The sequence below is a fragment of the Microbacterium sp. NPDC058062 genome, assembly GCF_042885375.1.
Classification (GTDB): Bacteria; Actinomycetota; Actinomycetes; order Actinomycetales; family Microbacteriaceae; genus Microbacterium; species Microbacterium trichothecenolyticum_C.
Map to the genome: position 1 here is coordinate 57672 of NZ_JBHVSC010000005.1, position 56416 is coordinate 114087.

General features: G+C 71.4%; 53 protein-coding genes and 1 tRNA gene (2 of these 54 only partly in view). 21 read left to right on the forward strand and 33 right to left on the reverse strand.

Features of this window, described 5'->3' with window-relative positions; translation table 11 throughout:
- From ACFVSU_RS16750 to ACFVSU_RS16760, 3 genes are all read left to right on the forward strand, one after another.
- Positions 1-108, forward strand: partial view of an N-formylglutamate amidohydrolase gene (locus ACFVSU_RS16750; RefSeq protein WP_387145423.1) — the 3' end only. The gene continues 696 nt to the left of window position 1, outside the view; only the last 108 of its 804 coding nucleotides appear in the window; its start codon lies beyond the left edge, outside the window; it ends in the stop codon at positions 106-108.
- Positions 105-1316: a flavohemoglobin expression-modulating QEGLA motif protein gene (locus ACFVSU_RS16755; protein ID WP_387145426.1), complete on the forward strand. Its 1212-nt coding sequence runs from the start codon at positions 105-107 to the stop codon at positions 1314-1316. Before ACFVSU_RS16750 ends, ACFVSU_RS16755 begins: the two co-directional genes overlap by 4 nt.
- An 84-nt stretch (positions 1317-1400) precedes the next feature.
- Positions 1401-2444 carry a glutathione synthetase gene (locus tag ACFVSU_RS16760; protein WP_387145429.1) on the forward strand — a complete coding sequence of 348 codons (1044 nt, stop codon included), beginning with the start codon at positions 1401-1403 and terminating at the stop codon, positions 2442-2444.
- Positions 2445-2509: 65 nt separating this feature from the next.
- Here the strand turns inward: ACFVSU_RS16760 and ACFVSU_RS16765 are convergent, their stop codons facing one another.
- The 6 genes from ACFVSU_RS16765 to ACFVSU_RS16790 all read right to left on the reverse strand — a co-directional run bounded on the left by ACFVSU_RS16765 (position 2510) and on the right by ACFVSU_RS16790 (position 8276).
- Positions 2510-2791, reverse strand: coding sequence for a Fe-S cluster assembly protein HesB (locus ACFVSU_RS16765; protein WP_387145432.1), 282 nt, complete (start codon positions 2789-2791; stop codon positions 2510-2512).
- Between the two features lie 150 nt (positions 2792-2941).
- Complete coding sequence (locus ACFVSU_RS16770; RefSeq protein WP_387145434.1) at positions 2942-4708, reverse strand: carbohydrate-binding domain-containing protein; 1767 nt, start codon at positions 4706-4708, stop codon at positions 2942-2944.
- Complete coding sequence (locus ACFVSU_RS16775) at positions 4660-5517, reverse strand: polyphosphate polymerase domain-containing protein (RefSeq protein WP_387145437.1); 858 nt, start codon at positions 5515-5517, stop codon at positions 4660-4662. Before ACFVSU_RS16775 ends, ACFVSU_RS16770 begins: the two co-directional genes overlap by 49 nt.
- Positions 5514-6122: a DUF4956 domain-containing protein gene (locus tag ACFVSU_RS16780; RefSeq protein ID WP_387145440.1), complete on the reverse strand. Its 609-nt coding sequence runs from the start codon at positions 6120-6122 to the stop codon at positions 5514-5516. The genes ACFVSU_RS16775 and ACFVSU_RS16780 overlap by 4 nt, the downstream gene beginning before the upstream one ends.
- Positions 6119-7273 (reverse strand): glycosyltransferase, encoded by a 1155-nt coding sequence (locus ACFVSU_RS16785; RefSeq protein WP_387145443.1) that lies wholly within the window; start codon positions 7271-7273, stop codon positions 6119-6121. The genes ACFVSU_RS16780 and ACFVSU_RS16785 overlap by 4 nt, the downstream gene beginning before the upstream one ends.
- Before the next feature lie 4 nt (positions 7274-7277).
- The gene (locus ACFVSU_RS16790; RefSeq protein WP_387145446.1) at positions 7278-8276 is read right to left on the reverse strand and encodes a phosphodiester glycosidase family protein; all 999 of its coding nucleotides are present in this window, start codon (positions 8274-8276) and stop codon (positions 7278-7280) included.
- Positions 8277-8562: 286 nt separating this feature from the next.
- On the opposite strand from ACFVSU_RS16790, the gene ACFVSU_RS16795 reads away from it, so the two are divergent.
- Positions 8563-10110 (forward strand): Re/Si-specific NAD(P)(+) transhydrogenase subunit alpha, encoded by a 1548-nt coding sequence (locus tag ACFVSU_RS16795; RefSeq protein WP_387145449.1) that lies wholly within the window; start codon positions 8563-8565, stop codon positions 10108-10110.
- Positions 10107-11543, forward strand: a complete 1437-nt coding sequence (gene pntB / locus ACFVSU_RS16800) for a Re/Si-specific NAD(P)(+) transhydrogenase subunit beta (RefSeq protein ID WP_387145452.1) — start codon at positions 10107-10109, stop codon at positions 11541-11543. Before ACFVSU_RS16795 ends, pntB begins: the two co-directional genes overlap by 4 nt.
- Positions 11544-11587: 44 nt before the next feature.
- Here pntB and ACFVSU_RS16805 read toward each other — a convergent pair whose 3' ends face one another.
- The 3 genes from ACFVSU_RS16805 to ACFVSU_RS16815 form a co-directional block, all read right to left on the reverse strand.
- Positions 11588-11941, reverse strand: a complete 354-nt coding sequence (locus ACFVSU_RS16805; protein ID WP_387145455.1) for an Lsr2 family protein — start codon at positions 11939-11941, stop codon at positions 11588-11590.
- 174 nt (positions 11942-12115) lie between these two features.
- Positions 12116-12979 carry a LuxR C-terminal-related transcriptional regulator gene (locus ACFVSU_RS16810; protein WP_387146148.1) on the reverse strand — a complete coding sequence of 288 codons (864 nt, stop codon included), beginning with the start codon at positions 12977-12979 and terminating at the stop codon, positions 12116-12118.
- Positions 12980-13232: 253 nt separating this feature from the next.
- On the reverse strand, positions 13233-13829 hold the full coding sequence (locus ACFVSU_RS16815) for a methylated-DNA--[protein]-cysteine S-methyltransferase (protein WP_387145458.1): 597 nt from the start codon (positions 13827-13829) through the stop codon (positions 13233-13235).
- Positions 13830-14005: 176 nt separating this feature from the next.
- Here ACFVSU_RS16815 and ACFVSU_RS16820 point away from each other — a divergent pair, with 176 nt between their 5' ends.
- Both ACFVSU_RS16820 and ACFVSU_RS16825 read left to right on the forward strand, forming a co-directional pair.
- On the forward strand, positions 14006-17788 hold the full coding sequence (locus ACFVSU_RS16820) for an AAA family ATPase (RefSeq protein ID WP_387145462.1): 3783 nt from the start codon (positions 14006-14008) through the stop codon (positions 17786-17788).
- Positions 17775-17990, forward strand: a complete 216-nt coding sequence (locus tag ACFVSU_RS16825) for a hypothetical protein (protein WP_387145464.1) — start codon at positions 17775-17777, stop codon at positions 17988-17990. The genes ACFVSU_RS16820 and ACFVSU_RS16825 overlap by 14 nt, the downstream gene beginning before the upstream one ends.
- Before the next feature lie 6 nt (positions 17991-17996).
- Here the strand turns inward: ACFVSU_RS16825 and mscL are convergent, their stop codons facing one another.
- From mscL to ACFVSU_RS16840, 3 genes are read right to left on the reverse strand one after another with little or no spacing between them, the layout of a single operon-like run.
- Positions 17997-18434 (reverse strand): large conductance mechanosensitive channel protein MscL, encoded by a 438-nt coding sequence (mscL, locus tag ACFVSU_RS16830; protein ID WP_387145467.1) that lies wholly within the window; start codon positions 18432-18434, stop codon positions 17997-17999.
- Positions 18435-18477: 43 nt separating this feature from the next.
- Entirely contained in the window at positions 18478-18759 is a 282-nt protein-coding gene (locus tag ACFVSU_RS16835; protein ID WP_387145470.1) for an FmdB family zinc ribbon protein, read from the reverse strand.
- 19 nt (positions 18760-18778) lie between these two features.
- Positions 18779-19375, reverse strand: coding sequence for a 5-formyltetrahydrofolate cyclo-ligase (locus tag ACFVSU_RS16840; RefSeq protein ID WP_375872557.1), 597 nt, complete (start codon positions 19373-19375; stop codon positions 18779-18781).
- 80 nt (positions 19376-19455) lie between these two features.
- Between ACFVSU_RS16840 and galU the strand changes: the two genes are divergently transcribed.
- The 5 genes from galU to ACFVSU_RS16865 all read left to right on the forward strand — a co-directional run bounded on the left by galU (position 19456) and on the right by ACFVSU_RS16865 (position 23774).
- Entirely contained in the window at positions 19456-20343 is an 888-nt protein-coding gene (gene galU, locus ACFVSU_RS16845; protein WP_387145474.1) for a UTP--glucose-1-phosphate uridylyltransferase GalU, read from the forward strand.
- Positions 20344-20366: 23 nt separating this feature from the next.
- The gene (locus tag ACFVSU_RS16850) at positions 20367-20996 is read left to right on the forward strand and encodes a GNAT family protein (protein WP_363433989.1); all 630 of its coding nucleotides are present in this window, start codon (positions 20367-20369) and stop codon (positions 20994-20996) included.
- 137 nt (positions 20997-21133) lie between these two features.
- Complete coding sequence (locus ACFVSU_RS16855) at positions 21134-22159, forward strand: large exoprotein (protein WP_387145478.1); 1026 nt, start codon at positions 21134-21136, stop codon at positions 22157-22159.
- A gap of 65 nt (positions 22160-22224) precedes the next feature.
- Positions 22225-22297: transfer RNA gene (locus ACFVSU_RS16860), tRNA-Ala, on the forward strand.
- Between the two features lie 193 nt (positions 22298-22490).
- Positions 22491-23774: a serine hydrolase domain-containing protein gene (locus tag ACFVSU_RS16865; RefSeq protein ID WP_387145481.1), complete on the forward strand. Its 1284-nt coding sequence runs from the start codon at positions 22491-22493 to the stop codon at positions 23772-23774.
- Positions 23775-23838: 64 nt separating this feature from the next.
- On the opposite strand, the gene hemL is transcribed toward ACFVSU_RS16865, so the two are convergent.
- From hemL to hemE, 6 genes are all read right to left on the reverse strand, one after another.
- Positions 23839-25155 carry a glutamate-1-semialdehyde 2,1-aminomutase gene (gene hemL, locus ACFVSU_RS16870; protein WP_387145484.1) on the reverse strand — a complete coding sequence of 439 codons (1317 nt, stop codon included), beginning with the start codon at positions 25153-25155 and terminating at the stop codon, positions 23839-23841.
- A complete protein-coding gene (hemB, locus tag ACFVSU_RS16875; protein ID WP_387146151.1) occupies positions 25152-26078 on the reverse strand; it encodes a porphobilinogen synthase in 927 nt (308 codons plus the stop codon). Before hemB ends, hemL begins: the two co-directional genes overlap by 4 nt.
- A 47-nt stretch (positions 26079-26125) precedes the next feature.
- Positions 26126-27043, reverse strand: coding sequence for a hydroxymethylbilane synthase (hemC, locus tag ACFVSU_RS16880; protein WP_387145487.1), 918 nt, complete (start codon positions 27041-27043; stop codon positions 26126-26128).
- Positions 27040-27723 (reverse strand): hydrogen peroxide-dependent heme synthase, encoded by a 684-nt coding sequence (gene hemQ / locus ACFVSU_RS16885; RefSeq protein ID WP_310292225.1) that lies wholly within the window; start codon positions 27721-27723, stop codon positions 27040-27042. The genes hemC and hemQ overlap by 4 nt, the downstream gene beginning before the upstream one ends.
- Before the next feature lie 257 nt (positions 27724-27980).
- Positions 27981-29186, reverse strand: a complete 1206-nt coding sequence (locus ACFVSU_RS16890) for a protoporphyrinogen/coproporphyrinogen oxidase (protein WP_387145491.1) — start codon at positions 29184-29186, stop codon at positions 27981-27983.
- Positions 29179-30237, reverse strand: coding sequence for a uroporphyrinogen decarboxylase (gene hemE, locus ACFVSU_RS16895; protein WP_387145494.1), 1059 nt, complete (start codon positions 30235-30237; stop codon positions 29179-29181). Before hemE ends, ACFVSU_RS16890 begins: the two co-directional genes overlap by 8 nt.
- Before the next feature lie 17 nt (positions 30238-30254).
- Between hemE and ACFVSU_RS16900 the strand changes: the two genes are divergently transcribed.
- From ACFVSU_RS16900 to ACFVSU_RS16910, 3 genes are all read left to right on the forward strand, one after another.
- Entirely contained in the window at positions 30255-31502 is a 1248-nt protein-coding gene (locus ACFVSU_RS16900) for a glutamyl-tRNA reductase (RefSeq protein ID WP_387145497.1), read from the forward strand.
- A 128-nt stretch (positions 31503-31630) separates the two neighbouring features.
- Positions 31631-32230 (forward strand): ArsR/SmtB family transcription factor, encoded by a 600-nt coding sequence (locus ACFVSU_RS16905; RefSeq protein WP_387145500.1) that lies wholly within the window; start codon positions 31631-31633, stop codon positions 32228-32230.
- Positions 32227-33459 carry an MFS transporter gene (locus ACFVSU_RS16910; RefSeq protein ID WP_387145503.1) on the forward strand — a complete coding sequence of 411 codons (1233 nt, stop codon included), beginning with the start codon at positions 32227-32229 and terminating at the stop codon, positions 33457-33459. Before ACFVSU_RS16905 ends, ACFVSU_RS16910 begins: the two co-directional genes overlap by 4 nt.
- A gap of 24 nt (positions 33460-33483) precedes the next feature.
- Here the strand turns inward: ACFVSU_RS16910 and ACFVSU_RS16915 are convergent, their stop codons facing one another.
- The 3 genes from ACFVSU_RS16915 to ACFVSU_RS16925 all read right to left on the reverse strand — a co-directional run bounded on the left by ACFVSU_RS16915 (position 33484) and on the right by ACFVSU_RS16925 (position 37236).
- Positions 33484-34308, reverse strand: coding sequence for a ZIP family metal transporter (locus tag ACFVSU_RS16915; RefSeq protein ID WP_387145506.1), 825 nt, complete (start codon positions 34306-34308; stop codon positions 33484-33486).
- A gap of 80 nt (positions 34309-34388) precedes the next feature.
- Positions 34389-35981: an AMP-binding protein gene (locus ACFVSU_RS16920; protein WP_387145509.1), complete on the reverse strand. Its 1593-nt coding sequence runs from the start codon at positions 35979-35981 to the stop codon at positions 34389-34391.
- A 178-nt stretch (positions 35982-36159) separates the two neighbouring features.
- The gene (locus tag ACFVSU_RS16925) at positions 36160-37236 is read right to left on the reverse strand and encodes a Glu/Leu/Phe/Val dehydrogenase dimerization domain-containing protein (RefSeq protein ID WP_387145512.1); all 1077 of its coding nucleotides are present in this window, start codon (positions 37234-37236) and stop codon (positions 36160-36162) included.
- Positions 37237-37428: 192 nt separating this feature from the next.
- Between ACFVSU_RS16925 and ACFVSU_RS16930 the strand changes: the two genes are divergently transcribed.
- Both ACFVSU_RS16930 and ACFVSU_RS16935 read left to right on the forward strand, forming a co-directional pair.
- Entirely contained in the window at positions 37429-38223 is a 795-nt protein-coding gene (locus tag ACFVSU_RS16930) for a methyltransferase domain-containing protein (protein ID WP_387145515.1), read from the forward strand.
- A gap of 15 nt (positions 38224-38238) precedes the next feature.
- On the forward strand, positions 38239-38715 hold the full coding sequence (locus ACFVSU_RS16935; protein ID WP_387146154.1) for a YbaK/EbsC family protein: 477 nt from the start codon (positions 38239-38241) through the stop codon (positions 38713-38715).
- A 3-nt stretch (positions 38716-38718) separates the two neighbouring features.
- Here the strand turns inward: ACFVSU_RS16935 and ACFVSU_RS16940 are convergent, their stop codons facing one another.
- The 4 genes from ACFVSU_RS16940 to ACFVSU_RS16955 are packed head-to-tail and all read right to left on the reverse strand — an operon-like array spanning position 38719 to position 43991.
- Complete coding sequence (locus ACFVSU_RS16940; protein ID WP_387145518.1) at positions 38719-40608, reverse strand: glycogen debranching N-terminal domain-containing protein; 1890 nt, start codon at positions 40606-40608, stop codon at positions 38719-38721.
- Entirely contained in the window at positions 40605-41519 is a 915-nt protein-coding gene (locus ACFVSU_RS16945) for a carbohydrate ABC transporter permease (protein ID WP_387145521.1), read from the reverse strand. Before ACFVSU_RS16945 ends, ACFVSU_RS16940 begins: the two co-directional genes overlap by 4 nt.
- Positions 41516-42721 carry a carbohydrate ABC transporter permease gene (locus ACFVSU_RS16950; RefSeq protein WP_387145524.1) on the reverse strand — a complete coding sequence of 402 codons (1206 nt, stop codon included), beginning with the start codon at positions 42719-42721 and terminating at the stop codon, positions 41516-41518. The genes ACFVSU_RS16945 and ACFVSU_RS16950 overlap by 4 nt, the downstream gene beginning before the upstream one ends.
- A 10-nt stretch (positions 42722-42731) precedes the next feature.
- Complete coding sequence (locus ACFVSU_RS16955) at positions 42732-43991, reverse strand: extracellular solute-binding protein (protein WP_387145527.1); 1260 nt, start codon at positions 43989-43991, stop codon at positions 42732-42734.
- A 187-nt stretch (positions 43992-44178) separates the two neighbouring features.
- Here ACFVSU_RS16955 and ACFVSU_RS16960 point away from each other — a divergent pair, with 187 nt between their 5' ends.
- The gene (locus tag ACFVSU_RS16960) at positions 44179-45198 is read left to right on the forward strand and encodes a LacI family DNA-binding transcriptional regulator (protein WP_387145530.1); all 1020 of its coding nucleotides are present in this window, start codon (positions 44179-44181) and stop codon (positions 45196-45198) included.
- 47 nt (positions 45199-45245) lie between these two features.
- Here the strand turns inward: ACFVSU_RS16960 and ACFVSU_RS16965 are convergent, their stop codons facing one another.
- The 3 genes from ACFVSU_RS16965 to ACFVSU_RS16975 all read right to left on the reverse strand — a co-directional run bounded on the left by ACFVSU_RS16965 (position 45246) and on the right by ACFVSU_RS16975 (position 47907).
- A complete protein-coding gene (locus ACFVSU_RS16965) occupies positions 45246-46499 on the reverse strand; it encodes an MFS transporter (RefSeq protein ID WP_387145533.1) in 1254 nt (417 codons plus the stop codon).
- The gene (locus ACFVSU_RS16970) at positions 46496-47080 is read right to left on the reverse strand and encodes a helix-turn-helix domain-containing protein (RefSeq protein ID WP_387145536.1); all 585 of its coding nucleotides are present in this window, start codon (positions 47078-47080) and stop codon (positions 46496-46498) included. Before ACFVSU_RS16970 ends, ACFVSU_RS16965 begins: the two co-directional genes overlap by 4 nt.
- 62 nt (positions 47081-47142) lie before the next feature.
- On the reverse strand, positions 47143-47907 hold the full coding sequence (locus tag ACFVSU_RS16975) for an IclR family transcriptional regulator (RefSeq protein ID WP_387145539.1): 765 nt from the start codon (positions 47905-47907) through the stop codon (positions 47143-47145).
- An 88-nt stretch (positions 47908-47995) separates the two neighbouring features.
- Between ACFVSU_RS16975 and hutH the strand changes: the two genes are divergently transcribed.
- The 3 genes from hutH to hutI are packed head-to-tail and all read left to right on the forward strand — an operon-like array spanning position 47996 to position 52530.
- Positions 47996-49567 (forward strand): histidine ammonia-lyase, encoded by a 1572-nt coding sequence (gene hutH / locus ACFVSU_RS16980; protein WP_387145542.1) that lies wholly within the window; start codon positions 47996-47998, stop codon positions 49565-49567.
- A gap of 2 nt (positions 49568-49569) precedes the next feature.
- A complete protein-coding gene (gene hutU, locus ACFVSU_RS16985; RefSeq protein WP_387145545.1) occupies positions 49570-51279 on the forward strand; it encodes a urocanate hydratase in 1710 nt (569 codons plus the stop codon).
- Between the two features lie 12 nt (positions 51280-51291).
- On the forward strand, positions 51292-52530 hold the full coding sequence (gene hutI / locus ACFVSU_RS16990) for an imidazolonepropionase (protein WP_387145548.1): 1239 nt from the start codon (positions 51292-51294) through the stop codon (positions 52528-52530).
- A 12-nt stretch (positions 52531-52542) separates the two neighbouring features.
- Here hutI and ACFVSU_RS16995 read toward each other — a convergent pair whose 3' ends face one another.
- The 5 genes from ACFVSU_RS16995 to ACFVSU_RS17015 all read right to left on the reverse strand — a co-directional run.
- On the reverse strand, positions 52543-53016 hold the full coding sequence (locus tag ACFVSU_RS16995) for a SixA phosphatase family protein (protein ID WP_387145551.1): 474 nt from the start codon (positions 53014-53016) through the stop codon (positions 52543-52545).
- Positions 53013-53909: an agmatinase family protein gene (locus tag ACFVSU_RS17000; RefSeq protein ID WP_387145554.1), complete on the reverse strand. Its 897-nt coding sequence runs from the start codon at positions 53907-53909 to the stop codon at positions 53013-53015. Before ACFVSU_RS17000 ends, ACFVSU_RS16995 begins: the two co-directional genes overlap by 4 nt.
- 20 nt (positions 53910-53929) lie before the next feature.
- Complete coding sequence (locus tag ACFVSU_RS17005; RefSeq protein ID WP_310292197.1) at positions 53930-54280, reverse strand: gamma-glutamylcyclotransferase family protein; 351 nt, start codon at positions 54278-54280, stop codon at positions 53930-53932.
- A 74-nt stretch (positions 54281-54354) separates the two neighbouring features.
- Positions 54355-55623 carry a DUF445 domain-containing protein gene (locus ACFVSU_RS17010; RefSeq protein ID WP_387145557.1) on the reverse strand — a complete coding sequence of 423 codons (1269 nt, stop codon included), beginning with the start codon at positions 55621-55623 and terminating at the stop codon, positions 54355-54357.
- A 3-nt stretch (positions 55624-55626) separates the two neighbouring features.
- A protein-coding gene (locus ACFVSU_RS17015) for an acyl-CoA dehydrogenase family protein (protein WP_387145560.1) crosses the window boundary here: on the reverse strand, positions 55627-56416 show its 3' portion. 383 nt of this gene lie beyond the right edge of the window; the window shows 790 of its 1173 coding nt (coding positions 384-1173); its start codon lies beyond the right edge, outside the window — the gene reads right to left on this strand; it ends in the stop codon at positions 55627-55629.

The window sequence follows — 56416 nt, forward strand, 5'->3', positions numbered from 1 at the left end:
GAGTGGACCGGCGAGGCTGATCACGCTCGAATCGACGAACTCGCCCGGGCCGTGGCATCCACCATCCCGTCCCTCGAAGAGGCGCTTCTAGAGCTGGCGACACCGTGACCGACCCGACGCATGTCCACGACGCCGGCGGGCCCGAGACCGACGTCATTGAGAAGGGCGCGTTCTCGGCCGCCGACCTGGCGGCGGACCACGCGATGGCGTCGCTCGCCGGGACGGTGCGATTCCTCCTTGAGATGACACCGGTGAACGCGGACGACATCCGCGCGAAGTTCCTCGCCGACCGTGAGATCGACCCGGTCTTCGAGTATCGGAGCCTGGACGTCGACCCCGAAGTGCTCGATGCCCAGGTGGCCGCACTCCCGCTCGACGCCGTCACCGACGCCACCCTGGCAGCGCTGCTGCGCAATCGGCAGCGCGAGATGACCCTGCGGGTGGAGATGCTGCGCGCGCGCAACACGCCCGACTTCCTGCAGCTGTCGATCGCCCAATACGGGCCGGTGCTGCCCGCGCTCGTGGACACCGCCGACGATCTGCTCAGCCGCCTCCCGCACGGGAAGCTCGAGCAGGACTCGGTGGGAGCAGAGGCCTTTCTCGCGGCCGCGAAGGCGGAGATCGCCCACTACCGGTCGATCGACCCGGATGCGGAGCTCCACGCCGAGATCCGCGACGACGTCTCGGGCGTGCTGGTCGAGGGTGACACGCTCCTCATCTCGCAGAACGCGGCAGTGGCCGGGCCCCGCGTCAATGCCCTGCTGCAGCATGAGGTGGGCACGCACCTCGTGACGCAGGTGAACGGCCTGGCACAGCCCATCCGCATGCTCGGCGCCGGGCTCGCTCACTACGACGAGACGCAGGAAGGCCTCGCGGTCCTCGCAGAGATCGCGTGCGGCGGGCTCACGGCGTCTCGGCTGCGTCAGCTCGCGGCGCGGGTGGTGGCCGTGCACGCGCTGGTCGGCGGCGCGAGCTTCGTCGAGACGCACCGTCTGCTCACCGGCCACGGCCTGCCTGCGGGCAGCGCCTACAGTGTCGCCATGCGGGTGTACCGCGCCGGCGGGTTCACCAAGGACGCCATCTATCTGCGTGGGCTGCTGGCGCTCCTGGAGCACGTGGCGCACGGCGGTGCGCTCGACCTCCTCTTCCTCGGCAAGTTCTCGCTCGAGGACCTGCCCCTCGTGCAGGACCTCGCAGACCGCGGGCTCCTCGCGCCCGCTCGCCTCACGCCGCGCTATCTCTCGGAGGCGGAGACGGCGGACAGGATCCACGACGCCGCCCGCGCCGACGACCTGGTCTCGCTGGTCAATGCATAGGCTCTGCGCGACGATCAGACCCATCCCCACGAACCGCGCACAGACTTCACCGGCCCACGCCCTTCACACACCCGAGGAGCCCAGATGAGAATCGGTTTCGTCGTCAACGACATCGCCACGGAACAGCCCATCTACTCGACCACGCGCCTCGCGATGAGCGCAGCCGCACGCGGGCACGACGTGCATGTCATGGGTCTTCGGGACTTCGGGTACGAACCCGACGGATCGCTCTCGGCGATCACCGCGACCGCGACCGAGGGCAAGCGGTACCGGTCCCTCGACCGCTATCTCGAAGACGTGCAGTCCGCGACCCGGGCGCGCACCGAGCTCGACGACTTCGATGTGCTCATGCTCCGCGCTGATCCGGCGGCCGAAGCCGCTGACACGGCGTGGGCGAGCACAGCGGGGCTGGCGTTCGGACGGATGGCCGCGGAGGCCGGCGCCCTCGTCGTCAACGATCCGCGCTCCCTCGCGGATGCCATGTCGAAGGCGTACTTCCAGCAGTTCCCCGAGGTGGTGCGCCCGCGCACGCTGATCACACGCGACGAAGACCGCGTGCGTGAGTTCATCGACGAGCTCGGTGGGCGCGCCGTGCTGAAGCCCCTGCAGGGTTCGGGCGGTTCGGGCGTGTTCCTTGTCGACCTGAAGCGGGAGCGCAACATCGCACAGATCGTCGAGGCGATCGCCCGGGACGGCTATGTGGTGGCCCAGGAGTATCTGCCCGCCGCCAAGGAAGGCGACGTGCGGATGTTCGTCATGAACGGCCGCCCCCTTGAGATCGACGGGGTGCACGCCGCGTTCCGCCGGCGGCCGAACGAAGCGGAGGTGCGGTCCAACATGTCGGCAGGTGGCAAGGCGGAGCCGGCGAAGGTCACCGACCAGATGCTGCGCCTCGTGGACGCCGTGCGCCCGAAGCTCCTCACGGACGGCATGTTCCTCGTCGGGCTCGACATCGCAGGGGACAAGCTGATGGAGGTCAACGTGTTCTCGCCCGGCGGCCTCGGATCCTGTGCCGCGCTGTACGGCATCGACTTCGCCGCGGCCGTCATCGACGACCTCGAGCGCAAGACCGGCATGCGTGCGCACTACGGCAGCGAACTGCCCAACGTCCAGCTCGCCACGGCATGACGACCACGAGGTGACGCGAAGGCCCCGACATCCGATGACGGATGCCGGGGCCCGAAGCGCTGCGATCAGCCCTGGGTTCCGAGGGCGAAGCGAACCGCGCCGTCGTTCGACAGCTCGGCGTCCAGCACCCGGTCGTCGAGGGCGGCCGCGGCCCCCTCGTCGAGGAAGACACGGGCGCCTCCCTCGGTGACGACCGTGTCGGCGGGCGCCGGGGCAGGAGCGACACTCAGCTCGAATCCTTCCGAGCCTCCGGTGTCGCGGATTCGCACACCGCCCTCTTCAGCAAGGGGCACCCGGGCGACGAGTTCTTCGACGGCCTGGGCGGCGGTCTGGGTCAGCGTAAGCATGCTTTTCCTTTCCGTTTGCGGTTCCGGACCGGCCACGATTCCGAGATCGACCGCGGGATGCAACCTCTACGCGCCGTGCGGCCCGCATTCGGAGGGACTTCCCACGTTCGGCCGCCGCCCGCGACAGGGGGTGCGGCGACCGAACCGGGATCAGGGACGGCGACCGCCGCCACCGCCCATACCGCCGCCCATGCCTCCGCCGGACACGTTGACTCCCTCCGACACCGTCGCCGCCGTCACGCCGTTCACCGCGATCGTGAACGAGCCGCCGTCGGCGACCGCGGGACCGCTGTAGAAGACGGCGCCGAAGCTCTGGTCGGCCTCGAAGCTCGCGATCACGGTGCCCGAGGCATCCGTCACCGCCACGGTGTCGCCCGCCGACCCGCTGGCGGTCGCGGCGACCCACTGCTGCGAACCGGTCGGCGCCACGAGCACGGATCCTGCGACGAACACCTCGCCGCCGTCGATCGTGATCGTGCCGTTGGAATCGAGCGCGCCCTGGCCGCCGGCCGAGCTCGGACCGCTGACGACCGTCGTGCCGCCGGTGATCGAGATCGTGCCGTTCGAGTCGAGGCCGTCGCCGACCGCGGCCACGCGCACGCTCCCGCCGGAGATGGTGATGGTCTCGCCGGTGTCCTGCTCGCCGCCGCCGCCCATGCCGCCGCCCTGCGTGTCGGAGGCGGTCCCGCTGGCGCCGTTCACGCCGTCGTCGCTCGACGTGATGTCGACCGTGCCGCCCGAGATCGCGACATCCGTCGCCTCGAGGCCCTCGTACGACTCCGCGATCGTCACGACGCCGTCGCGGATCTCGAGGCGCTGTTCGGCATGGATGCCGTCGTCGCCCGCCGACACGGTGACGGTGCCGCCGCCGATGCCGACCGATCCGTCGGAGTGGACCGCGTCATCCGCCGCCTCGATGGTGATGTCGCCGCCGTCGATCGCGACGACGACGCCCGCGGTCACCCCCTTGGGGGAGTCGTCCGAGGCGGAGGCATCTGTTCCCGCGGTCAGCGACACGGTCCCGCCGGTGACGACGGCATCCGTCGCCGCAGCGATGCCGTCGTCGCCGCTCGTGGCCGTGACCGCGCCGCCCGTGATCGCGACGAAGCCCTGTGTGGCGTCGTCGGCCTGGTCACTCTTGAGGGAGTCGCCGCCGGCGGTGAGCTCGAGCGTGCCGCCTTCGACGGTGAGCGAGTCCTTGCCGCGCAGCGCGTCGTCGGCCGCCTCGACGGTGATCTCGCCGGACAGGATGACCAGGTCGTCGGTGCTCGTGATGCCGTCGTTGCCGTTGCCCGACACCGAGAGCGCGCCGGTGCCCGAGATCGTGAGGTCGGCGTCGGCGTAGATCGCGGCGTTCGCGTCGGCGCCGTCGGCGTACGACGACGCGTCCGAGACGCTGTTGTCGGTGCCGGCCGCCAGCGAGATGGCGACGTCGTCCGCACCCGTCACGGTGATGGCGGGGGAATCGGATGCTGCGATCTCGGCGTCGTCGAGGATCAGCACGACCTGCGCATCCTCGGGCGCGGCGACCACCACCTGGCCGTCGAGCGAACCGGAGAGCCGGAACACGCCCGCCTCCGTGATGGTGACCGTGGAGCCGTCGACGGTCACGGCGTCGGACTCGCTCGACGCGGTGCTGCCCGAGAGGGTGATGTCCGCAGCATCCGTCCCGCTCCATTCGTCGTCTTTCACGACCGTGACGTCGGCGTTCGCGGCGAGCACGGCCGCGGCGCTGAGGTCGGAGTCGACGACGGCCGCGGTCTCGGTGGTCGTGTCGTCGGTGGTCGCGGTGTTCGTCGATCCGGCGGTCTGCGTCGCGCACCCGGCGAGCACCAGCGCGGCGACGGCCAGAGGCGCGGCCGCGAGGATCAGGCGGCGACGGTGCTCGAGAGGGCGGTGGTGGGGGTGTCGGCGCATGATGCGTCCTCCTTGCGGGTGGCGATGGTCGGGTGGGTCGTGGGCGCGGCGCGATGCGAGGAATCGAACGGGCCGCGCAGCAGCCGCGCCCACCGGTTGCGGGGGAGGGCGGGGTGAAGCGCCGCGAGTCCGGTGGCGTATTTGCTCACCGTCGCGGGCCGATGACCGGCCCGCCACAGCGCACGGTCGACATCAGACGGCCGGGCGCCGGACTTCGTCTCGACGATGACCAGGCCGGGGAGAGCGAAGCCCTGGCCGTCGGGCTCGATCCACTCGAGCGCGGTGTCCACGGTGGCGCGGCCCGCTCCGTCGCGGGCGAGCAGCGTGGCTCGGCGGTAGCGCGTCAGCAGCGTCGCGTCGAGTTCGTCGGCCCTGTCGGAGGCGACCCCGATGGTCGCGAACGCGTCCGCCACATCGTCGCGGGCGTCGTCGGTGAGGCGGTCGCGGTGCCGCGGGTCGTACTCGTCGCGGTCCTTGACGGTCATGCCGCGCGCCCCGCGCGTCTTGATCTCGAGGTACGACGTGCCCGTATCGAGGTAGCTGCGTGTGCGCAGCTTGAAGCGTCGTCGTCGCGGCTGCGCGGCCATGCGGAAGCTCAGCAGGTCGGGGGTGTCGAAGTAGACGGACTCGTAGGCGAAGTCGCGTGCGCCGTCGATCTCGAGCACGCGGGTGCCGGGGTCGAGCGCGGCGAGCACCGGGTCGAGGCCTGCGCGCGGCACGACGTACTTCCTGTCGACGCGGGTGAGGAGGGATGCCTCGGCCACGAGCGCGTCGAGCGACACCGGGTCGAACCGGTCGAAAGCGGTCATCGCGCCGCTCCCTGCATCGCGGGCGCGCTCGCCGCGGTGGCTCGGCTCGCGGCCGCCCGCGGGATCCGGTACCGGACGTCGACCAGCGTCGTGTCGTTCACGAGGTCGAGCTCCTGGACGGTGGTCGACGCGACGGTGCCGCCGAGACGCTCTTCGAGTTCGGCGCGCAGCTCGCGCTCGTCGGCGACGGCGCGGTCGAGGCGAACGACCTGGTGGCGCGCCCGCGAGAGCAGCGCCGGGTGGTCAGCGCCCCACAACACCGCGAGGATCAGGGCGACGAGCGCAGCGACCGGCCATGGATCGGTCTGGGGGAGTCCGGTGACGAGACCGATCGCGAGTGCCGCGAAGTAGTACGCCACCTCGCGCTGCGAGATCTCGGACGAGCGCAGCCGGATGATCGACAGCACGCCGAACAGGCCGAGCCCGAGCCCCAGGGCGACCTCGGCGGTGCCGAGGACGGCGGCGACGACCATCACCCCGACGTTCACCCCCAGGAAGGCGACGACGAGGTCGCGGCGGTGGTGCCGGCGGTAGTACAGGCCGAGGCTCAGCACGAGGGCGGCAGCCAGGTCGATGCCGATCAGGATCAGCGTGCTGGTGGTCATGGGTTCCTCCCGATGGGGTGTTCGCTCTCATCCATTCGAGCCCCGGCCGCTATGGGGTTCCTATGGCGGACGTCAGGCCGGCTTACGAGTTCGGCACGGGGCTGCTGTGTGCCGAACACGAACGTGCGCTGCACGCCGTAGCTCGTCACGAACAGCACCGCCTCGGTGGCGACCTTCGCCAGGACGAGCGGGACGCCGTAGCGCGTGAGCGCATCGAGCCACACGATGTTCGACGCCAAGAGCGCGAGAGCCAGCAGTCCGTAGCGGACGGCCTGGCGCAGCATCCGTCCCCGCCCGTCTGGTGAGCCGGCCGAACCGGCGCGGAAGACGACGCGTCGGTTGACGGCGAAGTTGACGGATGCACTCACGACGCGCGCCGCGACGATCGACGGCACGAGCAGGCCGGTGAGCGCGTGCAGCACGAGGAGCATCACGGTGTCGACGACGAACGCCAGCAGCGACGACCCTGCGAAGAGGAGCAGCGGAAGCATGATGCGGAGCGAATCCACGATCGGGCGGAAGTGACTGGATGCGTTGCCGTCGAGGTACACGGTCTCGATCGGCACCTCGCGCGTCGCCACCCCATCGCGCCGGCAGCGCAGCAGCACGTTCTGCTCATACGCGAACCGCTCGCCCGGCTGGTCGCGCACCCACGCGAGCAGTTCCGATGGGATGCCGCGCAGCCCCGTCTGCGTGTCGCTCAGCCTCCATCCGGCAGCCAGCCGGAACACCCCGCGTGCCACCGCATTTCCCGCGCGCGATCGGAGCGGAACCCGCCCGCTGAACGCCCGGCAGCCCAGGCTCAGCGTCGGGGCGCCGTCGGCGGCGTCCTCGCGGAGGGCGTCGGCGACCCGGACGATGTCGTGCACCGTGTGCTGCCCGTCCGCATCGGCAGTGACGACGTCGTCGCCGGGATGCGCAGCCATCGCGTGGGCGAACCCGGTGCGCAGCGCGGCCGCCTTGCCGAGGTTCGTCTCATGGTGCAGCACCGTCGCGCCCTGCGCCTCGACGGCGGCGAAGACCGGAGCGAACACCGGACCGCTGCCGTCGTCCACGACGACCACCTCGACGTCGGGGTCGACGGCGAGCAACCCGGAGACGACCGGTTCGAGGCGCGAACCCGGCTCGTACGCCGGGATGAGGACGATCACGGCGTCACTCCGCGTCGGCGGCGGAAGCGTCGGCGATGTAGAGGATGTCGCTCGTGCCGCGCTCGCCGCCGTTGGAGGGCGAGTTGATCACCTCGCCGTCGAAGTACATCGTCGACGAGCCGCCGCCGTCGAGGTTGTACGCGGTGGTGGCGCCGAGGTCGATCATGATGTCGGCCAGCTCGGTGAGGGTGACGCCTTCGCTGTACCCGGACTGGCGTCCGTCGACGACGACGAACACGAGGTGGTTCTCGTCGATCACGCCGACGGCGGTGCGCGGCTGATCGCCCTGGATCGAGTGGTTCCCGAAGTTCGTGTCGATCTCCGTCGTCTCGATGCCGTCGACGACGGCGCCGTCCTCGACGATCGCGGGGCCGAAGCTCAGGGTGTTCCAGGCCCCGTCTGCCAGCAGTTCGTCGGCCGTCGTGGTGGTCTCGTCGTACACCTCGACGCGGCCGTCCGTGTAGAAGACGAGCCCCTGACGGGCGGGCTCGTCGCGGAAGACCACGCCGTTGCGGATCACGATGCCGGTGTCGCGGAACCCGTAGTAGTCGCCGTTGATCGCGAAGATCGCATCGTTGTCCGCAGCGATCCGGCTGGTGAGCTCGGTGATGTTCTCGCCGAACTGGTCCTTCGCGAACGCGCTCTGCAGCGCGGTCGCGTCCGACAGGGTCACATCGGCGACGTAGTAGGTCACGGTGTCGGAGCCCGAGCCCTCGGTGACGGTCGAGATCGTGATCGACGTGGCGCCGTCGGAGTACGACGTGTCGGTCACGGTGGCGCCGGTTGCGGCATCCGTCGTCGAGTCCGCCGTGGAGTCGACCGTGGAGTTCTGCGCCTCGTACTCCGACACGTCGGCGATCTCGACATGCTCGACGAGGAAGCGGTCTGTCGCCCAGACGGCCCCGGCGCCGCCCGAGAGGGCGACGACGAGACCAGTGGCGATGACGGCGTTTCGGACCCGACGCTTGCGGGGGCCGTGGGTCGCGCTGCTCTTCTTGTCCATGCCTTCATGGATATGAGTCCGACTTACGACGATCTTCGCCGTGCGCTATGAACCGCCTGGCCCGCGCATGTGGGTTCGGCAAGACCGGAGCGCGCGACGGAAGAAGCGGGAATGTGGTGCGCGGGGAGCAAATTCTGTGATTCTTGTCATCGTGTCGGGGCGCAATGCACGGTGTATCTGCGGCGCGGTCTGACATGGTGGAGGCGTCGCCGCGAGCACCGAAGAGGGTCTCGCGGACCTCCCCGTCGCCGCAGCCGACGCTGTCGCACCCGACCCAGAGGAACGCATGACCCGCATTGGCATCGTCGCCGAGGCGCCCGGAGAGACCCGGGTGGCCGCGACCCCGACCACCGTCCCGAAACTCATCGCCCTGGGCTACGACGTCGTCGTCGAAGCCGGGGCCGGGGCCGCCTCGTCGTTCCCCGACGCCGCATACGCGAAGGCCGGCGCGGCCGTCGTCGACGGTGCGACGGCGTGGTCAGCGCCTGTGGTGCTGAAGGTCAACGCGCCGACGTCGGCGGAGATCGACCGGCTCGCGGACGGGGCGACGATCGTCGCGACGCTGAGTCCGGCGCTGCGGCCGGATCTCGTCGAGTCGCTCGCGACGCGGGGGATCACCGCGATCGCGCTGGACGCGGTGCCGCGCATCTCGCGGGCGCAGTCGATGGACGTGCTGAGCTCGATGGCGAACATCGCCGGGTACCGCGCCGTCGTGGAGGCGGCGCATGAGTTCGGGCGCTTCTTCACGGGGCAGGTGACGGCGGCGGGCAAGGTGCCGCCGGCGAAGGTGCTGGTGGCGGGCGCCGGCGTGGCCGGTCTCGCGGCGATCGGGGCGGCGTCGAGCCTGGGTGCGATCGTGCGGGCGACCGACCCGCGGCCGGAGGTCGCCGACCAGGTCGCGTCGATCGGCGGCGAGTACCTCGAGGTCGTGGTGCCCGAGGAGGCGAAGCAGGTCTCGTCCGACGGGTACGCGAAGGCGACCAGCGAGGCGTACGACAAGCGCGCGGCCGAGATCTACTCGGAGCAGGCGGCGGACGTCGACATCATCATCACGACGGCGCTCATCCCGGGTCGTCCGGCGCCGCGCCTGATCACGGCGGCGGATGTGGCCTCGATGCGCTCGGGCAGCGTGATCGTCGACATGGCGGCGGGGCAAGGCGGCAACGTCGAGGGCTCGGTCGCCGGCGAGAAGGTCGTGACCGACAACGGTGTGGTGATCCTCGGGTACACCGACCTGCCCGGCCGGCTGCCGCAGCAGGCGTCGCAGCTGTTCGCGACCAACCTCGTCAACCTGCTGAAGCTGCTGACCCCCGGCAAGGACGGTGAGCTCACCCTGGACTTCGACGACGTCGTGCAGCGCACGGTCACCGTCGTGCAGGACGGCGCGGTCACCTGGCCCCCGCCGCCCGTGCAGGTGTCGGCCGCGCCGGCGAAGGCCGCGCCCGCCGCCCCGGCGGCCGTGGCGCCGAGGAAGACGATGTCGGCCGGCACCCGCACCGGCCTCATCGTCGCCGGCATCGCGGCGCTGTTCGCGATCTGCGCGTTCGCGCCGCCGCCGCTGCCGCAGCACTTCCTGGTGCTCACGCTCGCGATCGTGGTCGGGTTCTACGTCATCGGCCACGTGGCGCACGCGCTGCACACGCCGCTGATGAGCGTCACGAACGCGATCTCGGGCATCATCGTGGTCGGTGCGATGGTGCAGATCACCGTGCCGGACCTCACGGTGCAGATCCTGGCCGCCGTGGCGGTGCTGCTCGCGTCCATCAACATCTTCGGCGGGTTCGCCGTGACGCGGCGCATGCTCGCGATGTTCCAGAAGGGTGAGACCCGATGATCGCGGTCGCCGGCCAGGTCGCGGGCGCCGCCTACATTGTCGCGGCGCTGCTGTTCATCCTGAGCCTCGCGGGGCTCAGCAAGCACGAGACCAGCCGTCGTGGGGTGGTGTTCGGCATCGTCGGCATGGCGATCGCGCTCGTCGCGACCGTCGTCCTGGTGGCGGCGGGCGCGTGGGGTGCTTCGACAGGCTCAGCAACCGGTGGATCGGGCGCGCTCGGGCTGACGCTGCTCGTCGTCGCCGTGCTCGTCGGCGCGGCGATCGGGCTGTGGCGGGCGCGGATCGTGCAGATGACCGGGATGCCCGAGCTCATCGCGCTGCTGCACTCTTTCGTGGGTCTGGCCGCGGTGCTGGTCGGCTGGAACGGCGCGCTGTACGACACCGGGCTCACCGGGGCGCTGGCCGACATCCACCACGCCGAGGTCTTCATCGGCGTCTTCATCGGCGGGGTGACCTTCACTGGGTCGATCGTCGCGTTCCTCAAGCTGTCGGCGCGCATCTCGTCCAAGCCGCTCATGCTGCCGGGCAAGAACGCGCTCAACATCGGAGCGCTGGTCGCGTTCCTCGCGCTCACGGTCTGGTACGTGATCACCCCGGAGCTGTGGCTGCTCGTCGCGGTGACCCTGCTCGCTCTGGCTCTCGGCTGGCACCTGGTGGCGTCGATCGGCGGCGGCGACATGCCCGTCGTCGTGTCGATGCTCAACAGCTACTCGGGTTGGGCGGCTGCCGCCGCGGGCTTCCTGCTCAACAACGACCTGCTCATCGTCACCGGTGCGCTCGTCGGCTCGTCGGGTGCGTACCTGAGCTACATCATGTGCAAGGCGATGAACCGGTCGTTCCTGTCGGTGATCGCCGGCGGGTTCGGCATCGAGGCCCCGAAGGGCGGCGACGAGGAGTACGGCGAGCATCGCGAGATCGACGCCGAGGCCGCCGCCGACCTGCTCGCCGGCGCCTCCACCGTCGTCATCACGCCCGGCTACGGCATGGCCGTCGCGCAGGCCCAGCACGGCGTCGCCGACCTCGTGCAGAAGCTGCGCGAGCGCGGGGTCGACGTGCGGTTCGGCATCCACCCCGTCGCCGGCCGCCTTCCCGGCCACATGAATGTGCTCCTCGCGGAGGCGAAGGTGCCCTACGACATCGTGCTCGAGATGGACGAGATCAACGACGATCTGTCGGGCGTCGACGTGGTGCTCGTGATCGGCGCGAATGACACCGTGAATCCCGCCGCCGCGGAGGATCCGTCCAGCCCGATCGCCGGAATGCCGGTGCTCCGCGTGTGGGAGGCCGACAACGTCATCGTGTTCAAGCGTTCGATGGCATCCGGATACGCAGGCGTGCAGAATCCGCTGTTCTACCGCGACAACGCACAGATGCTCTTCGGCGACGCCAAAGAGAAAGTCGACGAGATTCTCTTCCAGCTCTCACGCTCGTGAAAGCGGCGACGAATCGTTGATCAACGGCCGCGAGGCGGCGTGCGTCAGTGCGCCGCCTCGTAGGCTTCGAGGACGGATGCCGGAACCCGGCCCCGCTCGGACACCTGATAGCCATTCTGCTTCGCCCATTCGCGGACGCCGCTGTAATCCTGCTGTCCGCTGCGGCGACGCTTACGGCCGGCGGAGGCGGCGCTCGAGGTTGCGCGGCTGGACGAGACGGCGCGGGCCGCCTTGGTGTAACGCTCGAGTGCGCCGCGCAGTGCGGCGGCATTCTCGTCGGTGAGGTCGATCTCGTATGCGACGCCGTCGAGCGAGAACAACACGGTCTCGCCTTCGCCGGCTTCCAAAAGGGTTCCGTCGATGTCGTCGACGAGCTGGTGAACGATTCTGCGGGCCATGAGGGAACAATACGCCGAATTGTCGCGCCAGCCTATTGATGAATTCCGTGGCCGTGGATAACAGCCGCCTCACGAGGACAATTCGGGAGCGATGAGAATTCGGACGCGACTGTCCGGAATGATCGCGGGCGGCGATACGGCGGATCCCGTACGCGGGGCGTCCGCCGGCCGAGGTCAGGGAAGGATGCCGGCGCGGCGGGCGGTGACGACCGCGGCGTGCCGGGTCGAGGCATCCAGCTTCGCCATCGCGGACTGCAGGTACGACTTGACCGTGCCCTCTTTGAGGTCGAGTGTCGCCGCGATCTCGGCATTCGTCGAGCCGAGAGCTGCGCAGGCGAGCACGTCGATCTCGCGCGGCGACAACCGGACGTCGAGCTCGACCGACGGCTCCGATGCGTCGTGCGAGAGCGCGGCCAGCCGCTGCTCGAGGCGGTCCAGGCGCGCGCGCAGCGCGGGGTCGTCGATGATCGCCGCGATGCTGCGCAGCTCGGCGTACGTCTCGCGCAGTTCCTCGCGCGTCGTCGCCGGCATGGCGGCCGGTGCGGAGCGCGGGGGAGAGAGGGTCAGCCGCCGTTGCACCTCGTCGCGGATGCGCAGCTCGCTCGACAGCTCCTCCGCGACCGCGAAGGCCGGGCGGGCGACGACGTCGCCGACAGGGGAGGCGGCCCACGATCCGCAGTAGATGACGCCGCGGGCGCGCCCGCCCACCATGACGGGGACGGCGAACAGCGTCGCGATGCCCTCACCGAGGACGGCGCGGTCGTAGTCGTGCGTGATGCTGCGTGACGAGCCGTAGTCCAGCGCGAGTCGCGGACGCTTCTCGACGAGCGCCCGCCCGCCGAGACCGCGGGAGGCCTCCACGACGAGCCCCTGCAGGTTGCGGGTGCGGGCACCGTGGATGGACGTGACGTGGATCGCGTCGCCGAGCGCGAGTCCGCCGAAGGCGACCGGGAATCGGGTGCGACGGACGAGTTCGGCTACCGCGTGATCGAGCGCCTGCGCGTCGCCGGGATCCCCGTCGAGCGCGTCCACGACGATGCGGACCCCCGCGCCTGTGCGATCGGGGGCCGGTGCGCGATGTGGGAGAGACGCGCCCACGGCTACCTGCTTCCGGCGTGACGGCGTCCTCGCCGCCCTCTTTCGTAGCGTCGACTTTACCAGTCGGGGGGATCGCCCCCGGCGGACGGACCTGCCGTCGACGCGGATCGCGAGGCCCGCGGGCGTCGCCGTGCCGCGCGGGCCTCGCGGCATGCGGGCGGCCTACACGCCCGCAGCCTCGACCGGCTCGGCCTCAGTGCGGAGCCGGAGTCTCGGTGGCGCCGGCGGTGGCCGGCGCCACCGGAATGGTGGGCCCCTGCTCGAGGTCGATGAGGAACCGCTTCACGTCGGGTCGCCCGCCGTACTCGCCGAGCGAGCCGTCGGCACGGACGACGCGATGCACCGGCACGACGACGGAGAACGGCGTGGTGGCGCACGCGGTCCCGACAGCGCGCGCGGCGCGGGGGATGCCGGCCGCGATCGCGACCTCTCCGTAGCTGGCTGTCTCGCCGTGGGGGATGTCGCACACGGCCTCCAGCGCGGCGCGCGTGAAGCCGCGGACGAGCCGCCAGTCCAGCGGCAGATCGAACTCTTCACGGTCGCCGTCGAAGTATTCGTCGAGCTGCGTCACCGCGCTCTCGAACACGTCGGCGGCACCCGGGGCGGCGGCATCCGTGTCGTCATCGGGCACAGGGAGAGTGCGCAGCTGCAGGGCGACGCGCTCGATCTCGGCGTGCAGGGGGCCGTCGAAGGGGTGCAGGGTCACGATGCCGTCATCGGTCGTGACGATCAGGATGTCGCCGATGGGCGACGGGTGGACGCGGTAGCGGGGCGGATCCTCGGGGGTCATGCGACCATCCTGGCGCGGGTCGGGGACGCCGTCGCCGGTCGTCGGCGGGATCTGTGGGAACGGCGCGCGGAACGCCCGCGGGGGAGGAGAGGGCGTGGTCCGGGGCCTGTTCCGCGGGGGTCCAATACCGCGAAACTCAGGTCCATTGCAAGAGCCGGGCACACGTCGCCTTTAGGGTGGCACGTGTGTGGCGAGCAGAACGCAGCGCCGTGTTGGGCTCAGGAGATGCCGAGCGCGGGTACGACGTGACCCCGGGTGATCTGGGTCTCGCCGAACCCGACGTCACGGTCGTGCACGTCGCCGAGACCGAGCGCGACCGGCTCCGGCTGCAGTCCGCCGCCCTGGGCGGCCGATCGACTCTGCTGCACTTCGTCGACGGGCAGGATGCCGCGATCGAGATCACGAAGGCGCACCCCGGGAGCCTGCCCCAGTTCATCACCGGGCGGTCGACGCTGCTGTCGAACCTGTTCCGCGACGAGGTCGCGCTTCGCAACGCCCGGCTCGCGGCCCAGAGCATCACCGCGAAGGACCAGGAGCTGCGCACGACCCGCGGTCTCGACACCGTGCGGCTTGCGGTCGGTCTTGCGACCTGGCGCGTCGCCGGGATCACGTGGAGCGCACCCGTGCTGCTCCGCCCGCTCGCGATCCGGCGCCACCACGGCGACTTCGAGCTCAAGCTGCACGGGACGTTCGCGGTCAACCCGGAGCTGATCCGCGCGATGCGCACGCACTTCGGCATCATGATCGACGCCGGCGGCCTCGCCGCTCTCGCCTACGAGGGCGGCGTCTTCAAACCGCAGCCGGTGATCGACCACATCCGTGCGCTCACCGCGTCGATCGACAGCTACGCAGTGAAGCCGCGTCTGCTCGTGTCGACCTTCGCCGACGTCGGCGGCGACATGGCGCTCGACGCATCGGATCTCGACCACCGCGTGCTCAACGCACTCGCCGGTCACGTCGCCGACCGTGAATCGCTCACGATCCGCCGGGACGGACCCGTGCCGACGAGCCCCGACGACCGTGCCCCGGCCGCCGACATGCTGCTCCTCGACGCCGACTCCGAGCAGGAGCGCGTGCTCGCTCGGATCGCCGACGGCCAGTCCCTCGTCATCCACACGCTGCCCGGCACCGGCGGCACGCAGACCGTCATCAACGCGGTGGGCGCGCTCGTGCGAGACGGCAAGCGCGTCCTGGTGGTGAGCGCGCGCCGCTCGACGCTCGACGGCGTGCGGCATCGTCTCGCGGGGATCGGGCTTCCCGGCCTGGCGGTCTCGCCCGACCGCCTGCAGCGCGATCTCATCCGTGCGATCGGCCGGAACGAGAAGGCCGAGGCGCCGAAGGTCTCCGACATCGACGACGCGCTGGTGCGGCTGCGGGGCGTGCTCCGGGACTACCGCTCCGCCGTAACCGCGAAGCATCCGGATTTCGACGTGTCGGTGCTCGACATCCTCCGCGAGCTCGCCGAACTCGCCGAGCGGGGCGTCGCCCCGGCGACCGAGGCGCGCTTCGAAGCGGACGCCCTGGCGAGCCTCGCTTCGACGCGGAAGGATGCTGCGGCGAAGCTCTCCGCCGCCGCGCGACTGGGCGAGTTCCGCTTCGGCCCCGACGACTCGCCCTGGTACGGCGTCACGTTCGCGACCGTGGAGGAGGCCCGCGGGGCGCACGCGCTCGCCGGCAAGCTGCACCGCAGCGACGTGCCGACGCTGCTCGAGCGCGGCTACGAGCTCATCGCGCAGACGCGCATGCGGCCGTTCCAGACCGTCGCCGAGCTCGGCGTGTACCTGCGCCTGCTGCGCGGCATCCGCGACTCGCTCGACAAGTTCAGCCTCACCGTGTTCGAGCGGCCGCTGGCCGAACTCATCCAGGCGCACGCGCCGCGTCGCGACGCGCCGGAGATGAACGGCGCGAACCGGCGCCGCCTCCGCCGCCTCTCTCGCGAGTACCTGCGACCCGGCGTGCACGTGCCCGACATGTACGAGGCGCTGGTGAAGATCCAGCAGCAGCGCACCGAGTGGCAGCGTTACGTCGACGTCGGCGTGACCCCCGAGGTGCCCCTGGGCCTCGGCGACGTCCAGGTCGCCTGGCAGCGCGTCGACGCCGAACTCGGCGAGGTGGACGCCGTCCTCGGCCGCACCGGCGCCGACCGGCTCTCGACCCTCCCCGTCAAGCAGCTCGTGCGCACGCTCGCCGGGCTCGCCGCGGACTCCGACGTGTTCGACAACCTCAAGGAGCGCGCGACGCTGCGCTCCGAGCTCGCCGCGATGGGCCTGGAACCGCTGCTCCTCGAGCTGTCGGTGCGGCACGTGCCCGAAGACGAGGTGGCCGCCGAGCTCGAGTACGCGTGGTGGCAGTCCGCGCTCGAGCTGCTGCTGCGCACCGACCGTGCCGTGCTCGGCGCGAACACCGCCGTCGTGGACCGGCTGGAGCGCGACTTCCGGCTCGTCGACGAAGCCCATGCCGCGGCATCCGGTCCCCTCCTCGCCGCCCATCTCGCCACGCAGTGGCGGATCGGGATCGTCGACCACCGCTCCGAGGCCGACGGGCTGAAGCAGGCGCTGAAGCGCGGCGCCATCACGCCGGCCGAGCTGGCGGCGGTGGCGCCCACGCTCTCGCGCACGGTGGCGCCCGTCTGGCTGGCCTCGCCCTACGAGGTGCCGCGCATCCCCGAGACGGTCGAGTTCGACGTCGTGGTGCTGGCCGATGCCGGCGCGCTGTGTCTCGCCGAAGCCTCCCCGGCGCTCCGCCGCGCGGGGCAGGTCGTGGCGTTCGGTGACCCTGTGACGCAGAAGCCCACGCCGTTCCGCGTCTCCGCAGGATCCGCGATGTCGGCCGCCGTGGCACCGCCCTCGGTCACCGGCGATGGCGCACTCGCCGACGCCGATGACGACGAGGCGCCGTTCGACAGCACCAGCGTCTTCGAGCGCCTCGCCGAGCTGCTGCCCGTCGAGACGCTCACCCGCAGCTACCGGGCTGGGGGTGAGGACCTCGCAGCCCTCGTGAACGACGCGTTCTACGGCGGCGAGCTCGTGTCGCTGCCGTGGGCGGGGTCGTACCTGGGACGTGGGAGCCTCGCGGTCGACTACGTCGAAGGCGGGCACGGCACCCCCGACCCGATCACCGGGGCCGTCGAGAGCCCCGACTCCGAGGTCGCCCGCGTCGTGACCCTCGTCGTCGAGCACGCCGTCAACCGGGGCACCGAATCGCTCATGGTCGTCACGGCGAGCGTGCGGCACGCCGAGCGCATCCGCGCCGCCGTCGAGGCGGCGTTCGCCGGACGCTCCGACGTGGCCGACTTCGTCTCGCGCGACACCGCGGAGCCGTTCGCGGTGCTGACGCTCGAGGAGTCCGTGGCCGAGAGCCGCGACCGTGTCATCTTCTCGCTGGGCTTCGGCCTCACGAAGCACGGCCGGGTGCTCAGCGACTTCGGAGACCTGTCGTCGCCCGACGGCGAGCGGCTGCTCACGGTGGGCATGACCCGCGCGCGGCGGTCGATGGTCATCGTGTCGTCGATCCGGCCGTCGGCCTTCGACGACGGCCGTCTCGAGTACGGAGCCGCGACCCTGATGTCGATCCTGGGCGGCATCGCCGCCCGATCCCGCGAGGCGCGACTCGAAGACCTCGCCGACCCGCTCACGCGCGCACTCGCCCGGGAGCTCCGCCGTGCGGGCCTCTCCGTCGACGTGCACTACCGCGGTCTGCTGCCGCTCGTCGCGCAGTACGACGGCAAGGCGGTCGTGGTCGAGAGCGACCCCGAGACGATCGGCGAGTCGCTGCGCGAGTCGCTGCGGCTGCGCCCGCAGATCCTGCGGCGCCTCGGCTGGCACTATGTGCGCGTGCACTCGTTCGACCTGTACCGCGACCCGGCCGACGTCGCGCAGCGCATCGCCGCGATGCTGGGCGTGCCGCCCGACGCGCCGCGGGTCGACAACGAGACCCAGCCCATCGATGTCCTCGAGTGACCGGCAGCGGATCGAGCGCGTCAAGGGCTCCCGTCGCGCGAAGCTGACGCCCGCGCCGGGGACCACGGCCGAGCCGATCCCGGCTGATGAGAAGACGGATGCCGCGCCCCCGACCGGCCGCAAGGGCCAGGGGAACGCGGCATCCGATTCAGCAGGTCCGAACGATGAGCGCCTGCGACGCGACGTCCCGCCGCACTACTGACGCAGCTCAGGAACGCGCGGTCGTCTGAGGCTGGTTGCCCGGCTTGTCGAGCAGGTCGCGGATCTGCACGAGCAGTTCCTGCTCGGTGGGGAGCTTGGGCTCTTCGTCCGCGGCGCTGACTCCCGCGCGAGCGGCAGCGCGCTCCTTGATGTGGTTCATCGGATAGACGAAAACGAAGTAGACGACGACCGCGACGGCGAGGAAGTTGATGAGCGCGCCGAGGATCATGCCGAAGCCGAAGAAGACCTCGTCGCCGTTGTAGTTGGTGACCGTCCAGCCGACCTGGTCCAGACTGCTGGCATTGAACACCAGCGCGATGAGGGGATTGATGAGCCCGGCGACGATCGCGTTGACGATCGCCGTGAACGCGGCGCCGATGACGACCGCGACCGCCAGGTCGATGACGTTTCCGCGGAGAATGAATTCCTTGAAGCCCTTGATCACGTGTACCCCCTGGGTGTCGTTCCGCGTCTGGGGCGCCGGAGGATCAGGCTCCGGACGACGCGGGAGAGGCTTTCGCCTCGGTCTTCGATGATGTCGAAGTCGACGAGGACGCGCCACCCGAGGCATCCGATCCCGAGCTCGAGGGCTTGGCGCGGGAGTCGGTGCGGTAGAAGCCCGAGCCGTTGAACGTGACGCCGATCGAGCCGTACTCCTTGCGCAGCGGCCCGCCGCACTCGGGGCACTCGGTCAGGGTCGGGTCGGCGAAGGACTGCACGGCGTCGAAGCGGTGACCGCACTGCTTGCAGGCGTAGGCGTAGGTGGGCATGGTTCTCTCGGTTCGGCTGTCAGCGCCGCGTGGGCGCGAGGGTGATGGTGCGCGTGGGGGTGACGACGCCCGTGACGCGCTCGTCGAGTTCGTCGCTCGGCACTTCGTCCACGAACTCGGAGTCGAAGACGACGGCGTAGACGGGAGGGCACCGCTCCATCGACCCGAGGGTCTTGTCGTAGAAGCCGCGCCCCCAGCCGAGCCGCATCCCGGTGCGGTCGACGGAGGCGGCGGGGATGACGAGGAGGTCGACGTCGTTGACCGCGATCGGGCCGAGCAGTTCGCCGACAGGCTCCGGCAGTCCGTACATGCCCTCGGCGATGTCGCCCTCTGGGGTGGCGACCGCCCAGTCCAGCAGGCCGTCGGCCCTGGTCACGGGGAGGAGGACACGGATGCCGCGGCTCACGGCATCCGCCACGAAAGAGCGGGTTCCCGGCTCGGCCGTGGTGGAGAGGAAGCAGGAGATCGAGCGGGCGCCGTGCTCGGCGACGAGGGAGTCGAGCTGCGCGTGGATGCCCGCCTCGGCGGCTTCGCGCGCCTGCGGCGAGATGAGCTGGCGTCGTTCGCGGAGCTCGGCACGCAGCGCGCGCTTGGCATCGGCGGTGGCGTCGGACATGGTGTCGATTGTACGGCGCGCAGTATCGCACACCGTCCGTTCGGGCGAGAAGGCCTGATCGTCGCACCTAGACTCTCAGCATGGCGCACACCTCCATCAAGGCAGTCATCCCCGCTGCGGGCCTCGGCACCCGCTTCCTCCCCGCGACGAAGGCGATGCCGAAGGAGATGCTTCCCGTCGTCGACAAGCCGGCGATCCAGTACGTCGTCGAAGAGGCGGCGCAGGCGGGCATCGACGACATCCTGGTGATCATCGGGCGCAACAAGAACGCGATCTCGAACCACTTCGACTCGGTCCCCGAGCTCGAGGAGAAGCTGAAGGACAAGGGCGACACCGACCGCCTGCACCGGGTGCTGGAGTCGAGCGATCTCGCCGACATCCACTTCGTGCGCCAGGGCGAGCCCAAGGGCCTCGGTCACGCCGTGCTGCGGGCCAAGGCCCACGTCGGCGACTCGTCGTTCGCCGTCATGCTCGGCGACGACCTCATCGACGAGCGCGACGAGCTGCTCACCACCATGATCGCGGAGCACGAGCGCACCGGAGCCGCGATCATCGCCCTCATGGAGGTCGACCCCGAGCACATCCACCTGTACGGCGTCGCGTCGGTGGAGTCCACCGACGGCAACGGCATCGTGAAGGTCAACGGGCTCGTCGAGAAGCCCTCGGCGGAGGATGCGCCGTCGAACTACGCGGTGATCGGCCGATACGTGCTCTCGCCGAACGTGTTCGAGATCCTCGAGCGCACCGAGCCCGGCAAGGGCGGCGAGATCCAGCTCACCGACGCCCTGCAGGAGCTCGCGACCGACCCCGATGGCCCCGGCGTCTACGGCGTGGTTTTCCGTGGCCGTCGCTACGACACCGGCGATAGGGTGGACTACATCAAGGCCATCGTGCAGCTGGCGGCCGATCGCGAAGATCTCGGTCCCGCACTGCGTCCCTGGTTCAAGGATTTCGCGGCGAACCTCTGACGCCGCCCGTTCGAGGGGGTCTCGTGGATCTGTCGGCTCCCCGCAGGCACGGGTCGGTGGCGATCCGCCTCGTCCGCCAGCGCGACGCGCGTGTGCTGCAGAACGAGCTGCTCTCGAACCGCGGCTGGCTGCGCCCGTGGGAGGCGACGAGTCCCGATGGCCCGGTGTCGTTCGACATGCGTGTCGGCATCCGACGGCTGCTGCAGCAGTACCGTGACGGCGTCGGCGTGCCGTTCGTCATGGAGTCCGACGGTGAGGTCGCGGGCCAGCTGAACGTGTGGGGCGTCGCCCGAGGTTCGCTCGCATCCGCGACGATCGGGTACTGGGTGAGCGAGCGGTTCGCCGGGCGGGGCATCACGCCGACGGCGGTGGCCCTCGCGACCGACATCTGCTTCTCGGAACTGCGGCTGCACCGCATGGAGATCTGCATCCGTCCCGAGAACCGTGCCAGCCTCCGCGTGGTCGAAAAGCTCGGCTTCCGCTACGAAGGGCTGCGCCGCCGGTTCATCCACATCGACGGGGACTGGCGCGACCACTACGCGTTCGCCCTCGTCCGCGAGGACGTCCCCGAGGGCGTGCTCCAGCGCTGGGTGTCGGGTCGCGTGCCCCAGGATGCGGCCACGGTTCCGCCCGCGGACCGGCTGCACGCCTAGGTCGTCCGGTTGCCGTTCTCCACCCCCGATGGCGGGCCGCCGCGCATCGCCGTGCCTGACCACGCGAGAAATCCGTCTTGCGTGACACGCGCGCGGATGTTCGGGACACCGCCGTCCGGTCGCTTACCGTGGTGACCATGGGCGGGCAGGTGTGGGGTGGGGGAGTCATCGTTCTCGTCGCCGTGGCCTTGTGGCTGGTGTACCTGCTGCCGTCATGGCACAGTCGTCGCCAGTTCGACGCGGCCGAGCGCAACGCCGTCCGCCTGAATCAGGCCCTCCGGGTGCTCGCCGAGACGAGCGAGACCCCCGAAGAGGTGCGGCTCGAGCTCAATGCCCGCACCGCCGCCGCGCAGCAGAAGCTCGCGAAGCGCGCCCTGGCCGAGCGCGAGCATGCGGCTCTCGAGGGCGCCCGCGTCGATCTCGAGATCGCCAAGGGTGAGCGTGAGGCCGCCGAGGCCGCCGCCCGCATCGGCGTGGAACGCGCACGCACCGACCGGGTCGCCGCCGAGGCCGCCGCCCGCGTCGATCTGGAGCGGGCACGTGCCGAACGTGCGCAGGCGGCTGCAGCCGCACGCTCCGACCTCGCGTCGGTCCGCTCCCTTCCGGCGGCGCGCCGTGCGCGCGCACGACGCCGGTTCCGGCTCGCAGCGACGTTCGCGGGCGTCATCGGCCTCGGGATCGCCGTGTGGGGGGTGTACGAAACCATCACCGCCGGCGCGCAGACCCTGATGTGGGCCGGAGCCGGCCTGGTGGCGGCATCCGGTCTCATCCTCCACCGTCTCTCCCGCGTCGCCGCGCGTGCCGTGTCGCGGGCGACGGATGCTGCGCCCCGCCGCATCGCGGAACTGCAGGATGTGGCCCTCGAGCGCGAGCAGCGCGAGTGGGCGCCCCGCGACCTTCCCCGTCCGCTCACGGCGTCGGCGGGTTCGCGGGCGGCCGCGGTGCTGGACGGCGAAGCCGCTCGCGCGGCGCTCCGGCAGGCCGCCCTGGAAGAGGCCATGGCGGCTCGTGCGGCGGCGCAGCAGCCGCCGTCGATCGACGTCGCGCGCACCGCGCGGACGGCCTCCGTCGAGTCCGAATACGCCCGCATGGGGTACGTCGACGACGCCGAGATCGAGGCGCACGTGCGGCAGTTGCTGACCCGTCGCGCGGCCGGCGAATAGGCCTCTGGCGGGGCTCCGTCGATTCGGAGCGGGTGTCGAACCGTGATAGTGTTTTCGAGGTTCAAGGGCCTGTAGCGCAGTTGGTAGCGCGCCTCGTTCGCATCGAGGAGGTCAGGGGTTCGATTCCCCTCAGGTCCACCGAGAGAAGGCCCCCGCAGCGCGGGGGCCTTCGGCTTTTCCCTCCCCTCTGGGCGGGCAGCGGGCATTGTCGGCGCCGAGTCATCTTGGCGACCTGAGTCCTGTTGCGCCAGCCGCGAGATTTCCGCCAGGGTAGGAGAGGCGCCCGCCGGGGGAAGGCGGCGTCCGCTGCTCGATCGATGGGGGCCATGCCGTGCCGAAATCCGCTGCTCGCCCGACCGTGCTCGCTCTGTCGCTCGTGGCCGCCCTGACCGCAGGGCTGGCCGCGTGCGGGAGCCCGGAGCCCGACGCCGCCCCGTCGGCGACAACCGAACCGGGCGCCCTGGCTGTCGTCGAGGACGGGCTCGGCGACGAGGCCGGCGATGCGCTCGGGGCGGCCGCCACGGAGGCGTTCGACGGTGTCAGCGCGCCGGGCGCCGTCATGGCGATCCGCACCCCCGAGGGAACCTGGGCGGCGACGATCGGCTACCAGGACTGGGACAAGACGATCCCGATGACCGCGGACGTCAACCAGCGGGTCGGCAGCGTCACGAAGACCTTCACGATCACCGCGCTGCTGCAGCTCGCCGAGCAGGGCGAGCTCTCGCTCGACGACCCCATCGAGATGTACATCCCCGGCATGCCCAACGGCGACGCGACGCTGTACGAGCTCGCCTCCATGCGCAGCGGCATCCCGTCGTACACCTTCGATCAGTCGTTCCAGGACACGCTCTTCAGCGACCCGAACCACGTGTGGACGCCGCAGCAACTGGTCGACCTGGTCAAGGGGACCGAGCCGATGTACCCGCCGGGGTCGATGACGTTCTACTCGAACACGAACACCGTGCTCCTGGGCATGGTCATCGAGCAGGTCACCGGCAAGCCCATCCAGGACGTCATGCGCGAGCAGATCACCGAGCCGCTCGGGCTGTCGGCCACCTTCTTCCCGACGGACGCCTCGTTCCCCGACCCGCACGCGCATGGGTACACGACCCAGGGGACCGACGACAACCTGCCGGTCGAGGCCACGGACTGGAACCCGTCGTGGGGCTGGTCGGCGGGCGCGATGATCTCCGACCTCGAGGACCTCCTGACGTGGGGCGAAGCGCTGGCCACGGGGGAGGGCATCCTGTCGCCGGAGTGGCAGGCGACGCGCCTCGACTCGTTCGACTTCGACATCCCGGTCTACCTCGGGCCCGACAAGCAAGCTCCGCAGTCCGAGGCGCGAGCGTATGGCCTCGGGCTCGGCCTCGCGCTCGGCTGGTACGGCCACACCGGCGAGCTCATGGGATACAACACCGTCGTGCAGCACCACGCCGAGTCGGGGACGACACTCATCGTCATGGTCGACAGCGACATCAAGTCGGGAGAGTGCCCGGCCGACGCGCCGACCACGCCCGGGGGCCGCACGACCGGTCCCTGCGAGGACCCGGCCGTCCACATCGCCAACGCGCTCGCCGACGCCGTGGGCCACCCCCTGGTCGAATCCGGCAACTGACGCCGGCACGGCGGCGGGTGGACCGCCGACGCCGTCGTGGCGACGTCTGGAGCCGCCGGAATCCTCAGTCGGGAGTGGCCTCGGCGGCGGCGCGCGCGGCGGCGGGAAGGGCGTCGACGATGCGCGACACGGCGGTGTCGTCGTGCGCGGCCGACACGAACCAGGCCTCGAACACCGACGGCGGCAGCGACACGCCCTGCGCGAGCATCGCCCGGAAGAACGGCGGGTAGCGGAACGCCTCCTGCGCCTTCACCGTGTCGTAGTCCGTCGGCGCCTCGGCCGCGAACTGGATCGAGAACAGGTTGCCCGAGCGCTGCACGACGTGCGTGACGCCGGCTTCTTCGAGGGCGGATGCTGCGGCATCGGCGATCGTCGTCGCAGCGGCGTCGATGCGGGCATACGCGGCGTCGTCGAGGTGGTCGAGGGTCGTGCGTCCCGCGGCGACGGCGAGCGGGTTCCCGCTCAGCGTGCCGGCCTGGTACACGGGCCCGAGCGGCGCGAGCAGCTCCATGAGCGCGGCGGAGCCGCCGATCGCGGCGAGCGGCAGCCCGCCGCCCACCACCTTGCCGAACGTGATGAGATCGGGCGAGAACGGCACCGGGTCGATGCCGTACCACCCGGCGGGCCCGACGCGGAAGCCGGTGAGCACCTCGTCGAGGATCAGCATCGCGCCGTGCGCATGCGCGATGTCGGCGAGGGCGGCATTGAAGCCATGCGCGGGCGGGACGATGCCCATATTGGCGGGCGCCGCCTCGACGATCACCGCGGCGATGTCGTCGCCGCGGGCCTCGAACACCTCGTGCACCGCGCCGAGGTCGTTGTACGCGATGACCAGCGTCTGCGCGGCGATCGGGGCGGGAACGCCGGCAGAGCCCGGCATCGCGAGCGTCGCGACGCCCGAGCCGGCCTCGGCCAGCAGGCCGTCGGAGTGCCCGTGGTAGTGCCCGGCGAACTTCACGATCAGGTCGCGCCCGGTCGCGCCGCGCGCGAGGCGGATCGCGGTCATCGTCGCCTCGGTGCCGGTGGACACCAGACGGACCCGTTCGACCGGCTTCGCCTCGCCGTCGCGCGCGACGCGGGCGGCGATGAGCTCGGCCAGCTCCGTCTCGCCCGGCGTGCTCGCACCGAAGCCGAGGCCGTGCGCCGCGGCATCCTGAACCGCCTTCACGACCGCGGGGTGGGCGTGCCCGAGGATCGCAGGACCCCACGAGCCGACGAGGTCGACGTATTCGCGCCCCTCGACGTCGGTGACGTAGGGGCCGGACGCCGACACGAAGAAGCGCGGCGTCTCGTGCACCGAGCCGAAGGCCCGCACGGGCGAGTTCACACCGCCTGGCATGGCGCCACGGGCGCGGGCGAATTCCTGTGCGTTCGTCGTCATCGGATCCACTCCGCAAGTTCCAGGGCCCAGTAGGTCAGCACGGCGTCGGCGCCGGCGCGGCGGATGCCGATCACCGACTCCTCGATCGCGCGGCGGCGGTCGATCCACCCGTGGGCGGCAGCCGCCTCGATCATGGCGTACTCGCCCGACACCTGGTAGGCCCAGACCGGGACGGGGCTGGTCGCCGCCGCGTCCGCCAGCACGTCGAGGTAGCTCATCGCGGGCTTGACCATCACGATGTCGGCACCCTCCGCGATGTCGAGGTCGAGCTCGCGGGCGCCCTCGCGGCGGTTGGCCGGATCCTGCTGATACGTGCGGCGGTCGCCCTCGAGCGAGGACTGCACGGCCTCGCGGAACGGACCGTAGAACGCCGACGCGTACTTCGCCGCATAGGCGAGGATCGGCGTGTTGCCGTGGCCCGAATCGTCCAGCGCATCGCGCACCGCGGCGACCTGGCCGTCCATCATGCCCGACAGACCGAGCAGCTGCGAGCCTGCCTCCGCCTGGGCCACACCCATGTCGCGGTAGCGCTCGAGGGTCGCGTCGTTGTCGACGTAGCCCTTCGTGTCGAGCACACCGCAGTGGCCGTGGTCGGTGAACTCGTCGAGGCACAGGTCGGTCTGCACGACGAGCGCGTCGCCCGCCTCGGCCACGGCGATGCGGGTCGCGACGTTGAGGATGCCGTCGGGATCCGTCGCGCCGGAGCCCACCGCGTCCTTGTGCTCGGGCACGCCGAACAGCATGATGCCGCCGATGCCGGCGGCCACGGCATCCGCCACCACACCCTTGAGGCTCTCCGTCGAGTGCTGCACCACGCCCGGCATGGACGAGATCGGCACCGGCTCGCTCGCGCCCTCGCGGACGAAGAGCGGCAGGATCAGCTCGGCCGGGTGCAGGCGCGTCTCGGCGACGAGGCGCCGCATGGCCGGGGTCTGGCGCAGGCGCCGCGGTCGATCCATCGGGTTGTACGTCACGGGCGTTCTCCCGTCAGGCCGGCGGCGCCGGCATCGAGCAGTTCACGGGCGACGGATGCTGCGACCTCGCGCGACGGATCGCCCTCGTCCTCGGGCCACACGGTGGCGTGCGACGAGGTGAGGGTCGTCGTGCCGTCGAGGCTGTACACGCTCGCCGAGAGCAGGAGGAGCCCGGCGTCGACGACGGCGCGCGCGCCGACCGGGGCGGAGCAGCCGGCCTCAAGGAGGGCGAGCACCTCGCGCTCGGCCTCGACGGCTGCGCGGGTCTCGGCGTGGTCGAGACGATCGACGAGGTGCTCCTCGCCGCGGCGCACCTCGACCGCGAGGGCGCCCTGACCCGGGGCCGTGGGCCACCGGTCCGCGTCCAGGAACTCGGTCACGACGTCGGTGCGCCCGATGCGCGTGAGGCCGGCGGCGGCCAGGATGACCGCATCCAGCTCTCCGCTCGTCACCTTGCCGAGGCGGGTGTCGACGTTGCCGCGGATGTCGACGACCTCGAGGTCGGGGCGGCGGGCGCGCAGCTGCGCCATACGGCGGGGCGATCCGGTGCCGACGCGGGCACCGGCGGGGAGCTCGTCGAGCTTCAGCCCGTCGCGGGCGATGAGGGCGTCGCGCGGGTCTTCGCGGGCAGGCATGGCCGCGACGACGAGCTGGTCGTGGGGTGCCGTGGGGAGGTCCTTGAGCGAGTGGACGATGACGTCGCACTCGCCGGCGAGGAGCGCGTCGCGGAGCGCCCCGGTGAAGAGCCCGGTGCCGCCGGCGCGCGACAGCGGCTCGTTGGAGCGGTCGCCGTCGGTCGTGATCGTGACGAGCTCGGTCGTGACGCCGTACGCGTCCGCGAGATCGTCGGCGACCATGCCGGTCTGCGTCAGCGCGAGCGTGCTGCCGCGGGTGCCGATGCGCAGCGTGGTCACGCCAGCACCTCGGCGATCTCGTCGAGACCGATGCGGCGTCCGGTGTAGAACGGCACCTCTTCGCGCACGTGGCGACGGGCTTCGGTCTGGCGGAGGTCGCGCATGAGGTCGACGAGCTCGACGAGCTCGGGCGCCTCGAGGGCGAGGATCCACTCGTAGTCGCCGAGCGCGAACGACGCGACCGTGTTGCTCAGCACGCTGCGGTGCGCGGCGCCCTTGCGGCCGTGGTCGGCGAGCATCTGGCGGCGCTCGTCGTCGGGGAGGATGTACCAGTCGTACGACCGCACGAACGGGTAGACCGTGAGCCACGCCTCGGGATCCTTGTCGCGCATGAACGCGGGCAGGTGGCTGGCGGTGAACTCGGCGTCGCGGTGCACGCCCATCGCGTTCCAGACCGGCACGAGGGAGGCGAGCGGCTCAGCGCGACGGAGCGTCCGGAGGGCCGACTGCAGCACCTCGGGGGCGATGCCCACTCCGGTGAGCCAGATCATGAGGTCGGCGTCCGCGCGCAGGCCCGACACGTCGTAGAACCCGCGGACGGTGACTCCGGATGCCTCGACCTCGGCGACCGCCGCAGTCAGATCGCCGGCGGGGGCGGGCGCAGAGGCGTCGCGGCGGAAGACCGCCCACAGGGTGTAGCCGAGGGTTTCAGTGGGGGAGTTCGCCGCGACGTCGGTCATGGTTCCATCCTTTCACCCCCTGCGTGCGAGGTTTCCGGGAGCGCCGTTTCAATCCGCGTCGCCACGCAGACCGGGGCCCGTGCTCCGCCTCCATCGTGCGAAGTCCGGACTTCGCGGGTTTTGGCGTCGGCGGTCTCGCGTTGTCCGGACCCTGCGTGTGCCCCCGGAGCGTGCCCCTCGTGCGAAGTCCGGACTTCACGGTTCGGAGCCCGGAAAAGGATGCGAAGTCCGGACCGAGCGGGTTCTACGGACGCCGGTCAGCGCTGCAGAAGCTCGGCGGCCGTGCGCTCGGCGTGGGCGACGATGCCGGCGAGGCCGGAGCCCGCGACCGTCTCGCCGACGACCGTGAGACCGGAGGGGACAGTGGATGCTGCGGCCGGCCGCACCCAGGACACCTGGGCCGCGTCGACCACGACCGGCAGTCGCACCCCCAGCAGCGTCTCGGCGTCGGCCCGGGCTGCGGCGACGGGGTCGGCGGGTGTCTCGTCGTAGGAGAGCCGGACAACGTGGCGCCCGGCGGCGGCGTCGCGGAGCCACTCCCACTTGGCTGTGGCGTGGGTGAGCGCGCGAGCGCCCACCGGGGCTCCGGCGGCGACGAGCAGTCCGGTGCCTCGGGGCGCGGCATCCAACTCGTTCTGCTCCACCACGAGCGTCACAAGGTCGATGCGACGACCGGGCGCGGCAGGCATGGCCACGCCCGGCGCGGCCACGACGACGGTGCCGTCGAGAGCGCCGAGGTCGTCGACCCGCGTTCCGAGGCGGATGTCGCCCCCGCGCCGCGCGAGGTCGTCGGCGAGGGCGGGGACGAGCCGATGGATGCCGCCGCGGATGCCCGCGACCGCGGCGCCCGGGGGAGCGGCGGCGCGCAGGCGCGCGACGGCTCCGCTGAGCGAACCCGCACTCGCGACGGCGTCAGCGAGCCCGGGGTGGGCGCGAGCGACCGGGAGCTGGTCGGGGTGCTGCGAGTGCACGCCGTGCACGACGGGTGCGACGAGCCGGTCGAGCACGTCGGCGCCGAGACGCTCCCGCACGAGCGGTCCGAGCATCGCGGGCACCTCGCCGACGGGGCGCGCGTCGAGCGCGACGGCTCGTTCCGCCGCCGCGAGTCCGACGACGCGCACGACGTCGTCGGCGAGCGGATCGGAGGGGATGCCGAGCAGCGCAGTCGCCGGCAGGGGGACCGCGTCGCCTGTGACGGGCTGCAGCCAGGCCGGCCCCGGAGCGGGGGCGACGATGTCGCCGTCGAGGCCCAACTCGGCCAGCAACGCCTCGACCGCGCCGCCGCGGACCGCGAAGCTCTCGGCGCCGGCGTCGAGCGCGAGTCCTCCGACCTCGTGCCCCGCGACCGTCCCGCCGAGGTGATCGGACGCCTCGAACACCGTCACGGCAGCGCCCGAGGCCGCCAGCCGGCGGGCGACGACGAGCCCTGCGACGCCGCCGCCGACGACGCTGAAGTCAGCCATTCGCGTGGACGAACTCCACGATGCGCGTGAGCACCGTCGGGTCGGTGTCGGGCGGGACGCCATGCCCGAGGTTCACGACATGCGCGCGGGCGGCGCGGCCGCGCTCGAGCACGTCGAGGATGTGCGCCTCGAGCACCGGCCACGGGGCGCGCAGCAGCGCGGGGTCGATGTTGCCCTGCACCGAGACGTCGGGGCCGAGCCGGCGTACGGCCTCGTCGAGCGGGAGACGCCAGTCGACGCCCACGGTGTCGACGCCGACGTCGCGCATCGCGGCCAGCAGTTCGCCGGTGCCGACGCCGAAGTGCACCAGGGGCACATCGAGGTGTCGCACCGCGTCGAGGGCCAGGGTGGAGAACGGCGCGACGTGTTGCGTGTAGTCGGCGAGGCTGAGCGAGCCCGCCCACGAGTCGAAGAGCTGCCCCGCCGACGCGCCCGCCTCGATCTGCGCGGCGAGGAACTGCCCGGTGATCCCGGCGCACCACGTCAGCAGCGCCGCCCAGGTCTCGGGGTCGGAGTGCATGAGCGCCCGCGTCTTCAGCTGCTCCTTCGACGGGCCGCCCTCGACGAGGTACGACGCGAGCGTGTACGGAGCACCCGCGAAGCCGATGAGCGGCGTCGTGCCGAGTTCGGCGACCGTGAGCGCCACCGCGTCGCGGATCGGAGCGAGCGATTCCGGGTCGAGCGGGGGCAGGGACGCGACATCCTCCGCCGTCCGCACCGGGTTCTCGAGCACTGGCCCGCGTCCTGCGACGATGCGCACGTCGACCCCCGACAGGCGCACCGGGATCACGATGTCGCTGAAGAAGATCCCCGCGTCGACGCCGTGCCGGCGCACCGGCTGCAGCGTGATCTCGCTGGCGAGCTCGGGATTCAGACAGGCGTCGAGCATGTCGGTGCCGACCCGCAGCTCGCGGTATTCCGGCAGCGATCGGCCCGCCTGACGCATGAACCAGACCGGCGTGCGAGCCGGCCGTTCGCCCCGATAGGCGCGTATCAGCGCGGGGGGATCGTTTCTCTGAAGGACGGAAGGGTGAGAGTCATGCAACGACACACGTTAAGATTAGGTCTGTGCTCCTCTGTCTGACCGCGAACCATCGGAACGCGAGCCTCGACATCCTGGAGCGTCTCTCTGTGGGGGCGCCCACGGCGACGCGCGCGCTCGTGGACGACGAGATCTTCGTCTCCGGCGCCGTCGTGCTCGCGACCTGCAACCGGTTCGAGGCCTATCTCGACATCGACGAGCCGCTCACGGGCGGCGAGGCGGTCGCTGCCGAGTCCGTCATCGAGGCGATGGCCGACGCATCCGGCGTGTCCGTCGATCTGCTGCGCGCGTCGGTCGCGGTTCATCAGGGGGCGGATGCTGCGGCCCACCTCTTCGCCGTCACGAGCGGCCTCGAGTCGATGTCGGTCGGCGAAGACGAGATCTCGGGTCAGGTGCGTCGCGCGCTCGACGCCGCTCGTGCCGACGGCATGACCTCGAGCGAGCTGGAGCGCCTGTTCCAGAAGGCCACCCACACCAGCCGCGGCGTGCGCAACCGCACCCAGCTGCGCGGGGCGCACCGTTCGCTCGTGCGCCTCGCCCTCGAACTGGCGTCGAGCCGGGTCGCCGAGTGGTCCGCCGCGAAGATCGTGCTCGTGGGCACCGGAAAATACGCCGTCCGCACGGTCGAGGCGCTCCGCGCCCGCGGTGCCGGCGACATCCACGTCTTCTCGCCGTCGGGTCGCGCCGAGGCGTTCGCCGCGCAGCACGGGCTGATCCCCGTGTCGGACTTCGCGGCCGCCGTCGCTCAGGCCGACGTCGTCATCACCTGCACGGCGGATGCCGTCGTGCACGCGGACGCGTTCACCCCCGGACGACGCGTGCTCGTGATCGACCTCGGGCTCCCGCGCAATGTCGACCCCGCCGTCGGGGCAGTCGAGGCGGTCGAGCTGCTCGATCTCGAGACCATCCGCCTGCACGCGCCGCTCGCCGAGTTCAGCGCCCACGCCGACGCGCGCGCGATCGTGGGCGACGCGGCCACCGAGTTCCATGCCGACCGCGAGGCCGGCCCTGCGATCACCGCGCTCCGCGGTGACGTCCTGAAGATCCTCGACGCCGAGATCGCCCGTGCGCGCTCGCGCGGCGCGGGCGATGACGTCGAGGCGGCGCTGCGCCACCTCGCGGGCGTGCTGCTGCACCAGCCGTCGGTGCGCATCCGCGAGCTCGCGGTCGAAGGCCGCATCGACGAGGCGCGTGCCGCCCTCGAGCTGCTCCACGGCCTCTCGGTCGAGGCGCCCGGCGCCGCAGACGACGACGGCCTCTGGGCCACCGCCTGATCCCCACGTCCGGGTAGGCCGCTGGAGGAGTTCCTCCGGTCTCACGTCCACCGTGCCCCGCAGCATCCGTGTGATCTCATTCTAAAGAAGTCTTGCGAAAGGAATCTTTAGAATCTAGAGTCGTCGCCATGACCACCGACGACCAGCCGTTCCCGCGGTCGGCGCGCCGTGAGCGCATCACCGATCCTGAGCGGATCCGGGCGCTCGCGCACCCGGTGCGGATCGCCCTGCTCGACCACCTGGGCGACGTGGCCGAGGCCACGGCGACGGAGTGCGCCGAGGCGCTGGGGGAGTCTGCCGCGAGCTGCTCGTTCCACCTGCGGATGCTGGAGAAGTACGGCTACATCGAGCGGGCGGAGCGGCGCGGGCGCGAGAAGCCGTGGCGGGTGAAGGTCGCGGACTTCGACATGAGGCCCGATCCGGAGGTGCCCGGTTCGCTGCTCGCGGTGCAGGCGGTCGCGTCGATGGGGCTCGAGTCGGAGTTCCTCCGCGCGATGGACTGGTTCGCGCGCATCGATCGCGAGAGCGACGAGTGGGTGCAGGCGACGACGTTCACGCGCTCGTCGTTCTGGGCGACCGCGGAAGAGCTCGCACAGCTCAGCCGAGATGTGCAGGAGATCACCGACCGGTTCGCGGGCCGGCACACCGATCCGTCGAAGCGGCCGCCGGGTGCCCGCTACTCCCGGTTCTTCGCCGTGGTGAACCCCGAACCGGAAGACGAGAAGTGACCTCCGGCACGGAGCGCGGAGTCCGGCGCGGTCCGGTCGCATGGTCGGCGCCGGGGTTTCCGCGGCTCGCGGCGGGCTGGGTCGCGACCAACCTGGGCGACAGCGCCCTGTTCCTGATGGTCGCGGTCTGGGTGAAGGAGCTCACCGGCTCGGACGTCGCTGCCGGTTTCGTCTTCGTCGCTCTCGGCCTTCCGGCGATCCTCGCGCCGTTCATCGGCATGCTCGCCGATCGGGTGCCGCGGCGCCGCCTCCTGGTGGTCAACAACGTCGCGCTCGTTCCCATCGTGCTGTCCCTGCTGCTCGTGTCGGGCGCGGCGCAGCTGTGGCTCGTGTACGCCGTCGTCTTCCTCTACAGCGCGGCCGGCTACGTGACGGCGTCGGCGCAGTCGGGCATCATCCGCGCGATGCTGCGCGACCACCAGCTCGCATCGGGCAACGGTGTGCTGTCGACGATCGACAACGGGCTGCGCCTCGTGTCGCCGCTCATCGGCACGGCCCTGTACGTGTTGCTCGGCGCACCGGCGGTCATCATGCTCACCGCGGCGTGCTTCGCCGTGGCTGCCGTCATCGTCGCGGGTCTTCCTGTCGGTGGTGCGGCTCCGGCGCGGGAACCCGGGCGCGGCTACTTCCGCGAGCTGGTCGCGGGCTTCGAGCAGTTGTTCGCACCGCAGAGCCTCCGGGTGATCACGATCGCCGCCGCCATCGGCTTCGGCGCGACCGGACTGCTCAACATCATCGTGTTCCCGGCCCTCGATGCGATGCACGCCGACCCGGTCGCGATCGGGGTGCTCGTGCCCATCCAGGGCGCGGGCGCCGTGCTCGGCGGGCTCCTGTCGGCGACCGTGGTGACCCGGTGGGGCGAGGGGCGCTCTGCCGCACTCGGGCTCGTGCTCATCGCGGTCGGCAGCGTGCCGTTCGCCTTCGGCTCGGTCGTTCTCGGCGGCGCCGGCATGTTCGTGATGGGGATCGGCATCCCGATCACCGTCGTCGCCTTCTCGACCCTCCGCCAGCGCCTGACGCCCGACGCTCTGCAGGGCCGCACCGGCGCCGCGGCCAATGTGGTCGTGAACCTGCCACAGACCTTCGTGTCGATCGCGGGGGCGGGACTCCTCCTCGTCGTCGACTACCGCGTGCTCATCTGGGTGGCTGTCGGGGCCGTGCTGATCGGCGCGGCGACCGCGCTCCGGGCGCGCCGCACCGTCGCCGTCCCAGCCGCGCCGGGGGAGTGAGCGCCGCGGCTCCGGTCGTCCGGCTCAGGTGAGCTCGTGCAGGAGGAACGCGCCGAGGAAGCCGATCGTCGCCCACAGGCCGGTCAGTGCCTGCTGCTCGTCGAACGCCTCGGGGATCATCGTGTTGCACACCATCGCGAGGAGGCCGCCGGCGGCGATCGTCGTGATGAGGGCGATGAGGTTCGGCGACGCCGACTGGAAGGCGACGTAGCCGAGCACCGACGCGACGACGGTGATCAGCGCGATCCCGCTCCACAGCAGGGCGACGTACCTCCCGCTCGAACCGCCGCGCTTGAGCGCGGCGGTCGAGCCGAGTCCCTCGGGGAAGTTGCTGATCGCGATCGCTGCGACGATCGGGATGCTGATGCCGCCCTGAAGGACGGAGAGGCCCATGACGATGGATTCCGGGATGCCGTCGATCAGAGCGCCGACCGCGATCACTAGCCCTGCTCCGCTCACCGCCTGTGCCCCGGCGCGGCGGGCGACGATGTTCGCGGAGATGTCGTCGCCGTCGGAGTACTCGACGCTCGCCGAGACGGCCGTCGAAGACGAGCCTGCTGCGCCGGCGGCGGCCGGCTGCTTGCTGCGTCGGGAGATCAGCTGGTCCGCGACGATGTAGATGATCGCGCCGCCCAGGAACCCGACCGTGGTCGGAACCAGCCCACCGTCCGCCGCCGCCTCCTCGACGAGCTCGAACGCCAGCGTCGAGATCAGTACGCCCGCGCCGACCGCCATGATCCCCGCGACGATGCGCTGGGGCATGTCGACGAACCACGCGACGGCGGCGCCGACCAGCAGCGTGCCGCCGCCGATGAGGCCGCTCAGTGCCGCGAGCCAGAGTCCCTCCATGGCGCCAACCTAGTGGCGAGGACCACGGATGCCTCGGCGAAACGCGTTCGCCGAGGCATCCGTTCTCGCGTGCCGAGGCGTCAGGCGGTGGCGGTCTCGCGGGAGCGGAGGTCTTTGCGGAGGATCTTGCCCGACGTGGACTTCGGGATCGCCTCGATGAACTCCACGCGACGCACCTTCTTGTGCGGGGCGACGTGCTCGGCGACGAAGGCCATGACCTCGTCCTCGGTGAGGCCGGAGTCCGGGGCGGCGACGATGAAGGCCTTGGGGATCTCCTGCTTGTCGTCGTCGAGCACGCCGATGACCGCAGCATCCATCACCTTCGGTTGGCCGAGGAGGAGCGCCTCGAGCTCGGCGGGAGCAATCTGGTAGCCCTTGTACTTGATGAGCTCCTTGACCCGGTCGACGATCGAGAAGTAGCCGCCCTCGTGGTAGACCGCGATGTCGCCGGTGTGGAGGAATCCGTCGGCGTCGAGCGTCTCGGCCGTCGCCTGCGGCTGGTTCAGATAGCCGAGCATGACGTTGGGTCCCTTGACCCAGAGCTCGCCCGCCTTCGTGACGCCGTCCGGGCCGAGCTCGGTGATCTCCTCGCCGGTCTCGGTGTCGATGAGCTTGTTGAGCGTGTTGGGCAGCATCACGCCGACCGAGCTCACCGGGATGTCGTAGCGGTCCACCGGCATCGCGTGCGAGACGGGGCTCAGCTCGCTCATGCCGTACCCCTGCATCATGCGCGCGTTGATGCGTCGCCCCGCCGTCTCGGCGGTCTCGCCGTCGAGCGGAGCCGCTCCAGAGAACACCGTGCGGACGCTCGAGATGTCGAACTGGTCGACGATCGGGTGCTTGGCCAGCGCGACCGCGATCGGCGGCGCGATGTACAGGTAGGTGCACTGGAACTTCTGGATGTTCGTGAGGAACTCGCCGAGGTCGAACTTCGGCATCGTCACGAGGCTCGCGCGCTGGCGCAGCGCGAGGTTGAGCAGCACCGTCATGCCGTAGATGTGGAAGAAGGGCAGCACCGCCAGCACGCGGTCGGTGGCGGCGAGGTCGAGCGCGACGCGGCACTGCGCGACGTTCGCGACGAGGTTCCGGTGCGTGAGCATCACGCCCTTGGGAATGCCGGTCGTGCCCGACGAGTAGGGGAGCACCGCGATGTGCGTCGCCGGGTCGAACGAGACGTCGGGTGCGGGCGCGCCCTCGGTGAGCAGCTCCCGGAGGTTCGGGTGACCTGAGGCGCCGTCGAGCACGATGACGCGCTCGTGAGGGATGCCGACGGCCTCGGCCGCGGCCTGGGCCTGGGGGAGCAGCGGGCTCACGGTGACGAGCCAGGTGGCCCCGGCATCGCGCAGCTGCTTCTCGATCTCGCCGGCCGTGTACAGCGAGTTGACGGTCGTCACGGTGGCGCCCGCGCGCAGGATGCCGTGGAACACCGTCGCGAAGGCGGGGACGTTCGGGCAGAGCAGGCCCAGCACGGTCCCGACGCCGACGCCGCGAGCGGCGAGCGCGCCGGCGAACAGGTCGACCTGGGTGCGCAGCGCGCCGTACGTGGTCTCGGCTCCCGTCGCGGGATCGATGAGCGCGATCCGCCCCAGCTCCTCGTCGGTCAGGCTCGCGAAGAGGTAGTCGTAGACGTCGAGTTCGGGAATCTCGATATCGGCTTCGGGACTGGTGAACACCGGATCTCCTTCGATCGGGCGGCGGCACGACGGTCGTCGTCGGCGGGCTGAGCCCGGCCGTGCGACCATCATGCCATCCGCATCGAGGATTGTGGAACGCGATTCCGCCATCGGTGGAACGCAGTCTCAGCCCTGCATCGCGCCCGGCCACCCCTCCGATGGCCGGGCGCGTGGCGGTTCAGTGCGCGAGTGCGGGCTGGCGGCCGCCGGCGGCCAGGCGCTCCGCGGCGAGGCCCTCGGCGGCCTCGAGCGGCGTGACGCCGCGCGATTCGGCCTCGTCGAAGATGCGGCGCACGGTGTCGCCGATCTGGCCGACGCGATCCATGATCTCGGTGCGCGTGCCGAGGTGCTTCGCCTCGAGGTCGAGGTAGATCACGCCGCCCGCGTTGACCACGAAGTCGGGGGCGTACAGGATGCCGCGGCCGGCGAGGCGGGCCGCGCCGCTGTGGTCGGCGAGCGGGTTGTTCGCCGGGCCGCACACGGCCTTCGCGTCGAGGGAGTCGATGACCTCGTCGGTGAGGAGCCCGCCGATGCCGGCCGGAACGAACACGTCGGCGGGGACGAGGTGCTCCTCGCCGGGGGCGATCCACTCCGCGCCGAGCTCGGTGGCGAGGTCGCGCTTGGCGGGGTTCACATCGGTCACGGTGAGGCGCGCGCCCTCGGCGGACAGGCGCACCGCGAGACGGCTGCCCACCTGGCCGAGGCCGGAGATCGTGATGCGGCGTCCCTCGACGTCGGCGGTGCCCGCGACGCGCTCGAGCGTGGCGCGCAGCGACTCGTACACGCCGAGGCTCGTGGGGCCGGCGGGCTCGCCCGAGCCACCCACGGCGTCGGGCAGGCCCACGACGTGCTCGGTGCGCTCGCTGACGACGAGCATGTCCTCGGTCGTCGAGCCGACGTCCTCAGCGGTGCGGTACAGGCCGTGCAGCGACTCGACGGCGTCGCCGAGGTCGAGGAACGCGGCGCGGCGACGGTCGGTGTCGAGAGTGGTGCCGGGAGGCAGGGCGATGACGGACTTGCCGCCGCCGGCGTCGAGGCCGGCCGCGGCGTTCTTGAGGGTCATGGCGGCCGACAGGCGCAGCGCATCGCCGAGGGCATCGCTCCAGTGCGGATACGTCCACAGGCGCGCGCCGCCGAGGGCGGAGCCGAGCACGGACGAGTGCAGCGCGACGGCGATGAACAGGCCGCTCCGGCGACCGGTGATCACCTCCACCCGCTCGTGTGCGAAATCGGGCAGGGGCAGGGTGTGCGTCATCGCGGTTCTTCCTTCGGCGGGCCTCGTGGGCAGTGCGCGGCGGACGCCTCGGCGTTGCGGCATCCACTCTCATTGGACACCGATTCTGCGAATTGTTCAACCGTGTCGGCGGCGAGTGGGCAGATTGCGTGGTCGACGGTGTGAGTTCTGCGCACGCCTCAGCAGTGTGTCCGCCGTCGGTAGCATCGACGAATGCCAGACGCCTACACCCACGGCCACCACGAGAGCGTTCTGCGGTCGCACCGCTGGCGCACCGCCGAGAACTCCGCGGCGTATCTGCTGCCGCACCTTCGGCCGGGCGTCTCGGTCCTCGATGTGGGCAGCGGCCCCGGCACGATCACCGCGGACCTCGCCACCCGCGTCGCACCCGCTCGGGTGGTCGGGACGGATGCCTCGGCCGACGTCGTCGCGCAGGCCGCGGCCGACCATGCGGCGCCGAACCTGTCGTTCGAGGTGGGCGACGCGTACGCGCTGCCGTACGAGGACGGCGGCTTCGACGTGGTGCACGCGCACCAGGTGCTGCAGCACGTGGATCGTCCGGTCGACATGCTGCGCGAGCTCGGACGCGTCGCCGGCCCCGACGGCCTGGTCGCCGCGCGGGACGTCGACTACGAGGGCGTGATCTGGTATCCACTGATCCCCGCACTCGACGAGTGGCTCGCGCTCTATCTGGCGACGCACCGCAGCGTCGCGGGCGAGCCCGCGGCCGGGCGGCGGCTCAAGGCATGGGCGCAGGAGGCGGGCCTCACCGACATTCGTGCCACCGCGTCGCTCTGGCTCTTCGAGGACGAGGCCGACCGTGCGTGGTGGGGCGGGATGTGGGCGGACCGCGTGCTGCAGTCGGCGTTCGCTGATTCGGCGCGCGCGACCGGCGCCGACGACGCGCTGCTGCAGCGCATCTCGGACGGCTGGCGCGAGTGGGCGGCCACCGACGACGGCTGGCTCCTCATGCCCCACGGCGAGATCCTCGCGCGCGGCCGCGTTTAGGCTGAGCCGGTGACCATCCCCGCCTCGCTTCCCGCCCGCAGCCGCCTCGTCCACGACGCGATCCGCGCCGCCGGCATCCCCGGCGACATCGTGGTGCTCCCGGATGCCGCGTCCACCGCCGTCCTCGCCGCCCAGGCGCTCGGGGTCGAGGTGGGGGCGATCGCCAACAGCCTGGTGTTCTTCAGCGACGGTGCCCCGCTCCTCGTGATGACGAGCGGCGCGCACCGCGTCGACACGGCGGCGCTCGCCGAGCGCCTCGGTCACGGGAAGATCCAGCGCGCGACGCCGGAGCAAGTGCGAGAGGCCACCGGCCAGGCCATCGGCGGTGTCGCGCCGACGGGCCACCCGGCGCCGTTGCGCACGATCGTCGACGAGGACCTCGCCGGCTACCCCGAGATCTGGGCCGCCGGCGGCACGCCGCACACCGTGTTCCCGATGACCTACGACGAACTGGTGCGTCTGACGGGCGGCACCGTCATGAAGGTCGACTGACCGTCAGTCCCGGAGGATCTCACGGCACGCGATGGCGGCAGCAGCCGACCACGCCTGCGGGCGGCACGCCGCCGGGTAGGGCGCCGGAGCCGGGGTGGTCGTGCGGTCATCGCCTGAGTAGAGCTCGGGCATGCGGAAGGCGAAGGCCTCGGCCGCCGCGAGCAAACCGTCGACCACGACGAGCGCCTCGTGACGGAGCCCTTCGGCCGCCATGCCGCGGGCGGCGATCGCCGTGTCATGCGGCCACACGCTGCCGCCGTGATAGCTCAGCGGCCAATACCCGGCGGCATCCGTCGACATCGTCCGCAGACCGAAGCCCGAGGTCATCGAAGGGCCGGTCAAGAGCCGCGCGATCTCCCTCGCCTGATCGGGCTCGAGGATGCCGGTGCCGAGCAGATGGCCGATGTTCGAGGTGAGCGTGTCGACCGGACGACCATCGCGATCCAGTGCGATCGCGGGGTACCGCCCCTCGGGCGTCGTCACCCAGAAGCGGTCGGCGAACCGGCGGCGCAGCCCGGCGGCCCATTCGCGAAGCGGCCCGGCGCCTTCCTCGTCGAGCGACTCCAGCAGCGCGGCCCCTCGGATGGCGGCCTCGTACGCGTAGCCCTGCACCTCGCAGAGGGCGATCGGCCCCTGCGCGAGCGTTCCGTCGCGCCACTGGATCGAGTCGCCGGAGTCCTTCCAGCCCTGGTTCGACAGACCGCGCCCGGTCTCGTCGACGTAGTCGAGGAATCCGTCGTCGCCGGCCGACGCGACGATCCACTCGAGCGCGGAGCGCAGCGCGGGAACGAGCGCCCGCACCTCGGACTCCGGCATCCCCGCGGCGGCGGCTTCGGCGAGCAGGCACACCCACAGCGGGGTGGCGTCGACAGTGCCGTAGTACACCGGTGGCAGGAGGATGCCCTCGCCGGGCATCGCGAGTTCGCCGGCGCGCAGTTCGTGGAGGATCTTGCCGGGCTCTTCAGCGGTCGCCGGGTCGCTCTTGGTGCCTTGCAGTCGCGCGAGCACGCGGAGAGTGGATGCCGCGATCCCCGGGTCGACCGGAAGCAGCAGGCGCGCGGCCCACAGCGAGTCGCGTCCGAAGAGCGTGAAGAACCAGGGCGCACCCGCTGCGAGGAACTCGTCGTCGGGAGCACCGGGAAGCACGAGCCGCAGGGCGTCGAGGTCGGAGAGCGCGCGATCCACCCAGCGGCGCAGCCGGGGGTCGCGTGCTGCCCGGGTGTCCGCCGCGTTCCGGCGCGGCTCCGCCGTGGTGGGTGCGACCACGAGGCCGGGGTCGTCGAGCTCCAGGGTCCACTCGGCCGACCACTCCCCGTGGGCAGGGCACTCGACCGCCCACTCGACGACGACGGACCGGTCCTCTGCCCGCACGTGCGCGCCAGGCGCCGTGAGCACGAGGATCTTGTCGTCGCTGGAGAGGCGGACGGTGTGCCCGTCGGCCTCCGCCTCCCACACGCGGGACGCGGAGGCTCCGGCTTTCACTTCCTGAAGAGGTGCGAAGTCGGGCACGAGCCGCAGCCGGAGGCTCGTCGATACGGGGCCGGCCAGATGCGAGCGCACCGTGAGCCGCTCGCGAACCACCCCGGCCTCGACGGTGCGGACGCGCTCGAGCCGCACCTTCGGATCGGGCCAGTCGTCGTCGATGCGACGCAGGAGGGCCGTGAACGACACCGCCGACGCCGAGATCTCGCCCACCGAGATGGCTTCGGGGACGGATGCCTCGCCCCCGGCTGCGTAGGTCAGCTGCGCTTCGCGGACGAAGCGCGTGTCGCCGTGGTAGGCGCCGTCGATCGCCTGGGCGCCCATGTCGCCGGAGCGCCCCGACCAGACCTGGGTCGGCGCGCGCAGGGCCACCATCGCGTCGGACAGGAACGGCTGCAGCCCCGCGTTCACTCCTTCACCGCCCCTTGGCTCGCGTTCATGATCCTCCGCTGGAAGATGAAGAAGAGCAGGGCGACCGGGATCGTCATGATGAGCGCGGCGGCCAGCTTGAGCGGGTACTGCGTACCCTGGCTCAGCTGCCCCGACGCCAGCCCGGCGACCCCCTTCGTGAGGGTCGTCAGCTCGGGGGACTGCGTGGAGACGATGAAGTGCGACAGCTCGTTCCACGACCCCTGGAACGACAGGATGATGATCGTGATCAGCGCCGGCCGCGCCATCGGGAGCACGACCGACCAGAAGATGCGGAAGGTGCCCGCACCGTCGATCCGTGCCTGCTCCTCGACGGACACGGGGATCGACTCGAAGAAGTTCTTCATGATGAACACGCCGGCGGCGTCGACCAGCAGCGGCAGGATCATTCCCGCGTACGAGTCGTAGATGCCGAGCTGGTTGATGACGAGGAATCGCGGGATGAGCAGCACCACGCTCGGCACGGCCATGACGGCGATGACGCCGGCGAACACGATTCCCCGTCCGCGGAAGTTCAGGCGCGCCAGCGCGTAGCCCGCGAGCGACACGAAGAACACGCGCAGCACGGTGACGCTGATCGTGACGATCGCCGAGTTGCGGAACCACACCGGGAAGTCGCTCCGCAGGAACAGACGCTCGTAGGCCGCCGTCGAGAAGACCTGCGGAATGAGCGACACCGGATTCGACGCCGCTTCGGCGTCCGTCTTGAACGACGTGCCCAGTTGGACGAGGAAGGGATAGATGTAGATCAGCGAGATCACGATGAGCACGGCGTAGAGCGCGATCTGCCAGCCGAGTCCCGAGGTGCGACGTCGTCGCTGCGGAGATTCCGCCTGATGCGCCGTTCGCGGCGGCGCGGCCTTCGGCGCCTTGTCGACGGTCGTGCCGGTCATCGCGGGCCCCCGTTCTCTCGGTCGCGGTTTGTGGCACCGGGGGCCTCGCCTGCGTCCGGGGGAGCGGGAACCTGGTTGGCGGCGACCGTCGCAGGGCTCGCGGTCGACGGTCGCGTCTGCAGCTCGTACTGACGGGCGCGGCGCCGGGACACCGGGCGCTCGCGGAGCACCCAGCGCTGGAACAGCGTGAACAGCACGATGATCGCGAACAGGATGAAGGCGATCGCCGCGCCTTGCCCCCAGTCCTGGTCGAGGAAGCTCGCGTCATAGGACAGGTAGGCGGGGGTCAGCGTCGTCTTGGCCGGCGATCCTCGTGTGCCGGTGTAGATCTGATCGAACACCTGCCAGCATCCGATCAGGCCCAGCGTCAGCACGGTGAACAGCGCAGGACGCAGCTGCGGCAGCGTCACCCGCCAGAAACGCTGCCACGCGTTCGCGCCGTCGACCATGGCGGCTTCCTGGATCTCGGGGCCGATGTTCTGCAGCGCGGCGAGGAACAGCAGCATGAAGGTGCCGCTGGTCGTGAAGATCGCCATGAGGATGAAGGCCGACATCGCCACCGACGGACCCGCCATCCAGTTCCACCACGAGACGGCGATGAAGCCGTTGTCGGTCAGCGCCGCCGGCCCTTCGCGGACGCCGAGGCCGGACAGCAGCACGTGGAAGATGCCGCGCGGATCGGCGAACCAGTTCGGCCCGTCGATGCCTACGGCGGCGAGGACCGCGTTGACGACGCCCCTCGGGTTGAAGAGGAACAGCCACAGCACCGTGATCGCCACGGTCGCCGTCACCGACGGGAAGTAGAAGGCCGTGCGGAAGATCCCGCGGCCGCGGAGCACGGCGCCGTTGACGAGCAGGGCGAGGAACAGCGACAGCGCCGTCTGCAGCGGCACGACCAGCACGACGTACCAGGCGTTGTTGCGCATCGCGATCCCGAAGTCGCGCGCGGCCAAGCCGTCTCCGGTGGTGACGCTCGCGTAGTTCTCGAGACCGACGAAGCCCACGTTGCCCGAGAACGGGCTCCCGCGTCCGCTCCAGTCCGAGACGCTGACCCAGAGGGCCATCAGCACCGGCACGAGCAGGAAGACGCCCAGGATGAGCAGGACGGGCAGGGTGAACACCCAGCCCGCCAGCGTCTCGCCGCGCCGGATGCCCGATCGGGCACTCCGTGCGCGGCGAGGCGCTGAAACGGTGGCAGTCATCGGACCGGCCTCAGCCGACGATCGCCTCGAAGTTCGACTGGACCGTGTCGAGGATCTGCTGCGGGTCGCCGTCCTTCAGACCCTGGAGCTCGGCATTGAAGTCCGTGATGACGTCGGAGCTGCCGTCGTACGTCGGGAATCCCTGTGCGTAGTCCGCGCCCGCGAGGAAGGCCGCAAGGTCCGGGTTGTCGCTGGTCCACTGGTCCGCGGCCGACTTCGCCGAGGGCATCGGCCCGAACGCCTTCGAGAAGGCCAGCTGCTGGTCGGCACTCGTCATGTACTCGACGAGGTCGAGCGCGGCCTTCTGGTTGGGGCTGTCGGCGGCCATGCCCCAGCAGTTCGTGAACTGCAGCGTGCCCTTGCCGCCCGGACCCTCGGGAAGCTCGGCGACGACGTAGTCCACATCGGGAAAGTCGTTCGTCATGGCGCCGGTGATCCAGTTGCCTTCGATCGTCATGGCGCTCAGCTGCTTGCCGAATGCCTCACCGCCCCAGCCCGCGCCGAGGTCCTGCGCATACGCGAACGATCCCGCCGCCATCTGGTCCTTGACGTACGTGAGGGCGTCGACGTTCTCCTGACTGTTGGCGATCACCTCGCCGTCCTTGATGAGACCACCGCCGGCCTGCGCCATGAAGGTTCCGATGCGCTGCCACTCCCAGCCGAAGCTGAGGCCGACGACGCCGTCCTTCGTGAGCGTCTGGGCGACCGTCGACAGTTCGTCCCACGTCGTGGGGATGTCGTCGTCGGTGAGGCCCGCAGCATCCCACAGTCCCTTGTTGATGATGAGGGCGAGCGTGGAGAAGTCCTTCGGAGCGCAGTAGAACTGGTCGTCGTAGGTGAAGTTCTCGACGAGCGCGGGGTAGAAGTCGTCCTTGTTGCCCAGCTGGTCGCCGTACGCCTTGAGGGAGCCGTTGTCGGAGTAGCCGGCCAGGAGTTCGGGCGCCAGGTAGAACAGGTCCGGCGGGTCGCCCGCCGCGAATCCCTGGGAGAGCTCCTGCGCCTGGTCGGTGGCCACCTTCACCTCGACGTCGACGCCCGAATCCTTCGACCACGCCGCCGCGGCTTCCTTCACGGCATCCGTCTCCGCGTCGCCGCTGGAGCCGAAGAGGATCGTGAGGCCGTCGTCGGAGCTGGTGAGCTCGCCGTCCGTGGCGCCGCCGCCTGCGTCTCCCGAGTCGTCGAAGCCCGACCCGCAGCCCGCGAGGGCCAGGGCCCCGGTGACGAGCAGGGCTCCGGCTGCGAGGCCGGCGCGTGGGATGTGCCGTGTCATGTCTCTCTCCTTTGATGAGTCAAGCGCGACGGCCGGCGAGGGGATGGCTCAGGTGCATTCGTTCAATTTGAACGATCAAAGTCCGCCGTCAACGGTCAAGGTAGAACGGGCCGCACCGACTGTCAACCCGATTGACGGGCCCGTAGGATAACGATTTGAACGCTCAAGTGCGGCACGGGGAGGTCCCATGGCGAAGTCGCCGACCGTCGAAGACGTCGCTCGTGTGGCAGGGGTGTCGAGACAGACGGTGTCGAACGTGCTCAACAGCCCCGAGATCGTCAGAGAGGGCACGCGGGAGCGCGTCCGCGCGGCGATCATGGAGCTCGGCTACGCGCCCTCGATGGCGGCGCGACGGCTTCGCACGCAGCGCAGCGCGACGATCGGCATCCACCTCGATCCGTACGCGGGGGGAATCTCCGGCATCGTGCTCGACCGCTTCATCCACGCGCTGACCGACCGCGCGACGCCCCGTGGCCTCCGCATCCTCGTGTACGCCGCCAACGACGCGGAGGAGGAGCTGCGTCGGGTCCGGCAGCTGCGCGAGGGAGGAGAGATCGACCGGATCGTGCTGACCGGCACGTACGCCGGTGATCCTCGAGCGGACTGGCTCGCCGAGCACGGCATCCCGTTCGTGGCGTTCGGCCGGCCCTGGGGCGAACCCGGCGCGGGCGTGGCGATGGGCAATCCCGAACGGCCGTGGGTGGACGTCGACGGAGCCGCCGGCACCCGGGCTGCCACCGCGCACGCGGTGGCGAACGGCTCGCGAGTGGCGTTCCTGGGGTGGCCTCGAGGCTCGGGCACGGGAGACGATCGCGAGCGGGGCTGGCGGGAGGCGATGGGGTTCGGGGCCGACCCGCCTGCGAGCCTTCGCTGGACCGCGGTGGACACCGTGTCGGCCGCGCGCGCGGTGGTCGAGCAGGAGCTCGCCGCCGGAGTCGTCGACGCCATCGTGTGCGCGAGCGACACCCTGGCGGTCGGCGCCCACCTCGCTGCCTCGCACGGCGGTCATCCCGACATGCTGGTCGTGGGATTCGACAACACCCCGGTCGCCGAAGCGCTCGAGCTGTCGAGCGTCGAGCAGCGTCCGGAGCGGGTCGCCGAGGCCGTGCTCGACCTTCTGGTCGCCGATGCCGACACCTACGACGGGGAGTGGCACCGCTTGATCGAGCCCGAACTGGTGGTGCGCACGCGCGAGCAGCGGACGTAGCTCGGCGGTCTCTTGCCGGCAGGTGGTTTGGTGCGATCTGAGATGCCTCAGCACGCGTGCGTGGCCGTCGCCGGCTGACCACCCATCTTTCGCCCGCGACGTGCGCGGGGGAGCCACAGCAGGGCGATGACTCCGCTCAGCAGGTAGAGGCATCCCTGCAGCTCCAGCAGAGGGAGCAGGCCGATCGGGCCGTCGGACAGGGCGCCGAGGAGGATGCCGGCCGCCTGCCCGAGCGCGCTCACGAGCCCGACCGCGGCGAACACGGCGCCGCGCTGCCACGGTGCGGAGTGTTCCTGCAGCACGCTCATGAGGCCCGCGATCATGATCACGCCTGGCGCGCCGACCGCGGCGAACAGCACGACGTAGGGCCAGATGTCGGTGGTGAGTGCGGGAAGGTTCCACGTCACGAGCGAGAGCGCGCCGAATGCGAACAGGCTCAACGCCGTGAGCGCGCGCGGCGAAGACCCGCGCACGAGGAACCCGAGCACGACACCGGCGACGACGGCGCCGATCGCCTGGATGCCGCGCAGGAGGCCGACGTCGGCGTCCGATCCGCGCAGTGGGCCGAGCGCGAAGAGCACGAAAAGGACGAGGAACATCCCCTGCGCCACGCTCGACACGAAGATCACGGCGAACGCGCCCCGCAGCCGGGGGAGGCGGAAGGCGGTGAGGAGTCCGGCCGGTCGTGGGGCGGCTCCCTCCTCGGGGGAGTGCGTCTCGGCCGGCGCGGCGACGGCCGGCAGGGTCGCGATGAGGACGGCCGAGACGACGTAGGTCAGCGCGTCGACCGCGACGATCAGGCCGAGGTCGCCGACGGCGAGGAGCACGCCGCCCAGCGGGCCGCCGACCAGGCGCCCGAGGTTCTGGTTGAGGCCGATCAGGGCATTGGCCGAGACCAGGCGGCCGGTGTCGACCAGCTCGGGAAGGAGGGTGTTCTTCGCCGGCTCGAACAGGGTGCTGAGCGAGGCGTGCACGAAGATCACCGCGTATGCGAGGGGGAGGTCGCCGAGCTCGTCGACCCAGAGCAGGGGCAGCAGCGCCAGCGCCTGTCCGACGTTCACGGCGACCATGATCCAGCGGCGGTCGAACCGCCCGACGAGCCGCGCGGCCAGGGGTGCGAGCGCCACGGCGGGGATGAGCTCGAGCAGGAAGGCGATCGAGGTGCCGAGCGCCGAGCCGGTGAGCTGGAACACGACGAGCGGCAGCGCGATGAAGAGGAGCCAGTCGCCGGTGTCGGAGATGAGCCCGGCCGTCCACAGCCGCCGGAAGGCGGGGATCGCGAAGGCGCTGCGCGAGGTCATCGCGGTTCCTCCCCGAACGTGGGGCGCGGAAACGCCAGCAGAGAGAGGCTGGCCACCGCGGCGCCGTCGGGGGCGTCGGCGCGGGTCGCGGCGATGTACGGCCGGACGATCGCGTCGATGCGCTCGACGATCGACTGCAGCTCGGCGGGCGTCACGCGCAGTCCGTATTGGGCGTGGGCGTCGACGTCGCGCCACTCACCCTCGATGCGATCGCGCCGGCGGACGTGCTCGCGTGCCAGCTGGTAGTCGAGCTGGAGGGATGCCTCGAGCATCGCGGTCGCGCTCGCCGCCACCGACGGGTCTTCGGAGTCGAGGTCGAGGCTGAGTCCGGTGACCGTCGCCTGCCACGGCCGCTCCCGGCCGTCGTCGGAGGCGACCGGCTCGACGAGCCCGTGCTTGGCGAGCACCCGCAGGTGGTAGCTGCAGTTCGACGGGTTGTCGTCGACCGCCCGCGCGCACTCGGACGCGGTGGCGGCGCCGTGCGACATGAGGAAGCTCAGCAGGTCCAGGCGCACCGGGTGGGCGAGCGCCTCGAGTGCCGCAGGGTCGCTGAGCGTGCGTCGGATCTCGGGTGCGGCCATGATCATCCAATCTGAAAGACGGTTTCAGATTAGATCGGATCGGAAAAACCTGCAAGAGCCTTTCAGAGTTTCGACGTGGTCGGACGCGCGCCGCCGATGCGCCTGCCGAGCTCGGCTGCCACGGGGGCGACGAGCTCCGCGAAGTCGGCGGCTTCGCGCGCGCCGTCCGTCGGGAAGGTCACCGCGATCGCGGCGATCGGCCAGCCGACGTGGTCGAGCACCGCGACGCCGACCGATCCCAGCCCGAGGGTGACCTCGCCGTCCTCGGACGCCCACCCCCGCTCCCGCACGCCGCGGAGCAGCTCCCGCAGCTCTCCGGGCCGCTGGGGGCCTCGGCCCGTGCGGTCCGCGAAGGCCGCGGCGTCCGGGAACAGCGCCCGCACCTGCTCGCGCGGCAGCGCCGCGAGCATCGCCCGGCCCGTCGCGGTGAGGTGCGACGGCAGGCGGACGCCGACGTCCGTCACCAGCGCGGGCCGGCGCGGCGCACGCTCCTCGACGATGTACAGCACGTCGCGCCCGTGCATGACGGCGAGGTGCGCGCTCTCGCCGGCGCGGTCGACCAGGTCGGCGAGCACGGGGCGGCCGAGCCGCGCGAGCGGCTCCTGGCGCGAGTACCCGCCGGCGAGCTCGAACGCGGCGATGCCGAGCCCCCAGCGCCGATCCTCGGGCAGATGCACGACGAACTGGTGCTCCTGCAGCGCCGCGAGCAGGTGGTACACGGTGGAGCGCGGCAGGTCCAGCGCCGTCGCGATCGTGCGCGCCGGAACCGGCCCGCGCTGGCGCGCGAGGTACGACAGGATCCGCAGCGTCTGGTCCGCGGCGGGCACCTGAGGCCTCGTGCTGCTGTCTGGAATCACAGACAGAGGATGCCACGACCCGCTGTCGCGCGCCACGGCCCGGGTGTGGAATCGGAGCATGACCATCGTCACGCCCCCCTCCGCCACCGACGTCGCCGTCGTCACCGTCGGCGCGGCGCCGCTGCGTCCCGACGAGGTCGTGGCCGTCGCCCGTCACGGCGCCCTCGTCGAGCTCGCCCCCGAGGCCGTCGCGCGCGTCGCGGCGACCCGCGCCCTCGTGGAGGGCCTCGCCGACGACCCCGAGCCGCACTACGGCATCTCGACCGGCTTCGGCGCCCTCGCCACCACGTTCATCGCCCCGGAGCGCCGCCTGCAGCTGCAGGCCAGCCTCATCCGCTCGCACGCGGCCGGCACGGGCCCCGAGGTCGAGCGCGAGGTCGTCCGCGCCCTCATGCTGCTGCGCCTGCAGACGCTGGCGACCGGTCACACGGGCGTCCGCCCCGTCGTTGTGGAGACCTACGCCGCGATGCTCAACGCCGGCATCACGCCGATCGTGCGCGAGTACGGCTCGCTCGGCTGCTCGGGCGACCTCGCACCGCTGTCGCACGTCGCGCTCGCCGCGATGGGCGAGGGGCGCGTGCGCACCGCGACCGGCGAAGAGGTCGACGCGGCCGAGGCGCTGGCGGCAGCATCCGTGTCCCCGCTCGTCCTGCGAGAGAAGGAGGGCCTCGCGCTCATCAACGGCACCGACGGCATGCTCGGGATGCTGCTGCTCGCGCTGCACGACCTCTCGGTGCTGCTCGACACGGCCGATGTCGCCGCGGGCATGTCGGTCGAGTCGCAGCTCGGCACGGACGCCGTGTTCGCCGCCGATCTGCAGGCGCTCCGGCCGCAGGTGGGGCAGGCCGTCTCGGCCTCGAACCTGCGGGCCGTGCTCGCGGGCTCGGGGATCATGGCGTCGCACCGCGACCCCGCCGTCTGCACCCGCGTGCAGGACGCGTACTCGCTGCGCTGCTCGCCGCAGGTGCACGGTGCCGCCCGCGACACCGCCGACCACGCGCTGCTCATCGCCTCGCGCGAGCTCGCCGCGGCCGTCGACAACCCCGTGATCACCGATGACGGGCGCGTCGAGTCGAACGGCAATTTCCACGGCGCGCCGGTCGCATACGTGCTGGACTTCCTCGCGATCGCGGTGGCCGACGTGGCCTCGATCTCGGAGCGCCGCACCGACCGCGCCCTCGACCGCGCGCGCAGCAACGGCCTGCCGCCGTTCCTCGCCGACGAGGTCGGGGTCGACTCGGGCTTCATGATCGCCCAGTACGCCGCGGCGGGGATCGTCTCGGAGCTGAAGCGGCTGGCGGTCCCGGCATCCGTCGACTCGATCCCGTCGTCCGCGATGCAGGAGGATCACGTGTCGATGGGGTGGGCCGCCGCGCGGAAGCTCCGTCGGGCGATCGACGGGCTCTCTCGCGTGCTCGCGATCGAGGTGCTCACCGCCGCGCGGGCCCTCGACCTGCGGGCGCCGCTCGAGCCCGCCGCCGCCACGGGCGCCGTGCGCGATCTCGTGCGCACCGTCGCCGGAGGACCCGGCCCCGACCGCTATCTGTCGCCCGAGATGGAGGCCGTGACCGTGCTCGTCGCGTCCGGCGCCGTCGCGGCGGCCGCCTACCAGACCACCACGAAGGAGTGACGATGTCCGTTCCCACAAGCTCGACGACCGCGCCGGCCGCGCGCGGGCTCGGCGAAGGCGCCGTGCGCGCGCCGCGAGGCCCCGAGCGCACCGCCAAGAGCTGGGGCGCCGAAGCCGCCAAGCGCATGCTCATGAACAACCTCGACCCCGAGGTCGCCGAGCACCCGGAGGACCTCGTCGTCTACGGCGGCACGGGGCGCGCGGCCCGTTCGTGGGAGGCGTTCGATGCCATCGTCCGCACGCTCGACGAGCTCGAGCCCGACGAGACGCTGCTGGTGCAGTCGGGCAAGCCTGTCGGGGTCTTCCGCACGCACGAGTGGGCGCCGCGCGTGCTCATCGCCAACTCGAACCTCGTGGGGGACTGGGCGACGTGGCCCGAGTTCCGCCGCCTCGAGGAGCTCGGCCTCACGATGTACGGCCAGATGACCGCGGGCTCGTGGATCTACATCGGCACGCAGGGCATCCTCCAGGGCACGTACGAGACGTTCGCCGCAGTGGCGCGGTCGCTGGGGCGCGACGACCTGTCGGGCACGCTCACGCTCACCGGCGGCGCCGGGGGCATGGGCGGCGCACAGCCGCTCGCCGTGACCCTGAACGGGGGAGCGGTGCTCATCGTCGACGTCGACGAGTCGCGGCTCGCCCGCCGCGTCGAGCACGGCTACCTCGACGAGTACACGACCGACCTCGACCAGGCGCTCGCGCGCGTGATGGCGGCGAAGGCCGCCGGCGAGGCGCTGTCGGTCGGCGTCGTCGGCAACGCCGCCGAGGTCTTCGGCGACGTGCTGCTGCGCCACCGCGCGGGGGAGGTCGCCGTCGACATCGTCACCGACCAGACCAGCGCCCACGACCCGCTGGCGTACCTGCCCGTGGGCATCGCGTTCGAGGACTGGAAGGCCGAGGCGGCACGTGACCCCGAGGCGTTCACCGCCCGCGCGCGCGGCTCGATGGCCAAGCACGTCGCGGCGATGGTGGGATTCCAGGACGCCGGGGCCGAGGTCTTCGACTACGGCAACTCGATCCGCGCCGAGGCGCAGCTCGGCGGCTTCGACCGGGCGTTCGCCTTCCCGGGCTTCGTTCCCGCCTACATCCGCCCGCAGTTCGCCGAGGGGCGCGGACCCTTCCGCTGGGTCGCGCTCTCGGGAGACCCCGAGGACATCCGCAAGACGGACGAGGCCGTCAAGGCCCTGTTCCCCGACAACGCGGGGCTCGTGCGCTGGCTCGACAAGGCCGGGGACGCGGTGCACTTCGAGGGCCTCCCGGCGCGCATCTGCTGGCTCGGCTACAAGGAGCGCCACCTCGCCGGGCTGAAGTTCAACGAGATGGTCGCCTCGGGTGAGCTCTCGGGCCCGATCGTGATCGGCCGCGACCACCTGGACGCGGGCTCGGTCGCCTCGCCCTACCGCGAGACCGAGGCCATGGCCGACGGCTCCGACGCGATCGCCGACTGGCCGCTCCTCAACGCACTGCTCAACACGGCGTCGGGTGCGGCGTGGGTGTCGATCCACCACGGCGGCGGCGTCGGCATCGGCCGCAGCATCCATGCCGGTCAGGTCACCGTCGCCGACGGCACCCCGCTCGCTGCGGAGAAGCTCGAGCGCGTGCTCACCAACGATCCCGGCACCGGCGTGATGCGACACGTCGACGCGGGCTACGACCGCGCGAAGGAGGTCGCGCGCGAGCGCGGCCTGAACGTGCCCATGCTCGGTGACTGACGGACGGATGCTGTGACCACCACGCTCATCACGAACATCGGCGAACTGACCACCAACGTCGCGTCCGACGGCGATGCCCTCGGCACGCTGCACGACGCCGCCGTGCTGATCGTGGGCGACCGGATCGCCTGGGTCGGTCCCGCCTCCGCCCTCGACCGCGAGAGTGCTTCTGGTGGACGAGAGGTGGGGAACCAACCCGCATCTCGGCGACCACCTGTTCTCTCGCGGGAAGAGGCGGTCGAGGTCGTCGACGCCGGGGGCCGCGCGGTCATCCCCGGGTTCGTCGACAGTCACACGCACCTCGTGTTCGGGGGCGACCGCGCCGACGAGTTCGAGGCGCGCATGACCGGTACGCCGTATGCCGCAGGGGGCATACGGCGTACCGTCGGGGCCACGCGCTCCGCGAGCGACGAGGAGCTGCGGGCGCGCCTCGCGGGCTTCGTGGCCGAGCTCCACGGCCAGGGGACGACGACGTTCGAGATCAAGACCGGGTACGGGCTCACCGTCGCCGACGAGGAGCGACTCGCTCGCCTCGCCGCGGAAGTCACGCCCGAGGTCACATTCCTCGGCGCCCACGTCGTGCCCGCCGAGTACAGCGAGCGACGCGACGAGTACGTCGAGCTCGTCTGCGACGCCATGCTCCACGCCTGTGCGCCGCACAGCCGGTGGATCGACGTGTTCTGCGAGCGCGGGGCGTTCACGCCCGACGAGTCGCGGCGCATCCTCGCCGCGGGCGTCGCGCACGGCCTCGAGCCGCGCGTGCACGGCAATCAGCTCGGACCGGGCGAGGGTGTGCGTCTCGCTGTCGAGCTGGGCGCAGCATCCGTCGACCACTGCACGTATCTGTCGGACGAGGATGTCGCCGCGCTCGCGGGGTCGACCACGGTCGCGACCCTGCTGCCGGGCGTGGAGTTCTCGACCCGCCAGCCGTACCCCGACGCGCGGCGCCTGATCGACGCGGGAGCGACCGTCGCCCTCGCGAGCGACTGCAACCCGGGGTCGAGTTTCACGAGCTCGATGCCCCTCATGATCGCGTTCGCGGTGCGCGAGATGGGGATGTCGCCCGCCGAGGCGGTGTGGGCCGCGACCGCCGGTGGCGCGAAGGCGCTGCGCCGCGACGACGTGGGCGCACTCGCCCCGGGGATGCGCGCCGACCTCGTGATGCTCGACGCGCCGACCCGCGTGCACCTCGCCTACCGCCCCGGTGTGCCGCTCGTGCACACGGTGTGGATCGGCGGCGCCGCGCTCTGACCGACGTCGGCGTCAGCGGGGCGGCGTGTCGAACGTCCAGTTGTCGGGGTCGACGGAGCTCGCGACGTCCCAGTCGTCCTGCGCCCAGATGAACGTCGCGACGGCGCATGTCGGCATGTGATCGATGTCGTCGTCCGAGAGGCTCGCCGCGAGGGCGCTCATCCCGGGATCGTGCGCGACCACCATGACCGTCGCCGCACGCGTGGCCGCGGCGGCGGCGAGCAGGGTGCGCGCCGGGGCGCCGTACAGCTCGGGGTCCAGCGAGACCGCCACGCCGAGCTCGGCGGCGAAGGCTTCGGCCGTCGTCCGCGCACGCACGGCGGTGCTCGAGAGGATGACGTCCGGGCGGAACCCGGTCGCCGCGAGCCGCGCGGCCATGCGCGGCGCATCGCGTCGGCCGCGATCGTTCAGCGGGCGGTCGTGGTCGTCGAGGCCGGGGTTGCCCCATTCGGACTTCGCGTGCCGCACCAGTGCGAGACGGATCATGACGTGACCTTTCCTGAGGCCTTGGCGGCGAGGAGTTCGAGTACGCAGAGTGCCGCGAGGCGCACCGTGCGCCCGTCGGGGGCATCCGCCGTGGCGTCGACCTCGGCGATGTCGGCGCTGTGCAGGCGGGAGTCGGCGGCGAGGGCGCGCACGAGCCCGCGCAGCTCCCAGGCGGCCAGTCCGCCGGGGACGGATGCCGGGCACCCGGGCGCCACGGACCGGTCGCACACGTCCACATCGATGTCGAGGTGCACGGGGCCGCCGCCGGCGCCCGCGATCTCGACCGCCTCGGCTGCGACATCGGGGGCGCCGCGCCGGCGCAGGTCGTCCATCGTCACGACGGTGATGCCGTAGTCCGCCGCGCGCTGCGCGTAGGCGACGGAGTTGGCGAAATCGGCGATGCCGAGCTGGACGATCCGCCGCCCGTCGAGGCCGTCCTCCACCAGCCGCCGCACCGGAGAGCCGTTCGAGACACCGTCGCGCAGATCGAAATGCGCGTCGATGGTGATGAGCCCCGTCGCCCGGGCGCCCTGCGCCACCGCGTAGGTGAGCGAGTTGTCGCCGCCGAGCGCGACGACGAGATCCGCGCGCTCGCGCAGCTCCGACACCGTGGAGCGGACGGATGCCTCGCCCTCCGGTCCGTCGGGATCGGCGACGTCGCCCGCATCCGCAATGCGCAGCACGTCGTTCAGGTCGACCGGGGGAGGGCCCAGGAGCGTCGGGCTGTAGCGTCGCAGCGCGTCGCGGATCGCCGCGGGCGTCGCGTGCGCGCCTGTGGGGGACAGGGAGGTGCGGAATGCGGGAACGCCGAGGATCGCGGCATCCCAGCTCCCGTCTTCGAGCGGGGGCCACGCACCTGCGCGTGGCCACGAGGGATCGTGGGAAAGCGTCACGTGTCGACGCTACCGGGCGCTCACGCCGCGACGTAGACCCACGCGGAGCGACCGCTCGCCAGCACCACGGCGCAGCGTCGATACAGCGCCACTTCGTACTCGTCGGCCGCGTCGAGCTCGTCCTCGGTCACGAGCAGAGCCTTGCCCACGACCTTGTCGAGGGGGTTCCCCGTCTCGCGGACGATCGGGTGGACGGTCAGACCCGACAGGTCGACGACGCGTGTGTCTTCGATCTCGGCATAGTCGACGGTGTACCCGGGCAGCGCGTCGGGCTCGCTCTCGACCAGGCGGCCGAACGTGTCGAGCTGCACGTCGGCGTTCTGCAGCGTGCCGTAGCTGAAGAGGTACTGGGTGGGCTCGTCCGCGGACACGGCATCAGGGTAACTCTCGGCGGCGGCGATCGCCCCGGACTTCACGCACTCTTAACACGGCTCGCCGCGACGCGTCACCCGAGCAGCGCGTGCGCGATCGAGAAGATCGCGAGGCCTGCGAGCGCGCCGACGATCGTGCCGTTGAGGCGGATGTACTGAAGGTCGCGCCCCACCATGAGCTCGATCTTCTCCGTCGTCTCGACGGGGTCCCACCGCTCGACGGTGTCGGTGATGATCGACGCGATGTCGTGGCGGTAGCGGTCGACGAGGAACACGGCGGCGTCCGTCACCCAGGTGTCCACGCGGCGCTGGAGCGCAGCATCCGTCGTCAATCGCTCGCCGATCTCGACCAGCGCCTCCACGCCCCGTCGCCGCAGTCCGCTCTCGGGGTCGGCGAGCGAGCGCAGCAGGCCGGCCTTCGCGGTCGCCCAGGCCTCGCCGGCCAGCTCGCGGACGCGGGGGCTGTCGAACACGGCGAGCTTCGCGTCTTCGAAGCGTCCGATCGTCGCGGGGTCGTGCTGCAGGTTGCCGGCGAGGCGCGCGAGGTAGCCGTCGATCGCGACGCGGGCCGGATGCCGGGGGTCGGCCTGCACTGCGGCGACGAACTTCACGGCCTCGTTGTATACGGTGTCGTCGACGAAGCGATGCGCGACCGACGGCACCCACGCCGGCAGGCGGCGCGACACGACGCCCGTGAACGCCGTCTTGTTGGCCGCGAGCCACGCGGCGATCGTGTCGGCGGCGAGGTCGACGGCGCCGTGGTGCGCGCCCGCGTCGATGATGCGCTCGAGCCACTCGCCCAGCGGCGGACCCCACTCCGGTGCGATGAGGTGCTCGCGGGCGAGCTCTTCGATCACGTCGCGGACGTCGTCGTCGCTGAGCGCGCGCAGCACGCTTCCGGCCATGACGGATGCCTCGGCCGCGACCCGTTCGGCATGCACCGGCGCGCTCAGCCATTCGCCGAGGCGGGCGGCGATCGCGGTCTGGTCGAGCTTCGTCCGCACGACGTCGGCGCGCAGGAACTCGGTCTCGACGAACTCGCCGAGGGTGCGGCCGATCTCGTCCTTGCGGCTCGGGATGATCGCCGTGTGCGGGATCGGGATCCCCAGCGGATGCCGGAAGAGCGCCGTCACCGCGAACCAGTCGGCGAGAGCGCCGACCATGCCGCCTTCGGCCGCCGCCCGCACGTAGGCGAGCGCGCGGATCTCCTGCTGGAACGCGAACGAGAAGGCGAATAGCACGGCCATGAAGATCAGCGCGCCGAGGGCGACGCCCTTCATCGTGCGCAGCCCGCGGCGGCGCTCCTGATCGGCGGGGCTGAGGAGGCGCGTCGGCGTCGACATGTCTCAGTCCTCGATCGGGCCGAGCCAGGCGGTCGCGACCGTCGAGTGCGCCGATTCCGGGTCGGAGGGGTGGAACAGGCCGGCCAGCACGTCACGGTAGAGGCGGCCCAGCTCGTTGCCCGAGAAGTACGAGGATCCGCCGGCGACGAGCACGGCCTCGTCGACGATCTGCTTCGCGGCCGTCACGGCCCGGTGCTTGACGCCCGCGAGCAGCGAGAACCACTTAGCCCCGTGGTCCGCGAGGTCGTCGACGTCACGGGCGAGCGCGTCGATCTGCGGCGGAAGGGCGTCGTAGGCGAGGGCCATGCCGGCGATGCGCCAGCGGATGTCGGGATCCTGGCTGTACGCCTTGCCGGTGCGCTTCGACGTGCGCTTTCCGGCCGTGCCGACGGCGAGGTCGAGTGCTCGCCGGGCGATGCCGGTGTACACCGATGCCAGGAGGATCTCGAAGACGCTGAAGATGCCGAACACCAGCGGGTCGGGGTTCGGGCCCGGGGCGAGTCGCCGCACGATCCGGTCGGCGGGCGCCACGGCGTCGCGGAGCTCCGTCGTGCGCGATTGCGTCCCGCGCATGCCGAGGGTGTCCCAGTCGTCACGGACGACGACGCGGCCCGCCTGCACCTCGGATCGCGGGACGAACGCGTAGACCATCCGCGGCGCGTCCTCCGACGACGTATCGAGTCCGTGCAGGCCGAGCTGCGTCCACACCGGCGCCAGCGACGTGAAGATCTTGGTGCCGGTGAACGAGTATCCGCCGTCGGGGAGGGGCGCAGCATCCGTTCCGCTCCCGAAC

Coding starts and splice junctions, on each gene's coding strand:
- ACFVSU_RS16930 (WP_387145515.1), top strand. CDS start 37,429: ATGCCAGACGCCTACACCCACGGCCACCACGAGAGCGTTCTGCGGTCG.
- hutH (WP_387145542.1), top strand. CDS start 47,996: ATGACCATCGTCACGCCCCCCTCCGCCACCGACGTCGCCGTCGTCACC.
- galU (WP_387145474.1), top strand. CDS start 19,456: ATGGCGCACACCTCCATCAAGGCAGTCATCCCCGCTGCGGGCCTCGGC.
- ACFVSU_RS16955 (WP_387145527.1), bottom strand. CDS start 43,991: ATGACACGGCACATCCCACGCGCCGGCCTCGCAGCCGGAGCCCTGCTC.
- ACFVSU_RS16925 (WP_387145512.1), bottom strand. CDS start 37,236: ATGACGCACACCCTGCCCCTGCCCGATTTCGCACACGAGCGGGTGGAG.
- hemL (WP_387145484.1), bottom strand. CDS start 25,155: ATGACGACGAACGCACAGGAATTCGCCCGCGCCCGTGGCGCCATGCCA.
- hemB (WP_387146151.1), bottom strand. CDS start 26,078: ATGCGGCGCCTCGTCGCCGAGACGCGCCTGCACCCGGCCGAGCTGATC.
- ACFVSU_RS16790 (WP_387145446.1), bottom strand. CDS start 8,276: ATGGACAAGAAGAGCAGCGCGACCCACGGCCCCCGCAAGCGTCGGGTC.
- ACFVSU_RS16775 (WP_387145437.1), bottom strand. CDS start 5,517: ATGACCGCTTTCGACCGGTTCGACCCGGTGTCGCTCGACGCGCTCGTG.
- ACFVSU_RS16765 (WP_387145432.1), bottom strand. CDS start 2,791: ATGCTTACGCTGACCCAGACCGCCGCCCAGGCCGTCGAAGAACTCGTC.
- ACFVSU_RS16780 (WP_387145440.1), bottom strand. CDS start 6,122: ATGACCACCAGCACGCTGATCCTGATCGGCATCGACCTGGCTGCCGCC.
- ACFVSU_RS16825 (WP_387145464.1), top strand. CDS start 17,775: ATGTCCTCGAGTGACCGGCAGCGGATCGAGCGCGTCAAGGGCTCCCGT.
- hemQ (WP_310292225.1), bottom strand. CDS start 27,723: ATGACCGACGTCGCGGCGAACTCCCCCACTGAAACCCTCGGCTACACC.
- ACFVSU_RS16915 (WP_387145506.1), bottom strand. CDS start 34,308: ATGGAGGGACTCTGGCTCGCGGCACTGAGCGGCCTCATCGGCGGCGGC.
- ACFVSU_RS16795 (WP_387145449.1), top strand. CDS start 8,563: ATGACCCGCATTGGCATCGTCGCCGAGGCGCCCGGAGAGACCCGGGTG.
- hutU (WP_387145545.1), top strand. CDS start 49,570: ATGTCCGTTCCCACAAGCTCGACGACCGCGCCGGCCGCGCGCGGGCTC.
- ACFVSU_RS16760 (WP_387145429.1), top strand. CDS start 1,401: ATGAGAATCGGTTTCGTCGTCAACGACATCGCCACGGAACAGCCCATC.
- ACFVSU_RS16770 (WP_387145434.1), bottom strand. CDS start 4,708: ATGCGCCGACACCCCCACCACCGCCCTCTCGAGCACCGTCGCCGCCTG.
- ACFVSU_RS16960 (WP_387145530.1), top strand. CDS start 44,179: ATGGCGAAGTCGCCGACCGTCGAAGACGTCGCTCGTGTGGCAGGGGTG.
- ACFVSU_RS16805 (WP_387145455.1), bottom strand. CDS start 11,941: ATGGCCCGCAGAATCGTTCACCAGCTCGTCGACGACATCGACGGAACC.
- pntB (WP_387145452.1), top strand. CDS start 10,107: ATGATCGCGGTCGCCGGCCAGGTCGCGGGCGCCGCCTACATTGTCGCG.
- ACFVSU_RS17010 (WP_387145557.1), bottom strand. CDS start 55,623: ATGTCGACGCCGACGCGCCTCCTCAGCCCCGCCGATCAGGAGCGCCGC.
- ACFVSU_RS16945 (WP_387145521.1), bottom strand. CDS start 41,519: ATGACCGGCACGACCGTCGACAAGGCGCCGAAGGCCGCGCCGCCGCGA.
- ACFVSU_RS16965 (WP_387145533.1), bottom strand. CDS start 46,499: ATGACCTCGCGCAGCGCCTTCGCGATCCCCGCCTTCCGGCGGCTGTGG.
- ACFVSU_RS16815 (WP_387145458.1), bottom strand. CDS start 13,829: ATGACCCCCGAGGATCCGCCCCGCTACCGCGTCCACCCGTCGCCCATC.
- ACFVSU_RS16890 (WP_387145491.1), bottom strand. CDS start 29,186: ATGGCTGACTTCAGCGTCGTCGGCGGCGGCGTCGCAGGGCTCGTCGTC.
- ACFVSU_RS16970 (WP_387145536.1), bottom strand. CDS start 47,080: ATGGCCGCACCCGAGATCCGACGCACGCTCAGCGACCCTGCGGCACTC.
- ACFVSU_RS16835 (WP_387145470.1), bottom strand. CDS start 18,759: ATGCCCACCTACGCCTACGCCTGCAAGCAGTGCGGTCACCGCTTCGAC.
- ACFVSU_RS16855 (WP_387145478.1), top strand. CDS start 21,134: ATGGGCGGGCAGGTGTGGGGTGGGGGAGTCATCGTTCTCGTCGCCGTG.
- ACFVSU_RS16950 (WP_387145524.1), bottom strand. CDS start 42,721: ATGACTGCCACCGTTTCAGCGCCTCGCCGCGCACGGAGTGCCCGATCG.
- ACFVSU_RS16840 (WP_375872557.1), bottom strand. CDS start 19,375: ATGTCCGACGCCACCGCCGATGCCAAGCGCGCGCTGCGTGCCGAGCTC.
- ACFVSU_RS16995 (WP_387145551.1), bottom strand. CDS start 53,016: ATGATCCGTCTCGCACTGGTGCGGCACGCGAAGTCCGAATGGGGCAAC.
- ACFVSU_RS16905 (WP_387145500.1), top strand. CDS start 31,631: ATGACCACCGACGACCAGCCGTTCCCGCGGTCGGCGCGCCGTGAGCGC.